This is a genomic window from Alkalibacterium thalassium, assembly GCF_900101165.1.
Lineage (GTDB): Bacteria > Bacillota > Bacilli > Lactobacillales > Carnobacteriaceae_A > Alkalibacterium > Alkalibacterium indicireducens.
This window is the reverse complement of the sequence record NZ_FNFK01000001.1, coordinates 57,672-115,342: the sequence shown is the minus strand read 5'-3', so window position 1 is coordinate 115,342 and position 57,671 is coordinate 57,672. Positions and strand designations below refer to the sequence as shown.

The window sequence follows — 57,671 nt, the reverse complement described above, 5'->3', positions numbered from 1 at the left end:
AAAAAGACTTATCTACCAACCCACCGGAAGCATTTATCAAGTGCTTTCAGCGGATGTAGGAAACAAGCACGGCTTCAACACCCATGGCGTTGTCTTCGATGAGCTCCACACTCAACCAAACCGAAAGCTCTATGATGTTATGACCAAAGGTAGTGGTGATGCCAGGATGCAGCCCTTGTACTTTTTAATCACCACTGCTGGAGATAATCAAAACAGTATCTGCTGGGAGGTTCATCAAAAAGCACTGGATATCATGGCAGGAAGAAAGAACGATCCTACCTTCTACCCCGTCATTTATGGCGCAGATCTTGAAGATGACTGGTCTGATCCAAAGGTCTGGAAGAAAGCAAATCCATCCCTCGGCATCACTGTCAGCATGGATAAAGTAAAAATGGCTTATGAGTCAGCAAGACAAAACCCTGCTGAAGAAAACAGCTTCAGGCAACTACGACTCAATCAATGGGTTAAGCAGGCTATTCGCTGGATGCCCATGGACAAATGGGATGCCTGTGCTTTCCCCGTTAATCCAGAAAGCCTCAAAGGTCGCGTCTGCTATGGTGGTTTGGATCTTTCTTCTTCCACTGACATAACAGCCTTCGTACTTGTCTTCCCACCACAGGATGAAGACGACAAATATGTGATACTCCCTTACTTCTGGATACCGGAAGACAGCATAGACCTTAGGGTTAGACGGGATCATGTGAATTATGATGTTTGGGAAAAACAAGGCTTCCTTCTAACTACCGAAGGCAATGTTGTTCACTATGGATTCATTGAGACATTCATTGAGGAGCTTGGGATGAAATATAACATCCGTGAGATTGCCTTTGACCGCTGGGGAGCAGTTCAGATGACACAGAACCTAGAAAATTTAGGGTTCACCGTTGTCCCTTTTGGTCAGGGATTTAAAGACATGTCTCCGCCTACAAAAGAATTAATGAAGCTGACTTTGGAAGAAAAAATCGCTCACGGTGGTCATCCTGTTCTCCGCTGGATGATGGATAACATTTTTATTAGAACTGATCCTGCTGGGAATATCAAAGCAGACAAAGAGAAATCCACAGAAAAGATTGACGGTGCTGTTGCCACGATCATGGCTCTTGACCGAGCGATTCGCTGTGGCGGAGAAACTGGTAATTCTGTTTATGATGACAGAGGACTATTCGTATTTTAGGAAAGGAGGTTGATGTCCATGGGAATACTGCAAGGAATATTCAAGGCACGTGATAAGCCTAAAGATGCTCTTGGTGGCAGCCGATACAGCTTCTTTTTTGGAAGTACTAGTGCTGGAAAACCGGTCAATGAGCAAACCGCCATGCAGATGACCGCAGTGTACAGCTGCGTGAGAATCTTATCTGAGACGCTGGCGGGTATACCACTTCATGTCTACAAATACAACGATTCAGGTGGCAAGGAGAAAAACTTAAAACACCCGCTATATAAACTGCTTCATGATGAACCAAACCCTGAGATGACTTCTTTTGCGTTTAGAGAGACGCTAATGAGTCATCTTTTATTATGGGGAAATGCCTATGCTCAGATAATTAGAAATGCACGTGGTGAAGTGATTTCTCTCTACCCACTCATGCCAAACAAAATGACGGTCGATCGCGATTCAAGTGGTCGGCTTTTCTATTTGTACCAGCGTGGCAATGAGGATGTCCCTACTCTTGGCAAAGAGCATCAAGTGTATCTTTCACCATCAGACGTCCTTCATATCCCAGGACTTGGCTTTGACGGACTGGTAGGTTATTCACCCATTGCCATGGCAAAAAATGCTGTGGGCCTAGCCATAGCTACTGAAGAATATGGAGCTAAGTTTTTTGCTAATGGTGCTTCACCGGGTGGTGTCCTGGAACATCCTGGTACTATCAAGGACCCTGCAAGGATAAAAGAATCCTGGAATGCAGCTTATCAAGGAAGTGGTAATGCCCACCGGGTAGCTGTCCTTGAGGAAGGTATGAAGTATCAGCCTATAGGTATATCTCCTGAGCAGGCACAGTTCCTTGAAACCAGAAAGTTTCAGATCAATGAGATCGCTCGTATCTTTAGAGTGCCCCCTCATATGCTTGCTGATTTAGAGAAGTCATCCTTTAGTAACATCGAACAGCAATCACTTGAGTTCGTAAAATACACTCTCGACCCTTGGGTGGTCCGCTGGGAACAGTCCATGTGTAGGGCACTGCTTATGGAAAGCGAGAAACCTAATGTGTTTATCAAGTTTAATGTGGATGGCCTTCTGCGTGGTGACTATGTAAGTCGTATGAGTGGCTATGCTACTGCCCGGCAGAATGGCTGGATGAGCGCCAATGATATCAGAGAGCTAGAAAATCTGGATAGAATTCCAGAATCCTTTGGTGGCGACCTCTACCTCATCAACGGCGCAATGACAAAATTACAGGACGCAGGCGCGTTCGCAAATATCAAAGAAACGGAGGAACCGAAATGAAGAAGTTTTGGAACTGGGCGCGTGATGAAAACACTGGCGTCCGAACACTATATCTAGACGGCGTTATTGCCGAAGACTCATGGTTTGACGATGATGTCACCCCTAAGGCATTTAAAGCAGAGCTTACTGCCGGTGAGGGTGACATAGTTATTTGGCTCAATTCTCCAGGAGGTGATTGCATTGCTGCTAGTCAGATTTACGCCATGCTGATGGATTACAAGGGTACTGTTACCGTAAAGATTGACGGTATTGCAGCCTCAGCCGCCTCAGTCATCGCCATGGCGGGGACAACGGTGCTTATGGCACCAACTGCCCTCATGATGGTCCATAACCCCCTTACGGTGGCCATTGGAGACAGCGAGGAAATGAAAAAAGCCATCGCCATGCTTTCTGAAGTTAAAGAGAGCATCATCAATGCCTACGAAATCAAGACAGGTCGATCAAGGACAAAGCTCTCCCATCTTATGGATGCAGAAACCTGGCTCAATGCAAAGAAGGCCATCGAGCTTGGCTTTGCTGATGGCATCTTGGAGGATGAAAAGAAACGAAATCAGACTGAGGACTTTACCTATGCCTTCAGCCGCAGAGCTGTAACCAACTCTCTGCTGGATAAGGTAAAACCCAAACTAGCAAAAGAGAATACTGGCACCCCTATTGAGTCGCTAGAAAAGCGGCTTTCTTTGATTCAACACTAAATTTTAGGAGGAAAACACTATGAATAAAATTCTTGAACTGCGTGAAAAAAGAGCAAAGTCCTGGGAAGCTGCTAAAGCCTTCCTGGATACCAAAAGAGGTACAGATGGAATTGTATCTGCTGAAGACACTGCAACCTATGAAAAGATGGAAGCGGATGTGGTTGCCCTTGGTAAGGAAATCGACCGCCTTGAAAAGCAAGAAGCGCTAGACCGTGAGCTTTCAAAGCCACTTAACACACCACTTACCGGAAAACCTATCTTCCAGGGTATGGAATCCAAAGGCGGAAGAGCCTCTGCAGAATACCAGAAAGCTTTCTGGAATGCCATGAGAACCCGTGCTGGTGAAGGCCTCGATCCTATGATTAAGAACGCACTGCAGATTGGTACTGACACTGAAGGAGGGTACCTTGTACCAGATGAGTTTGAGCGTACCCTCATTGAGTCCCTTAATGAAGAGAATATCTTCAGAAAGCTGGCCAATGTCATCTCCACTGCTTCTGGCGATCGTAAGATTCCAGTGGTGGCTTCCAAAGGTACCGCTTCTTGGATTGATGAGGAAGGTGCAATTCCTGAAAGCGATGATAGCTTTGGACAGGTTTCCATAGGCGCTTATAAGCTTGGTACCATGATCAAGGTATCTGAAGAGCTTCTTAATGACAGCGTCTTTAATCTTGAGAACTATATCGCCAGGGAGTTTGCAAGACGTATTGGTAACAAGGAAGAAGATGCCTTCTTTACTGGAGATGGCTCTGGTAAGCCTACGGGTATTCTTGCTGCCACTGGTGGAGCACAGATCGGTGTAACTGCTGCAAGTGCTACAGCTATTACCATTGATGAGATTTTGGACCTCTTCTACTCTCTTAAATCGCCTTACAGAAACAAATCCGTATTCGTTATGAACGATGCCACCATTAAGGCAATTAGGAAGCTGAAAGATGGTCAGGGTCAGTATATCTGGCAGCCTTCACTTCAGGCAGGAACACCAGATACCATTCTGAATAGACCTGTTTACACTTCGTCCTACGTTCCTACCATCGCTGCATCTGCAAAGTCCATCATCTTCGGTGACTTTGGCTACTACTGGGTTGCGGATCGTCAAGGCAGAGTATTCAAGAGACTTAATGAGCTCTATGCAGCCACTGGCCAGGTAGGTTTTGTTGCCACTCAGCGTGTGGATGGAAAACTGATTCTGCCTGAAGCCATTAAAGTGCTTCAGCAGAAAGCGTAATGGAGGTGCACTATGAGCTATAACACAAAGAACTATACCGAACAGGGCGGTGAAAAAACCGTTATTGGTGGAACGCTTGAAATCAAGGATGGGGCGGTCGTTACTGGCCTCCCTGTTCTTGACAATCAAGCCGCAAGTACTGCTGCCACGGTTGAAGATTTGGTAACGGATTTTAATACCCTTCTCACCAAACTTAAGGCTGCAGGGCTTATGATTTCAGACTAATGAAAGGATGGTGGCGGTATGACACTGCTGGAAAAAGTAAAAGCAAATCTTATTCTTGATCACTCGGCTGATGATGAACTACTTGAAATGTACATCACCGCCGCCACGAGGTATGCAGAAAGTTATCAGCATCTTCCAGAGAACCACTACGTGGAAGCAGTTATGCCAGCCACCACACAGCAAGCCATCATCATGCTGTCGTCCCACTTTTATGAATCCAGGGACGGCAGCACCGGTGGTTTTTTCTCAGATAATGTTCAGGCTGGACAGCAGGTATGGAATACAGTCAATCTCCTGCTGCGACTTGATCGGGATTGGAAGGTGTAGTCATGAGCTTTGGGAAAATGAATACCTTTATTGACATCATTGAGAGCGTCACCATAAAAGATCCCGAAGGCTTTAAAACTGAAGTTGATAACATTGTAGCTTCTGTCAGAGCCTACCGTGAAGGTCGCCATGGCAATGAAAAATGGGCAAACAGAGCATCCTTTTCAGAAGCCACAGACCTTTTTCGCTTTCGCTGCATCCCTGGTACAACCATAACAACGTCTATGGTGATCATCCATAGTGATAAGAGATTTGAAATAACATCTGTTGAGGATGTGAAAGGCCGCGGGATGTACATTGAAGTGCTGGCCAAGGAGGTGGTTCCAAGTGGCTAAAGCAACCATGAAAATGCCCGATGACTTTCTGATGAAGCTCTCAAAACTTGGTGATAAGACCGATGAAATCATCTCTAATGTTTTAGAAGCTGGTGGTGAGGTTGTTCTGGATAAAGTGAAAACCAACCTTAAAGGCGTTATTGGGAACGAAACCAAAGAAAAAAGCCGTTCAACTGGCGAGCTGGTATCTTCCCTAGGCCTCTCTCCCACTAAGCTAGATCGAAATGGAAACTTCAATGTCAAGGTTGGCTTTAATGAACCTCGTGGTGATGGAGATGCCAATGCTAAGATTGCAAATATCCTTGAGTACGGTAAATCAGGTCAGCCGCCTAAACCCTTCTTGAAGCCCGCAAAGTCAGCATCGCGGAAGGCCTGCATTGAAACTATGAAATCAGAACTGGATAAGGAGATTGAAAAGCTATGAGCTTACTTGCGGATTTAAACCACATACTCGGACCCCTGAACATTCCTGTGGAAACCGGAGTGTTTTCTGATACGCCGCCTGATGAATATCTGGTTATCACTCCCATGTCTGATAGGCTTGATCTCTTTGCAGACAATGAGGCCTATATGATTCTTTCAGAAGCTCGGCTTTCTCTTTTCACGAAGAAGAACTATATGAAGCGCAAAAAGGAACTGACAAAAGCCCTGCAATCTGGCGGGATAACCATAACGGATAGACAGTATGTTGGCTACGAGAATAATACTAAATTTCATCATTACGCCATTGACGTAATGAAAGAATATGAAACGGAGGAAGAATAAATGGCAACGATAGGATTGGACTCTCTATTTTATGCAAAAATCACGGAGGATCAAAATGGCATCGAAACCTATGGCACCCCTAAAGTGCTGGCTAAAGCCATGACTGCAGAACTGAGCATCGAGCTCATTGAAGCCATTCTCTATGCAGATGATGGAGCCAGCGAGGTGGTTAAAGAATTTAAGAGTGGTGCCCTGACACTCGGCATTGATGATATCGGATCATTGGTAGCACAGGATTTGACAGGATGTAAAATCGACAGCAACAATGTGGTGGTTTCAAGAAGTGAAGATGGTGGTAGCCCTGTGGCAGTTGGGTTTCGTGCCAAGAAGGCCAATGGAAAATATCGCTACTTTTGGCTCTACAGGGTTATCTTCTCTGTTCCCGCCACAAGCCTTGCCACCAAAGGCGACTCCATTACTTTTAGCAGTCCCACCATAGAAGGAACCGTCTTTAGAAGAAACAAACTAGACGGAGAAAGCAAACATCCTTGGAAAGCGGAAGTTACTGAAGGAGATAATGGTGTAGCGGCATCAACAATTACAAGCTGGTTCACATCCGTATATGAACCAGACTTTACAGCCGTAACCCCAACCATAACCATCACAACCCAGCCGGCAAGCTTAACTGAAGTAACCGCAGGCAGTATTTCTGGAAGCCTTTCTGTTGTGGCAAATTCCAACACTTCAAATCCAGTGACCTATCAGTGGTATGAAAACACCATTGATAGCACCACTGGCGGTACTGCCATTAATGGGGAGACATCGGCCAGCTTTGATATTCCAACAGATCTCTTGGCCGATACCTATTACTACTACTGTGTCTTAAGCTCTAGTGGTGCACAAAACGTGACGACTACAGTGGCTACTGTTGTTGTTTCTTAATGGGAGGGTTGATCATGGCAGATGAAAAATTAAAAGTTGATGAGGCAGCAGAAGAAAGAAGCACTACCATTGATATTGGCGGTACAGAGTTTAAGATGATTCTCACCACCAAAGCGACAAAGGAAATTGCCAAGCGCTATGGTGCTCTTGAGAATTTAGGCGATAAGCTCATGAAAACCGAGAACTTTGAAATGGCGCTCGAGGAGGTGGTTTGGCTCATCACCCTTCTGGCAAACCAATCCATCCTGATCCACAATATTAGGAACAAGGATGATAGAAAAGAACTTCTCACAGAAGATGAAGTGGAGCTTCTTACCACTCCCTTTGACCTGGCTAATTACAAGAATGCCATTATGGCCAGTATGATGAAAGGCACGAAAAGAAATGTGGAGAGTGAACCATCAAAAAACGAAGTGGTCGGGTAAGTGATCAAGAGTTATTTACCCGACTCATTTATTATGGCACCGTCCACCTAAATAGAAACGAAGATGAAGTCTGGCTTTTACCAATTGGTTATCTGATGGATCTTTGGGAGTGCCACAAGCAGTTTACTGGCATATCAAAACCAAGAGTAGATTATACAATCGATGATGTTATACCAGAGTTTCTATAAAAATTCTACCCAACACTGTAAGAGGTGTTTTTTTTATGCCCTGAAGGAGGTGAAAGTATGTCAGACTTTGGACTGAAGATTGGCCTTGAAGGCGAAAAGGAATTTAAAAATGCACTTCGCGAAATTAATCAGGACTTTAAGATACTAGGTTCAGAAATGAATCTGGTTACCTCACAGTTTGATAAGCAAGACAAATCACTCCAAGCAGTAACCGCTAGAAATGAAGTCTTAAACAAAGAAATCGATGCTCAAAAGGAAAAAGTCACAACCCTTGAAGCTGCTCTGAAGAATGCCGCTGAATCCTTTGGGGAAAATGATAAGCGAACAAAAGCCTGGCAGGTTCAGCTTAATAATGCAAATGCAGATCTGAATAAAATGGAAAAGGAACTGGAGGATTCTACTGTTGATGCGAATAACCTCAGAGAACAGTTAGAAGAATCCGGTAAGTCCGCAGAAGGTGCTGGTGGGAAGTTTGAGAAGTTTGGAGGAGTTCTTAAGGGGATCGGAACTGCAATGGGTTCTGTGGCTCTTGCAGCAGGTGCTGCTACTATAAAACTTGGAACTGAGATTGTCCAGCAGTTTGGTGAGCTTGAACAGAATCTTGGTGGTTCCGAAGCTGTATTTGGAAAGTACGCTTCTTCTATTCAGAAAACTGGTGAGGAAGCCTACAAAAATCTAGGTGTGTCCCAGAGTCAATATTTGGCCACAGCCAATAAGATGGGAGCGCTTTTTCAAGGCTCTGGTGTTGAACAACAAAAGAGTTTAGAACTTACGGAGAAAGCCATGCAACGAGCTGCAGATATGGCCTCCGTTATGGGCATCGATATGCAGGTTGCCCTTGATTCTGTTGCTGGTGCTGCTAAGGGTAACTTCACCATGATGGATAACTTGGGAGTTGCCATGAATGCCACAAATATCGAAGCCTATGCTCTTGCCAAAGGATTAGATTTTACATGGGCATCGGCAACAAATGCAGAAAAAGCTGAAGTGGCCATGCAGATGTTCTTTGAAAATACGGAGCAGTATGCGGGGAACTTTGCCAGAGAATCCACCCAAACCGTCACAGGTTCCATAGGTCTTCTACAAGCTGCACTAGGTTCGTTTACTGCAGGTCTGGGAAATGCAGATGCGGATATGACCAACTTAACCCAAAATCTCGTAGATGCTTTTCAGTCAGTAGTTATTAATATTGTACCAATATTAGAAAATGTGGTTACTGCTCTACCTGCAGCAATGGATGCGATCCTTATGGCCATTGGAGACCTTCTGCCAGTTCTTCTTAGTACAGTAACGGATTTATTCAGCCAGGTTCTGGAAACCTTGCTGAGCCTACTTCCAGAACTGATTCCAGCAGCTGTAGATGCGGTCATGACAATTGTTGGAGCACTCATTGAGAATTTGCCGCTTTTAATAGATGCGGCTATACAGCTAATTACTGCTCTTGTAGAAGGGTTAGGATTGGCTCTGCCTGAACTGATTCCAGCAATGATTGAAGCAGTCATTTTGATTGCTACCACTTTAATCGATAATATGAGCTTAATTCTGGATGCTGCCTTTCAACTAATTAGTGGATTGGCTCAAGGACTTTTAAATGCACTCCCTACTCTAATTGAATCTTTGCCCCAGATCATCAACAGTATTGTTGGATTTATTACCAGCAATCTACCCAGACTCATTGAAATGGGTGTTCAGCTAACCATTCAACTGGGGATGGGCTTAATCAGAGCCATTCCCCAGGTCGTTTCTCAACTTCCTCAAATCATTACAGCCATAGTTTTAGGTCTCGGTAGAGCCCTCCCTTCTATTGTTGAAGTGGGTCGGAATATCGCAAGAGGTTTATGGGATGGTATCTCATCGATGATTGGTTGGCTTGGTGAGCGCGTAAAAAGTATGGTTAATGGCATAGTAGGCGGTGTCAAAAGGGTACTCGGTATCCGGTCGCCATCAAAAGTATTTGCCGGTATTGGCGCTAACATGAGTGAAGGTATTGGTGAAGGATTTACAGAAGCGATGAGTGGTGTAGAAGATGATATGCAAGGAGCCATACCTACTGATTTTGATCTCGATCTTAATTCTCAAGTATCAGGAAATCTTGGAGGTTCTGAAGGAGCTGTTTTTGATGTGACTATTCCTCTTACCATTGACGGTAATATTTTGACAAGAGTTATTGCACAGCTTCAGTGGAACCAAAATACTGTCACAGTTAGAAACCTTGGTGTGGCAGGGAGTTAATAGAAAGGAGGCGATCTCTTGATTGAAATTTACGCAGGAGCAACCCTGATTCAGTCCGTTAACAAAGTCATCAGCTCAAATATAAGAGAAACCTTAGAGGGTGAGTTCACCCTCTCATTTACTGTTATGGCGAAGTCTGCACTGGCTTTAAAAACAAAGCAAATTGCAAAACTAGATAATCAGTATTTTGAACTGGTCCAAATTAGTAAATCAATTCAAGGGAGCCTCCCTACCTGCTCCGTTCTCTGCGAGCATGTTTCCTACCTACTCAATCACGAGATGTACAACATTACTGAGTTTGACTTCACGGGTGATCCTTTTGGAGGATTATCCCAGCTCCTTGCAGGCACTCCCTTTTCAGCTGGGATTGTGGATTTTACAGAAAGCGTCACGATGAAAATCAACCAGAAGGTTTCCAGGCGAGCTGCTCTTATGCAGTTCATTGCTATTTTGGGTGGTGAAATCCAGTACGATGGCTATAGCATTAATATTCGTAGCCATAGAGGCTCCAATGATTATATCCCGGTGATGGGTTCAAAGAATGTTACAAACGTGGCTCTATCCCATGACTCCAGGGAGAATGCATCATCCTACGATATTTCCTTTTTCAAGCTGATGGATTTAGCTGTTGGCGATAATGTTCACATCTTCTTCAATCCATTAGGTATCAATGTAAAAACCAGGATCATCTCTCTTGAGTATAATCCATTTTACCGATTTAACATCCGTGTTGAGGTGGGAAAGTTTCGTCCTAGCGTTTCAAATACTTTCTATAAGATTGAATATAATCTATCAGATGTATCCAATCGGGTAGACTCATTAGAGCAAATTACAGCGAAATACACAGCAGAATTCGGAGACATTATCGGAAGTGGAACTTTTTACTTTAGAACAGCTTACAAAGATAAACCGACATATTTTATAAGTGCGAAAGGCGGTGAGGTACTTATGGAGTTTCTTATGCTAGAAGATAAATATGTTGGGGCCATGATTCAAGCAAGCGGTGAAGAAACATTAACTTCTCTTGTATTTTATTGTACTTTACCAGATGAAGAGTAGAGGTGATTTAAAATGCGTATTTTTCAGGGTGCAAAATATGATGAAGCCAGCCAAAAAGCTCTGGAGTTTATAAAGGCACAGATGGATGTATCTCAGTGGCTCTATACCGTTAATTTCGCTGAAGACTATGCTGATAGTTATGCAAATAATCTCATATGGGGAACAGTTCAAGGTCTTCCAAATGAAGATGAGAAGATCTTCCCAAAACATATTAATGTTGATAGCTACTACGGTCCAGATTATGAAGGCGTGGTATCAGGAATCTGGTTTGGTCTTCCAGATACTACTGGATACTCTGTTGAGGTATATGCCATTACAGATATACCGTACTTTGTATTATCATGCCCTTTAAGAGCTGATGGTACATGGCGATCGCAAAAATATGTAACGGTCACAGAAACGGACCCTGAAACTGGAGAAGAATACACCTATTCCTATTGGGAGGACATCCCTGTTGGAAAAGGCTTCAAAGAGTTCAGACTCGTAAAAGATGGCGTCATCATTGATTATCCATATTCTAGATTCGTAAACTTTAAAGTTCGTCTTTTTAGCTTTGTGGATGCAGAGTATTTATCAGATGAGATGGATGTTTGGGATATGGGTGGAGGCAGGCACGTCTTCTATACCCAAAAGGTTTTTAGTGGACTCAAAATTGCAAAGGTGATTCAGCAAGTTTGGCAATCAGGGAGTTTTAATTATATTGTTGTAGGAATATCTGGAGCAAGAAGTAATAGTTCTTATGGAAGGTTGCCAGCATCTTTTTATATTCCTCCAGATGATCCCCAATATGATAAAGAAGGAAACTCTGCCCTGGGAGCTTATGGTTATATGCTGAACTCTCGATGTTGGGCCTATGATGTTGGTCTAGCACTGCTGGTATTTACCGTAAGTGGAGATTATGAGCTTTGCAAGGAAATTTTAAACAGAATGGAACATGAACAAGGCACAGATGGTAGCTTTAATTTCAGCTACGACATCTACATCGGGCAATTATTTGAGGGGTATATTCGAACCGGTGCCATCGGTTGGACAGTTTGGGGGATGTGCTATTACACACTTATTACTGGAGATCGTTCCTTTATGGCAATGATCACTAAAGCTTCTGACTGGCTTTTATCAAGGCAAGTGACCAATCGAGATGATCTAAGGTACGGACTTTTAACCGGTGGCTATGGGTCCTATAACATGGATGATTACAGTTACGATCCTACGGAGATTAGATGGTGTTCCACGGAACATCAGTGTAGTGCGCTACAGGCTTTACACGGAGCATCACTCCTTACGGGGGAAGAAAAATATAAAGTAGCTGCGGATAAGATGAAGGAACAGTTGGTGCTCACGTTATATGACACTGATAATGAGCGCTTCTATCAAGGCTGCAGCGCTGAAGGAGTGGACGAGGCTTGGGCTCTAGATTGTACAACGTGGGCTGGAAAGAGTGCACTATCCATCTTGAGTCCTGCGATCATTCCACCAAAATGCAGAGAAACTACCTTGGATGAATACCTGGTTATAAATGAAAACATTTATCAAAGTAGTGAACCTGAGTACTATAATCAAACCTATTCTTTAGATGGGGTGACCGAGGGATTCAAGCCGTATAGCAGTCGAGGCGGCAGTTATGATGGAGCACCAGAACTTGTTTGGACAGAAGGCACATTGGGGTATGTAACCTTATGCATTTCTTTAGGAAAGATTGGAGAAGCTAAACGATTTTTAGATGCAACAATTGATCTTCAAAACTGCAACAACTCCCCCGGTGGCGTTATTTATACGACAAAAACTTATGCCAGCCTTCCGTGGGAGTTTCATGTCTGGCCCAGCGTGGTATCCAGCGCATGGTTGTATTTGTTAATAGAAAATCCCCATTGCTTGTTTCCCATCGTAACAAGACATCAAAGCTACGCCCATAAGATGCAAGCCTATAAAGAGAGTGATCGGAATAACAGGATTGTATTGTATGTCTACTCTGACGTCCCCTTCACTTATTATGTTCCTATCTCAGGAGGAGAGGTTTCTGGAAGACCCTTTGATTGGCGTGTGGACTGGGGAGATGGTACAAGTGGTATTTATGAAGGGGTTTCATCAATGGATTCTTCTGTAAATGCCCCAAACCATACCTACCCTGCAGGAGAGTATCAAATTACCATTAGACCAAATAGTGAGAGATTTTCTTGGGCATCTGCTTTTGGATATTCTGAGTTTACAGATGCCCCTCACGATAGCTTAGGCAACAAGTATTTATTGATTGGTGTTGATATGGATATATCCCCAAATATGACTCGGACTGTAGATCAGCTAGAGAATTTCCAGGCACCTGACAATGAATGGACCAAAACCTTTATCAACTGTCGCTTTTTAAGAAATATGCATGATACTTCTTTCGTTGGTTGGGAAGGAATCACAACTGTTGGCAACTTTTTTATGATGGGCATGTTCTCATCTTGTCAGCGCTTGCAAATGGGAGAGAAGTTTCAGTTGCCTCAATCTTTAATAACTGCAGGTAATTTTTTCTGTAGTTATTTGTTTACAGGTTGTCCCGAGGTAAGTATGAATGGTGTATTTCAAATGCCCCAGAGGCTTCGAACTTCTGGGCATTCATTATTTTCATTTGCATTTTTCCAGTGTACAAATCTTGTGGTAAATAGCATGTTTTTATTCCCTAGACTAGATGAGATTCCTGAGCTTGCCTTTAGTCAGTCATTTAACGGGATAGGGGCATCACAGCATAGAGAAGCAATGAGCATTATAAACGGGCTAGGGATTCCAGAGGATAATAGATACACGTTCAGTAGCACTTTTAGTGATTACAACAGCCTTCCTGAAGTTTGGAAAGGTGTATAGAAAAGATTTCTTAGGTGCCCGATGGCTCAGTTAGAAGTTTTTTAAAAGGAGGATAAAGATGAGAGAAATATGGAACTGGACGCAGCTTAGCTTAGCTGCACTAGGTGGATTTTTAGGGTGGTTTTTGGGAGGAGTTGATGGATTTCTGTATGCACTAGTTGCATTTGTTGCCATTGATTATGTTACGGGTATTATGTGTGCCATTGTGGACAGAGTACTTTCTAGCGAGATTGGATATAGAGGGATTTTTAAAAAGGTGCTGATATTTGCATTAGTAGGTGTAGCGCACATTATTGACCAAAATATTATCGGTGATGGCAGCATTATCAGAACAGCAGTGATTTTCTTCTACCTATCCAATGAAGGAATCAGCATCATTGAAAATGCCACAAGACTTGGACTGCCTATTCCAGAAAAGCTCCGCGATGTTTTGGAACAACTCAAAGGCGGTGGAGATAAAGATGGAACAAAGTAATAAATGATTTTGCCATTTGAACATTTTCTGCATATGTAAGTTATGGAGGTGTTCAAATGGTATTTATAAATTGTAGTTATTGCAAGGAGCCACTATGTGTCATCAATTACAAAATACTCAACAGTGACAAAATGGTAATCAGGATTTATCAAGAGGAATGTCCATGCTGCCACAAAACTCTAGACTTCTTTTGGCATGAAAACAGCGATCAGATTTTTAATGAAGGAAAACTGGATTAGCTGTATAAAATGTCATCCCCTTCGCATAATGCTTTTGGAGGGGATGAAAGTGACCAAAATCAAATGCCATTGTGGTGCGACGTTAATCTTAGTGAAGTATTTAATGCACTTAGAAGGAAGTTTAACATTTAGAGATTATTATGGCACATGCCCGGTTTGCGGGAAAGAAAATGAGACAAGAGATTTAAATGAAGACGACATAACTGATCAAGAATACCTATTCTAGTAGAAGCGTCATAGGCCAAGCCTGTGGTTTTTTTATTTATCTATAGATTGCAACAAATCGTAGGAGGGAAAATCTATGAACCTAAAAAAACTTATCTTTACAGAAAATGAATGCTATAAAGCAGGTAGAAAAATCAAGCCCAAGGGCATTATGGTCCACAGCACCGGAGCTAACAATCCATATCTACGTAGATACGTTGGTCCAGATGATGGCATCTTGGGAGAAAACCAGTACAACAATCATTGGAACCAGCATAGACCAAGTGGCAGACAAGTCTGTGTCCATGCCTTTATCGGAAAACTTAAAAATGGAACCGTCGCTACCTATCAGACCCTGCCATGGGATCATAGAGGGTGGCATGCAGGTGGTGACGCCAACAACAGTCACATCGGATTTGAAATCTGCGAAGACAACCTGTCCGACGCCTCTTATTTCAATACAGTTTATAAAGAAGCCACGGAGCTTTGTGCTTACCTTTGTAAACTCTATGACCTGACAGAGAAAGACATCATTGGCCACTACGAGGGCTATCAGAAGAAAATCGCCAGCAATCACGGAGATCCTCGTCACTGGTTTTCTAGGCATGGTAAGAGTATGGATACTTTCAGGGCTGATGTTAAAAAGCTGCTGACGGCTCCTACTCCTTCCACTCCCCCGCCTCAGAAGCTTTACAGGGTCCAGGTCGGGGCTTACAGCGTCAAGTCCAATGCTGATGCTATGCTGGCCAAAGTAAAAGCTGCAGGCTTTACAGATGCCTTTATCAAAACTGAATAATTAATTCTTTGCCGCTAGGTGCTTTTCTTGCACTTGGCGGCATTTTTTTATTTTTCAGTACTCAATATGCTCTCTTCTGTCCTGTGAATGGTGAGAGGGATTTCTACCCTCCGATTGGAGGATTAATAATGACTGGAGAACAAAAAAATCAAATAGCTGACCTTAGGGCTAAAGGGTTCGGGTATGCAACAATCGCTCAAGCCCTAGGTCTTTCAAAAAGTACTGTTACTTCCCACTGCCAAAGAAATAAGTTAGGAGGGATCAAGGCCAATCACTCAGCTACAGTTACTCCCGATAAGGAATACTGTAAACACTGCGGTAAAGAGCTTATACAGATCTCAGGAAAAAAGAAATTGAAATTCTGTAACCAAGATTGTCGTATTACATGGTGGAACTCGAATCAGGACAAGGTTAATAAGAAAGCCATCTACTCCTTCACCTGCGCTTATTGCGGTTGCTCCTTTACCGCTTATGGCAATTCAAAGAGAAAGTATTGTTCCCATGACTGCTATATAAACGACCGCTTCAAAGGCAGTGATGTACTATGACAGACGATCAATTCAGAGCTGAAAAGCAATACCAATCAAGTCTTTCTATTGCAAAATCCATGCTTGAAAAAAGCATAATTACCCCCGAGGAATTTGCCTTAATCGATGAGTATCTTCTTGAAAAATACAAGCCCTTACTAGGTACACTATTCTCTCACATTAACTTGACTTCATAGCCTTTTAGAGTGATGTATAGTGTTGAAAGGAGTGAGTTTATGCGGAAAATCAATAAAATCGAACCTTCCGCTCCGGTAATGCCTACAAGAAAAAAGGTTGCTGCTTATGCGAGAGTTTCCGAAGAAAAAGGCAGAACGTTACACTCTCTTTCAGCGCAAGTCAGCTTTTATAGCAAATACATCCAGACTCATCGTGAATGGGAATATGCTGGTGTTTATGCAGATGAAGGGATTTCAGGTACGACTGAAGACCGGGATGAGTTCAAGCGACTGCTGGAAGATTGTGATGCTGGCAAAATCGATATTGTACTAACCAAGTCCATATCGCGATTTGCTAGAAATACCGTAGATCTACTGCAAACAGTACGCCACCTTCGAGACATCGGAGTTGAGGTAAGGTTCGAGAAAGAGAATATCAATTCAATGAGTGGTGACGGTGAGCTGATGCTCTCCATCCTCGCTTCCTTTGCCCAGGAAGAAAGCCGCTCCACAAGTGAAAATGTAAAATGGGCTATTCGAAGGAATTTCCAAAAAGGAAAGCCTAATTCATTTTGTATTTATGGCTATCGCTGGAATGGAGAGCACTTTGTTATTGAGCCAGAGGAGGCCAAGATTGTAAAGCTGATTTATGATAATTTCCTCAAAGGAATGTCCGCCGAACAAACAGAAGTACAGCTTGAAGAAATGGGTGTCAAATCATATACCGGTGGACGTTTTTCAAACACCTCAATTCGGGCGATCCTTAAGAATGAAAAGTATACCGGTAACATGCTTTTACAAAAGGGTTTTATTGAGGACCATATCACACACAAGTTAAAGCCCAACAACGGAGAACTACCTCAGTACTGGGTAGAAGATTCTCACGAAGCAATAATTGACTTAGAAACTTATGAAAAGGTACAAGCTGAAATCGCACGACGCAGAGAATTGGGGGTATTCGCAAATCCATCTATCAACACCACCTGCTTTACAAGCAAGATAAAGTGTGGAAACTGTGGTGTCAGCTATAGACGCAGCGGCAAAAGACAAAGCAAGCATTCAAGTGATGTTTATTACATTTGGACTTGCCAGACTAAAGACCGTAAAGGCGTGTCAGAGTGCAGCGCCAAAAACATCCCAGAGAAGATACTCCAAGGTGCCTGTGCCCAGGTACTCGGCTTGGAAGAATTTGATGAAGATTTTTTCCTGGATCAAGTCGAAAAAGTTGTGGTGAATGGAAAAGATGAACTCATCTTTCATTTACATGACGGTAGCGTTATTCCTCAACATTGGAAATCCACGGCCAGGAAGGATTGGTGGACACCGGAAGCTCGCGCTGCAAAATCAGCCTACAGCAAGAAGAACCCAAGAAGCTCTGGAAACATCACTTGCTTCACCGGAAAAATAAACTGCAGTAAGTGCGAGCAAAACCTACGCAGAAACACAAGCCCCCGAGTAAGTGGTCAGAAGGCCCACCATTGGCGCTGTCCCCCTCACACAGATTGCGGCCACAGCGGATTGGAAGAGAACATGTTAAAAACTATATCTAGCGATGTCCTTTCCATTAAAGAATTTGATGAAGGTATCTTTAAAGAAAAAGTTGATAGCATCACTGTTGTTTCCAACACAGAACTTCTCTTTCAGCTGAAGGATGGCAGTAAGATCACAAAACAATGGCAGTTTAAACGCAGACAACCCGCCTGGTCAGAGGAAAGAAAAAAAAGGCAAGCTGAGAAAATGAAAGCGGCATGGAGGAAAAAACATGAGCAGAACAAAGACAACTAAAAACGTTAAAACCATACCTGCTACACTCAGGCAGTTTTCTTCCACGCCAATTAATGAGCAAAGAAAACGCCGCACAGCTGGCTACGCTCGCGTATCCACCGACAGCGAAGAACAGTTCACAAGCTATGAGGCGCAGGTCGATTATTACACTAATTTTATTAAGAGTCGAGACGACTGGGAGTTCGTGAAGGTTTATACCGATGAAGGGATATCCGGTACCAACACCAAAAAGCGTGAAGGCTTTAGGCGCATGATCCAGGACGCCTTAAGCGGAAAGATTGACCTTATCGTTACCAAGTCAGTCAGCCGATTTGCAAGAAACACAGTAGACAGCCTCACAACCGTTCGACAATTGAAAGAGAAAGGAATCGAAATCTATTTTGAGAAGGAAAATATCTGGACCTTAGATTCTAAAGGCGAACTTCTAATCACCATCATGTCATCCCTTGCCCAGGAAGAAAGCCGCAGCATTTCAGAGAACGTCACATGGGGACAGCGCAAGAGATTTGCAGACGGGAAGGTTACAGTTCCCTTCGGGCACTTCCTCGGTTACGATCGGGGTGAAGATGGCAACCTTGTCTTGAACCCTAATGAAGCAGTCATAATCCAGAGGATCTTCAGCATGTTCCTGCAAGGCATGACTCCTTACGGTATTGCCAAGCAGCTTACAGCAGAGGGGATTTTATCACCCGCCAAGAAAGATAAGTGGAACGCAGGCACCATCAAGCGCATCCTCACAAACGAAAAATATAAAGGAGATGCACTTTTGCAGAAAAGCTACACCGTAGATTTTCTTACTAAAAAGAAGAAAGCCAACGAGGGAGAAATTCCTCAATACTATGTTGAAAATAACCATGAAGCGATTATTGAGCCAGCGGTCTTCGACCTGGTCCAGAACGAGTTAGAAAAGAGAACCCCTGCAAACAATCGTCACAGCGGTGTTCATATATTCTCTGGCAAGATAAAATGTGGCTCATGTGGAAGCTGGTACGGTTCAAAGGTATGGCATTCAAACAGCAAATATCGACGCACAGTATGGCAATGTAACCACAAGTTCAAAGGACAGGAAAAATGCTCCACTCCCCACCTTGATGATGATACTCTAAAAGAGCTCTTCGTGAAGGCTGCTAATAAGCTCCTTGAAGACAAAGATGAAATCATAGCAAACTTTGAATCCATGAAGGATATTCTTTATGACACTGGTCCCTTAGAAACCAAACAGGCCGAGCTTCAGAATGAAATGGAGATTGTCACTGAGCTGATACAACAATGCATTAATGAAAACGCCAATGTTGCCTTAGATCAAGGAGAGTACCAACGAAGATACGATGGCTTGGTACAGAGGTTTGACACTACCAAAGAAGATTTAGAAAATGTATCCGGGCAGATTAAAGAAAAAGTAACCAGACGCCAAACAATGACAGCTTTTCTCGACGAACTTAAGAAGCAAGATGAACTGCTCACAGACTTTGATCCACTCCTCTGGCACAGTATGATTGAGCACGTGACAGTCAATAGCGCCGACGATATGAATTTTGTTTTCAAGAACGGGACAGAAATAAATATCTAACATTTTACAGCGAAACAGCCCGCACTATGGCGAGCTGTTTTTCTTCTATTAAGGCTCCACATTTCGTTCTAAAACAAATCGGGTCTTCTTTGTGAAAAGTAGTAAGGATGACTCTCAATAAAATCTAACGCCTTGGAATCACTTAATACTTCAGGTGTTCTATCTTCCCATCTCTCATTTTCCTTCCCGTTAAAGGATTTTCCTGTTGTAACCTTTGTGACTTCAATACTTCCGCCAGAGACACTCATTTCCAACTGATGACTGTTTTTCCCATACCCTTTATATGGCTCATATGAATGACTTATACCATCAAATTCTCCTGCTCGAAGTGCATATAAAACTTCCTTTCTTTTCATTTGACCATCCTTTCTGCCCCTTTTACGACAATTCACTGTACGCTTATCCTTAGCAATTTAAGCTGCTATTTTTGTATAAGGATTTACCCATGTTTGATGTTCGTCTAAACAATACCCTAAATTTCTTGCAACTTCTTTATTACTTGCCGAGGGGTTCCAACCTTCAGGGAGATTTCGAATATGGCCCCTGACATTGATTTCTACAATTGGAGTATTACTTGGAATGTTTGTAGGGGTTACTTCTGATATTGTTGGAGCAACATTATTTCTACCTTTTAAACTATTTGCTAGGCCACCCTTAGTGTGTGTTGATTTGATGGCTGCTTCTATGGTAGCCTTGTTTTTTACAACAAGCACAATCGTCACCACTGAAAGTATAGCCACTGCCCCAATTGCTATTTCCTTCTTATGTTCTTTAGCTTTTTCAATAAAGCTTTTCTTCTTATTCTCATTTATGTTTCCGTCAATAGTATGGTTTGCTCTTGATTGAATATCCATGTCTGCACCTCCACGATTTTCTACTGGTTTTTCTATAACTAAATATTATCATTATGGTTTATGTTGCACAAGACTTATAAATGACATAATATATATATTAAAGGAGGTGTTTTATCCCATGGACGACTTATTGAGGAAAAAAGCGAAATTCTGGAATGAAAGATTGAAAAAGTGCATGGAAGCTGGGGGGTATACTCAATCCTCTCTAGCGGAAGCATTAAATACCAAATACGGAACTAGGTATGGACAAAAGGCTGTTAGCGGATGGTTGAATATCGGAGCTGTCCATAAAAACGGAGAAGTTAGCTTTCCTAAGTTTGACACCTTAGTTCTCATTGCTGATTTCTTTAATGTAAATATTGGATATCTAATTGGTGAAACTGATGAAAACTCATTTTCGTTGGAGAAAGCATGTAATTTCACGGGCTTAAGTGGGGATGCTTTGAAAGCCATCATGGAAATTACACATCCTGAAAATGATAGCAGCTACATGTGGGAAGATAATAGAAAGTCCTTAAACAAGTTTCTTACCGCTGAGGGTTTCTCCAATTTTTTTAATAGCCTTCATGATCTTTATCTTACATCAATGATGCCGAAACGAGAGAATCGATTATTTGAAGACATGGATAGCGCAATTGATTACATGCGTGATTTGGAGTATCGAGGTAAAATTGAACGGTATGAATTGAACGAAGCTCTGGTAATGTTGATAAATGAAATCTATCCTAACCCACCACAAGCAGACCTTACGATAAAAGAATAAATGTTAGCGCTTATCTATCACTGTCTATGCTGATTATTTCTTTATTGTAATTCGCGGTTTTTTCCAAATTATAGATTTCATTAATACCATGTTTAAAAATTAACCACACATCATTAACAGAACAAGTCTAAGAGGAGACCTAGAATTTTATATCTATCTCTTGTTCCAAACTATCAATTGGTACAATTAAATATTCAGATACAAACTCATGCTGGTAAAAAATTGGTGCAGTAATCAACTCGTCCAACACAATAAATCGGTACTCTTGCTGTTTTTCAAAATCTATATCTTTACATAATAAATGACGATATCTGTTTTCATATGTTAGTGTCAACTTCTCATTAAACTTATTCTCCGTATTACCTGTGGCTAAATACATATACATTTGGAGCGAGTTACTTTCATAATCATAATAGCGTATCTGATCGTGTATTATTTGAGGACCTTTGATCGCTTGGACTCCGGCTATAAATTTATCTGGTTCAAGAATTATTAGCGCATGTGTTGCCTCACGAAAATCCTGCTTTATATAGTTCAATTTGTCCGGACAAAGAGATATTTTATAGGATCTGATATTTTTATAACTTTTGGTATCATCAACTCCATAATGAGAGATACAAAATATAGGCATATCATTCACATCCTGAATTGATATTGTAGCTACGCAATTTGGAATTTCTCCTTTCAGCTCATTAGTATCTGGATCGTACATTTTAGCGTTCTCAAGCCTTATTTTCATTTTTCCATCCAGAAGATCACCTTGACCCTTATTGTGGAGCAGCTCTTCCATTTCCACGTACGTCTGTGATGGAGAAAATCGAAGAAAACCATCAACAATTTGTTTTAGGTGCTCTTCCTTTCCATACTTAATCAAATATAATGCCCTTATAATAACCTCCGAATATTGAGTTTCCTTTTCTATGGTCGATATTATTTATACTTTATGAATTTTTCTTTGTGCTGCAAACCCTTCATAAACAGGTTCATATTTATAGTGTAATGCTGCTTCTATTAGTTCTAAAGAGAATATTCCTAAATCAGAATCTAGCAGAATATCAATCCTGCGACAATTGTTCTTTATCCACTGCCCTACATTACCTTCATTAATGCCTTTTCCCTGCATTGCCTTATCTTCTAAAATTGAAGCTGCTAATGTGCTTTTTGCTGATCTAGGATTGTAGTGTTGGCTAAAAAATCTAGCATTGCTATTAGGTCCAGCTTTCCCTATCTTTAGAAACTCTCCATCATACCAAAATGTGTAAATCCCCATCGATTGAATAGGGAGAGTCTTTGGTTGGTGCGGGATACCTCTGTCAATTATTTTATAGTTATGTTTTTCAATTGGCTTTCCTAAAACAGAAGATACTTCTATAATGATCGTATTAATCTCGTTGATTAAATTCACATTACCACCTCTTTCAAACGTAATCATAATGTAAGTCTTTTAATTCTCGATATAAAAATAACCGGCATATCCCGGCTCCATGTAATGCATACCCTTTTTGCACTTTGCATACCCCTATGCACAGTACCTTTGGGCTTTATTAAATTGTATCATTTTCTGAATGATTCTCTCATATACGGTGAACCCTTTTTTGTCTTTTTTACCATGCAGAACAATTTGAGTCATTAAGGTGGATACTGGCTGAGGTGTATAAAATTCTCCGGCTTTTTTACCAGAGTCAGATGCAAACTCGCCAATTAAATATTCATAAGCATCGCCTAAGACATCCCCCTGGTGAGCCATATCTATGGTTGCAAGCTCTTTCATCACAGCTGAAATGGTCTGATTCTGCTTCTGTACAGATGCGCCTAGCTTTTTGGAATAGAGATCTATGTCTTCAAATAAGTCTTCAAATAATTCGCTGCTTTGCTCGATATTACGAAATGCCTGAGCCAAATCTTCCAGCTGGAATTGACCTTTGTATATGGATTGCATCAAAGCAGTGAACGTTAACTCCGGTTCTATTACATATGAGAAATCGAATTTTAGTTCATCGATCAAGTCACTTTTTATTTCAGGATCATTGAAGGCTTCTGTATAAACTTCCTGAGCCTCTTTTAAATCATTGACTTGTTTTTCAAGAAGTTCAGCCACGTGATGAAGCATGTTGTCTGAAAGATACTTGTAGAAAATTAATCCTAGTGTATAGTTCTTATACTCACTTGCATCCATTTTTGAACGTAAGATATCAGCGCTGTTCCATAAAGATTGGTAAATTGTTTTAGTTTGTTCTTTAGCCATAAGTGGTCTTGCTCCTTTAAATTCAGTGATTATCTTTAACTATTAGTATATATTACTTGAAGATATAAAAAAAGAGTGGTTAAATTCTTTGACATACAACATAACCACTCTTATATATAAAGATAACATTTAAAGTTACTATCTCATTCTATAACTTCTATTTTCGCTACTGAGTATTTTATATTCATTTGACGTAAATTTTCTACAGTTCTAACTAGATTTACCATAGTGAAAAAAGGAAGCATATTGTATATATCTCTTGAGTCATCTGAGATAATTGCAAAGACAACTTTATATTCACTAAGTTGATCCCCTGGTTTTAATAGTGCGTTTTCTCCTTCCAAACCAATTTCTTTATTTATATGTTCTTGAAAATCAGATCGTACTAATTGTTGAGCACTGACTAAACCTTGAGCTAACAGGTGACTCATACTAGAAGATCCGTTAAGTATTTTAACGTGAATTAATTCTTTTTTCCTAGTTATGACATCGCAGGGCTCTATGCTACTATTACCAAATCCGGGAACCATGAAGTTTTTACTGTCTAGTAAATAATAGTCTTTATTTGAATTTGCTAAGTCTCGATTATAGTGCTTTTCGTAATATTTTTTGTCATCATTATCTGCTGCTTTTCTCTTGTCAAAAGGAATAAGCTTAACGCTTGTTTCTTTTTCAATATCGCTTACTTGGCTTTGTACTTCTTTGTAATAGTCAGGATCAACTCTTAACCACTCTCCATGAGTAAGCAAATATTTAGTATCTTTTAATAAGCACTCAAAATTAATACCTTGGTATACATTTGAAACTTTTCTAAAACCATCAATTTCTGAATCCCAGTATAGTAAATTGTCTCTTTTTAATTTTTTTATAATATCAACTGTCGAATTACATCTTAGGTTGGAGAAGTATTCATCATATTGTATATTAATGTCAAAATTTGATTTATCTAATTTCTTTCTCATACCGGACAAAAAAAATCCTTCTACGTTGTTCCAATTTAAAGTTCTATTGGCAGATATATTTATAGTTTTTTCACTCTTGATTATAGCTCTTTCTAATACTAAGTCGAGATCATCTTTTAATATACTATCTTTAACTCTAGTAACATTATCTAACCACTTAAAGTTGTTATTTTTGTAATTATCTTTATAGTATTGGTCCAAATAATACTTTAAATCTGGTAGTAGTGACATCAATTCCATCTTTTTGGTAGCTTTTAATGAATCAGTTCCCGCAATAAATTTAGGTGAAGAATCGCCTGCTCTTCTGCTGGGTGCTCCAGCAACTTCCTTTAAAATATCTCGAAAAGTATCGACTTGAAGTTGGTTTTGATTACTGTATGAAGAAGACTGTCTCTGTATATCAATAACAATATCTTCAATATTTAGTGAGCTTAAACTTTTGATTTGAGAGGAGTCTATCATGTTAGCAGCAACTTTGATTCCAAAATCTTGAATTATAGTTGAAGCGTCAAGCATATGTTTACCATATCCAAAAGTAACGCTCATAAACCTTTTATCAACTTTTAAAATCAATACACCTCTATTAGTATTTCCTTCTCCTAAAGAAATTTTCTCATCTTCTGTCAAAAAATTTTGTAAATCATTACCCCAATCAGGTACGGTGCCCGATGAATAAGATATATAAATTTTCCCTTTAGTGCCTACTTTTTTTCTGTCAATTTTAAATTCTTGAAAATGATCATTATCTTTATCAATATTTGTATCTAAACAATCTTCAAAATCTTCTACTGTAGTCTTATGTAAATAAATAGAGAGTGAATACGTCTTTTTATCGGTCAATGTTTGCATCCTCCTAATTTTTTTCACTATGATAGTTAACTAATTCGATATGTAAAATTATTATTTAGTATATATTAGTTTTGTTTAAAAATAAAGGGATGCTATGTGGTTAAAAAGCAAAAAACATCAAAATAATAAACGTTCTATACAATAGAATTTAGAGAACCGCAAGTAGCTATTATTTCTCTGATACGCATCGATTAATAACGGGCATATATACTTATAGCAAATAATCCTATAATAAAACCGCCCAACTTGTTTCATATAAGTCAAATGAAAATGAAACAAGTTGGGCGTTAAGTTTGTTTATTTATTATCAGTTCATAGAAAGAAAAATTGTATTTTTAATTAAACTGCATCGCTTCATTGGTAATCTTAACTACTGCTGATTCTTAATAATACTATTCAAATCTGCTCCTCAGCATCCACCTTAGAGTAATTCTGTGTAGATTTGCTTTGACGCTGCTGTACGAATGACTCCAGCCCTTCATCTTTCAGAAACTGACTGAATGGAACGAGTTCTTCTGCTTCGTACCGTTCTTTAAATGCGCGAATCTCTTCTTCTGGATATAAGGCTGGATCTAATTTCAGTGCTTCAGCCGGTATCGGACGGTCGTCGTTTATTTTCACGTTGACGACTACAGTCTTTCCAGATTTTTCTAGATCGACAGCTTTCTGGAAGACGTCATGCAGGTCGCTGATTTCACTTACCGTCAGTCCGGCAGCCCCTTGAGCTTCGGCTATCTTCGCGTAGTCGACGGACTGGAAGTCGACACCATAGTAATAGTGATTGGTGTCCTCCTGCTCTGCTTTGATGAAGGCATACTCTTCATTTGAGAAAACGACATGGATGCTTGGCAAATTGTACTGAACGCACGTGACGATATCCTGCATGACCATTGAGAATGCTCCGTCTCCTGTCAGATCCCACACTTGCCTGACGGGGAAGGATTTTTTGGCGGAAATAGCACCCGGCAGCCCATTACCCATCGTCGCAAACACACCTGATGTCCGCCACATGTTCTTAGGTGACATCTTCAAGTGACGTACGGAAGTCTGGGTGGTGTTCCCCACGTCTATGGAATAGATGGCGTCGTCATCTGCTACCTGGTTTATGGCCTGGTAAGCCTGATAAATCTGCAGCTTACCTTCCTTCTTGTTTTCCAGCTTATCGATATAAGCAGCCCAGTTCTTGATGTTATTCAGGTTGGCACGGTACCAGGCGCTTTCCGGTTTTTCTGAAACCTTGTCCGTGATGGACCGAATGACTGAACCGGCATCGCCTAAGATGGCAACGTCGACTGGGTGTCTCTTCCCTAGTTTGTAAGGATCGATATCGATCTGGATGAATTTATCGACGTGGTCGAACACACCTGTCACTTCGGTGAAGGGATAATTGCTACCGGCGAACAACACAACGTCCGCTTCGTCGAACACTTCTACTGCCGGTTTTCTAGAGACCCGGTTGGCTGATCCTAAGAGTGCTTCGAAGTCATGCGGGAAGGTGTCGTAATTAATTCCAGTGACAGCCACGGGTGCCTTCAGTTTGCGGGACAGAGCCATTACGGCATCCCCATTCCCCCGAGTGCCGATTCCAGCATAAATGACCGGCCGCTTCGCATTCTCCAGTATTCTGGCCGCTTCTTCGATATCTTTCTCTTCAGGAATTGGATAAGGTGGTGTCCGGTGCGCATTTGCAGATGAATACCAGCTTTCACGGTCGATTTCCTCCCAGCCGTAACTGACGGGCACTTCGACTGCCGCGACACCTTTGCGGGTAATGGCGGTACGAATCGCTTCGTCGATGATTTTCGGCAGCTGTTCCGGATACGCCACACGTCGATTATAGATGGCCACGTCTGCGAACACTGGGTTGTGGTTCATTTCCTGAAAGGCATCCATGTTGATTTCATTCTCAGCTCGCTGTCCTATGATAGCAAGCATAGGTACGCCGTCTTCTCTCGCATCATAGAGTCCGTTCATCAGATGAGTTGCGCCAGGTCCGCCAGAACCTAATGCGACACCGATTTCTCCACTGAATTTATATTGCATCGAAGCGGCCAGTGCACCGACTTCCTCGTGACGTACCTGAACGAAGTCGATAGCCGTCTCTTCATGTTTCAGTGCGTCCATCCACGAGTTCAGCGATCCAGCGGGCAAGCCATAAACCTGCTTGACACCCCAGCTTTCCAGCACCTTCACTGCGGCAACGCCTGCTTCTATTTTATCTGTATTATTAGTCATCAGTCGATCATCCTCCTGTGATTGGTAAACATCTCTACATTCAATTATACTCCACTTGTTTGTATATCAAGACTACTATGCATAGCGAGGAGAATACGATGTAAAAATCACTAATATTGTCCACTTGAACTACCCACCACTTAAATCCTTTGGATTTTGAAGTGGGGGCTTCCTACGAACTCCATTCTTGCTTGCACAGGTTTCGTACAGACAGAGGAATCAGATGTGGGTAGGCTCAAAAGGCAGTCCCTTCCTCGTAGGTTATCTTTTACTTGGCTAACGCCAAAAGGTTCTTACTAGCATTGATGTCCCGGTCAAGGTGTTCTCCGCAGTGTGGGCACTCCCACTGGCGTATGTGGAGGGGTTTCTTGCCGTCACGGTGTCCGCAGGCAGAACACATCTGGCTAGATGGATAGAACCTGTCCGCTTTGATGATTGTACGGCCTTTTTGTTCTGCTTTGTATTCCAACTGGCGGACGAATTCATGCCATCCGGCATCGCCGATGCTTTTTGCCAGTTTACGGTTTTTCATCAGGTTCTTACTGGACAACGTTTCGATTACGATGACTTGGTTTTCGTCTGTAATTTTCTTCGTTAGTTTGTGCAAGAAGTCTTTTCGCTGGTTAGAAATTTTTTCGTGTTTCTTGGCGACTTGCAAGCGGGCTTTGTTTCGGTTCTTCCCACCTTTTTGTTTGCGGGACAACGAACGCTGGGCTTTCTTGAGTCGCTTTTCTGCTTTATACAGATGTTTGGGGTTTTCGTGTTTCTTTACCTCACCTAAATCGTTGGTGGTGATAGCGAAATCGGAAAGGCCTAAATCAATCCCGATTTTCCTTTTGGTGAATTCCATTTTTCCCTCTTCTGATTTCACCAGAATAGAAACGAAATATTTTCCCGACTTGTTCATTGAAATGGTGCACGACTTGATGACTCCTTCAAACGTTCTGTGTTGCTTCAGTTTCACGAAACCAATTTTTGGAAGTTTGATTTTCCCGTCTTCCAATCGGATATTTCCGCCTTGATTGTTGGTGGTGTAACTCGCTTTTGACTTGTGTTTGGATTTGAACTTCGGAAAACCGACCGACTTATCTCGGAAAAAGTTTTTATAGGCTCTTTCCAGGTTCTGCTGGGCATTCGCCAAGGCTAGACTGTCCACTTCTTTCAAAAACGGAAATTCTTTTTTGTACTGAGCCGGTGTATTTTGGAGCATTTGTTTCGTTTCTTTGTAGTGGTCGATTTTTTCGCTGAGCATTTGGTTGTAGATGAAGCGGGCGCATCCGAAACAATTGGCGAAGTAGTCTTTTTGCTGCTCGGTTGGGTATAATCTGTACTTGTAAGCTTTCAACATATTTGTCACCTCACTTCGCCTTGGTTTTCAATGTATTTTTTGATGATTCCAATTGGAGCGCCGCCTGCTGTCAACAAGCAAAAACTCCTTGACCAAACCATTTCTTTCCATAATTTCTGTTTTACTTCTGGAAAGTTCTTTTTAAAAAGTCGAGAACTGGCACTTTTGTATGCATTGATGAATTTAGACAAATCTGTATTCGGCTGAGCTTTGAACAGGATATGAATGTGGTCTCTATCTTCATTCCATTCGATGAGAGTGATATTGTAGTTTGCACTAATTCTTAGAAACACATCTCTGGCATAATCCGAAACAGAAGGAGTGATGACTTTTCTTCGATACTTTATAACTAAGACAAGGTGGTAATACATGGAGAAGACTGAATGGTTATTGCTGTCCAATTCCACTGATATGACATCCTTTAGGTTAGTTACCACTGAATATAGTATACAATAAAAAGGACAGATTAACCATTTCAAGCAACCTCTTGACCGAAATTCATCTCCCACTTTCACTGGTGCTTCGCACCCATACGTTTAGAAGTGGGAGACTTCTTTCGGAATTACGTTAACGTATTCAAAAATAAGAAATCGATGCTTCAACTGGGATACCTAGCACAAGTCTCCCGGTAAAACAAAAGTGGACTTGACCAGGATCGCTTGCAGTCAGATATACTCTTTTTGCTTTAATTCAACCTTTTTATTGCTTATTAAAACGCATCAGCGCTTGCTTTTTTTTTCCTATATCAATAGCTTAATGCGGATTGAAATTATTGGTAGAAAATATAAGAAGTGGCTTCGGCAGTCCCATGGTTAACCTTCAGAGAAACCATCTATGAAACAGCTACAACCTTGTATGTTGATAGAAGACTGACCTTCAGCAGTCGTTTGATAAAGGCAACGATTAATGGCGATAAGTGATCGCAACGACCTTAGTGTAAGAACTTGCAGTGAACTTCTTAAAACAGCTAGTAAAAAAGAGAGGCTGGACGTAAACGTCCCAGTCTCTCTTGACTTTCATAATTATGTTTAATTAGACTTTTTAAAACTGTACCAAGTGATGCTGCTTATTCCGATGAGGGACATACCTATAATGGTCATTCCAACCGTGTGTGAGCGATTAGTGTGGATACTTTCAGTAGACAATAGGACCGGTTTTCTGTCCGTCTCTTCCTCGTCAGACGGGGTATAACTAATGTCTTCCATTTCAAGTGGATCAGCTTGAACAGTCGCTTCAAAAGGAGTTTCTTCTGACGTACTGTCCTCTTCTTCTGCTACTAAATCTACTTCTTCTTCGGTCAGGTCCAGACCAGTATCTTCTGGTTCATCTACAACTGATTTACTTTCTGTTTCCTGATTTACTTCCTCTGTTAGGATGGAAGAGTTAGGGAAATTGTTATCGTTAGGTTGTGAAGTACTTCTTGTCGATCTGCCGTTTTCTGAAGAAGATTCTTCCTGTTTCAGCGAAGAGCTATTGTTTTTTTGATTATTAGTTTCTTTAGGAGCCGTTTTCTCGGATGCCCACTGCTGCTACCTTCAGATCCACCAGACAGAGGATCTTTAGGTTTAGAGCTCGATTCTTCTTCCTTAGGAGATTTTGAGTTCTGATTTGATTCCTTTTTCGGTTCCTCTTTTTTATCCTGTTTCGGTTCCACTTCTGATTCTGGTTTAGTTTCCGGTTTAGAATCGGATCAATCACTATCATTCAAAGAGTCTTGCTCCTGTGCATCAACCGTCTGAATTACTGAAAAATCATTTGTTGCGAAAGAAAGAATGGCCGCACTCAAAAATGCAAGTACAGTGATAATCTTTATCCTGTTCACTTTATTTTTCTTCAATCCTCTTTCCGCTCCTTTCTAAAACAGTTTATTGTGTTACATTTATTAGGAAGACGTCGGTTTTATAATACTAGTAAATAGGTAATAGTCATATTTTATCATATATAAAAACATCAGCTATGTAAACATCAAATTGACCAATAAACTAAGTAAAGGAAGCTCTTTAACAATTTCTACTGAATCATTTAAAACTGAGGCACCAACCCCCTCCGACAGTTTAATTACCAAAGATATCGATGGCAGATCTAATAAGATCGTTGACAGGTGCCCAAAACATATCCTCTCTACTTGATGAAGTAACATTTTCAAGTTGATCGGTGGATAACCATCAAATAAACTTTAAGACCAGACTGCTAAAATAAATAAGCTGCCTGGTCTTTTATGTTCTTTTACTGTTTTATTCTATCTAATGGTCAGTGTCTTACTTCTTCATTCGTCTGTTCCGCATCTCTTTATCCAGTGCTTTATGCGCTTTTTTCGATCCGCGTTCCAGGTCTCTTTCCCGTTTTCTCACATGGTAGTCGGTAAACAGACTGTCCAGATCGTACCCGTCCGGATAAAGCTGACGGGCTCGAGCGTTCAGTGTCACACGTTTTCGCCTGACCTCCTGGATCTCGTCTTTCACAAACACTTGAAGCGTCTGCTCGCCTCCGTCAGAATACACGAGTCCAATGATGTCCCGGTCTGTCAGGAGCACACGGTCCCCTTTCTGAAAGCGCAGCGACGGTTCCAGTCTAGCTGAACCTGTTTGCTTCAGGCTGGCAGGTTTGAAAGACTGTTTCTCAGTAGAGTAGGTTTTGTTCTGAATATAAAGAGCCGCTTTATTAATCAGCTTGTCCGGCATGGCCATCTTTCTGGCGATCCATAAAGCCTGGCTCTCTCCCACTTCCCCTACTTTGAGGATATACTTGGGTGTCAGAGTGTCCCGGTCGAAGGCCATAGCGGCAGGAAGGATGTCTTCGTGATCGGTTGCGAACTGCTTGATTTCCCCGTAGTGGGTCGTCGTTACAACCAGTGCGCCTTGTTTGTACAAGCTTTCCATAATCGCAATAGCCAGAGAAGCTCCTTCATTCGGTTCAGTTCCACTTCCTAGTTCATCTAACAGCACCAGGGTGTGACGCCCGACTTTTGTCATAATTTCAGAAATATTTTTCATATGACCGGAAAAGGTGCTTAAGGCATTTTCTATTGCCTGCTGATCTCCGATATCTACGAAAATCTTGTTCATTACAGCGATCTCTGTTCCTTCTGCTGCAGGAATCTGCAGGCCGAACATCGTCATAAGAGTCAGAAGGCCGACTGTTTTTAATACGACCGTCTTGCCCCCGGCGTTGGCGCCAGTAATAACCAGTCCTCGGTAGTTTGTGCCCAGTTCAAAATCCAGCGGCACACTCTCTCCTTTGAGTAGAGGATGACGGCCTCTTCTGATCCTGATTCGTTCCTCTTTGTTTACACGAGGAGTCACGCCATCGATCGATCGGCTGTATTTTGCCCTGGCGAACAGGGTATCAAGAAGTGTGACCAGCTCGATTGCTTCATTGATGGCTTGTTCCGTTTCAAAGAAAGTCCCCGTCAGCTCAGCGAGAATCTGATACTCCTCCGCCTGCTCTTGTGATTTAAGCAAGGCAATCTGTTCATTCAGTTTGGTCACTGCGGAGGGCTCGATATAAACGGTCGTCCCTTTACTTGACTGGTCCACAATGTTTCCTGAAATCTTGTTCTTATAAGACGATTTAACTGGAATCGTATAGTGTCCATTTTTATTGACAATCAGACTGTCCTGGATCATCGACCGATTCGTTGAGGTGGGAGACTTCTTTCGGAATTACGTTAAAGTGAACGACTCAGTCAATGACTGGATGGTCCGGGCTTCAGTTTCCGTCAGTTGCTTGACATGGACAAAGGATTCCAGTGCTTCGTCAACTTTATCCGACAGACGGTCGATCAGATCAAGTCCTTTATCGGCAGCCTTCTTCCCTTCTCTTACACCGTTCAGTGTCTCTTCTTTCACATTTGTCATGTCATTAATGAGTAAGGAAGCCTGATCGACATTGGCTTTAGAGATATCTGCAAGCTGACGAATCTCTGTAGCGACGACAGCAAAGCCTTTTCCATGCTCTCCTGAACGTGCAGCTTCGATCGATGCATTCAGTGACAGCATTTCTGTCTGTTTAGATACAGCAATCAGCCCCTCGAATATTTCCTTTATGCTTTCGATCTTCTGATTCAAGGCGGTCATTTTTGTATCCACATCGTCAATCACTTGTTTGATGGTACCCATCTGTTCTAAAGATGACCGGACCGACTCCTGATTTTCCTGAGCAGTTTTCAACGAGCTATTAGCTTTAGAAGCAATTCTGGTACTCGCATCACTTACTTCATTTAGATTCTGGCTGTTACTTTTAACGGTGGCATACAGTTTCTGAATGCCGGCAGCCTTACTCATGACCCCTGCAGCAATCTCCTGAGTAGCAGCACTGATTGATATACTGACATCTGTGATGCTGGACATGTTATTCGTCAGTTCTGTTATTCCACTGTCGAGAACCTCTACACTTTTATTCGTAGATGACAAAATACCGTCCAGTCTAGCAACCAGCTGCTGGGCTTCTTGTTCTTTCTCCCGGGCACTCGTCACATAATCATTGCCCCATTTTACCAGAAAATAGGTCACGAAGACAGTTACATTGAAGAGAAACATGAATGAGATAAATTCACTGGTCTCTCCTGAAGGCAGAACCGCCAGCGGATCGATAGCAAACAGACTGACCATCACACTTGTCATGACGACTGTATAGGCCAGGATCAAGGTCTTGTTGAAGTTAAGGGCAACCATGGCAAGTGAAATATACAAGGTGAAGAACCAGCGGTAACTGGCCCCCAGGTTGATCATAAGGATGAGCCCTGCCAAAGCACCACCCGAACCTATTACGAATGACTGAATATACGGATTGATTTTTATGTAATACATGAAGTTACTTATAGCCAGTGCAATACCCACATATAATGCAACATCAAGTGCGTAGGACAGCCCCATATTCAGTATAGCCTGCACCACTATAGCAACAAGTATCCCCCTCTGAAGTTTGATGTTGAATCGGTTTACCTTGTCGGCTTCATATAAGGTGTCTTTTTTCCTGATTGTCTTTACCCCAGTTGACTTACGCATAATCTTCACTCCCAACTTATTTCATTAAGTATATTATTCGTTTTATACATTGACAAGAGGATTGGAGTCTCAAAGAGAAATATATTTTAAACAACAAACGAAGGACATCTGTTTCGAGATATTTTGAAATATCATAAACGACCTAATGCATTTATTGATTCATATACTCCCCATTATTGTGAATAAATTATGCACAAAAAACGATGAAGTTTATGCTCCATCGTCTGTGTAATATTTATAAATATTTTTAGTCTCTTTCAAAAGCACCTTGGTCGAAGTAAGGAGTGAATAGCTCCAAGAGGTCATCATATAAAGCCGGAAAGGCATTCGATCCGACAGATTTCACACTTTCCCTGTCATCGAAAGTCAGTTTGAGTTCCCACTGCGTTCCGTCAAGGATAGTAGGGTCATTGTATGCCTCTTGCCAGTCCATTACGAATAGATCATAAAACAGAGTCGTCTTGATAACCATCCATTCACATAGCATGATCCTGAAGCGCACGTCACCGCCTTCTGTTTCGCTGAAAGGTGAAGAAACAGTCAAGTCTGCATAACCGTCCCTCTCTTCAATTCTAAGGGACTGGTTGCCGGAGAAAAAACCACCATGTGAAAAATAGACTTCGTCACAATGTAGTTCCGGACTGTCCTTAGTTCCACCAAAAGACTGATCACACACCTGGCAGATATATTTACGGGCAGCTTGCGCTTCTCCACAATTTTCTTCCGTTTCTTCTTGTCCGCAATATGGGCAGTGTTTATCTGACATGCGTCAGCACCTTTCTTCCTGTTATCTATAAAAATCGCTTCCTGAATCTAACCACACGGGAATAATTAATCGTACAGCTCATTCAGCTCACCGCTAGTAATGTTATAACTCATGACGGTATTCTCTGAATAATCATTTACCAGTGTAAATAAGAGGTGATCCCCAATAATCGTCAAGTTATGAGTATTTCCATAGGGATGGATCCTGGTTTTAGTTTCTCCATCATGATCTGAAATAAAGAGTCCGCGGTCCACATTTGAATAGACGTGGCTGTCCTGAACATAAATAAATGCATCGTCAGTTAAGGTATATCTGTCGATAGGACGCTCAAGTACTCGGGTCCGTACACGACGAGTTGAGGAATGAACGGACTGCTTCGTCAGATAGCCTTCGGAATCGATGTAGTAGTAATGATCATTAAAACGCAGAAGATTGGAAGCATATTCTTCAATAATTGTTTCACTCTCACTGCCGTCAAGGCTGAATCGCATGACCTGGTCAAAAGTACTGACTAGAAGTTCATCTTCATAGACAGTCAGATCCATAGCTTCAATATCGGCTATGCGCTTAAGATCCTGTCCGTTCAAAGTCATACTAAACAAGTTGTGATTCCCGGAGTAATCAATAAAATACAGGCGGTCATTCATCACGTTCAAATTCATGGCATATCCGATATCATATAAGGTTTCCCGGTCCGATCCGTCCAGACGCACTCTTCTAATTTCCTGTCCAGCTGTGTAATACAACCAGTCTCCAGCAATATTCAAATCAGATAATGTAACTGACTCTTCAGAAGCTTTTAATAAACGTTCAAATTCAAGATCCTGATTAGTTCTGATCAGTGACTGATAATTATGAATATAGAAGATATCCTCTCCATGTTCCACCGCCACGCCCTGATTGTTGATGTTCTGAGGCGTACTGCCTGCCCCCTCGTGTTCCACCACTTCAGCCTCGTTATTGTCGGCTGATACGTTGTGCCGAAGCATATTGATGTTGAACATCAGCCTGGATTCGCTCAAAAAAGGAAAAGAAACGACGGTGAAGACAACAACTTTCCAAATCATTGAGGTCCATCCGTGTTTGCTTTCATCTTTAGTTCCAGTAACCGATTGTTCAATCATTTCCACATATTTCAATGGACCGGTTAATTTAATACGCATCTCATTGTACGAGATTGATACCTTGTCATTGACAATAAATCGAAAGGGTGAATCAAATCTCGGCCGTACAACTAATATATTGTCGTGTCGGTCAAACTCTTCCCATTCCCCATTTCGTATGTAATTCTCAAGCTTCTCTCTATTACTCAGTGATATATGCTGATCTATCTGTTTATAGTTATCGTGGAGTAATTTGACGCATAGTGCAAGATAACTGATTGATGTGGCTAATGTCATCGGTAAAGAGCTGTTAAAAAGACCTTGAAACGCTAGATTTATTAGAAAATACCCAGGCAGAAACAGAAACAGCCCTGCTCTTATGGCCAGGTTTAAGAAATTAATCGTTTTATCAACTTTAGACATGACCTGTATCACTCCTTCTAAAAAAAATGATATATAAATGCTTATTAATTTCATTCATTATATCAGAAGGCGATCGTATGTTAAATGGGTCGGAAGGACTAAATGAAGGTTTGGAAGAAAATCTTGTCGCTAATTGTCGTTCCTCAGACATAGTAAGTTTAGTTAAGATTTCCTCTATACTCTGAAGTGGATTCTGGTAGGTATAGACTGTAGTTCAAAACCTAAATGTCCATCTGAACTTCACTGATTCTTTGAACAATGCAATTCAGACAGACTGAATGTAATCGAAGTGCATAATAAGAGCTGCAGAATGTAGTTTAGAAACGTTTTGCTAACTGAACTTTATTACGCTCGATCCCGTTCTAAAATCTGCACTGAAACATATTAAAAACAAAAAAGCTCACCAGCAGCCTGGCAAGCCCGGTATTTCTATTCGTGATCAGTCAGTAATAAGATAACTGATAAACTCCTGGTACGATCGAGCTGATAACAGCCTTTGGATCAATGCGGAGTCATTAACGATGCGTCCCAGTATATCATACAAGTCCCGAAGGTTCTCCTGGCTGTCTTTCTTGACGTTCAAGAGGCAGACAAACTGTACTTTCCGTTCGCCCCAGTCGATCGGCCGCTTTAATGTGCAGATCGTCAGGAAGGTCTGTTTCGATTGTGGCGAAATCGGGTGCGGCACAGCGATCATATTTCCATATGCCGTTGGTGCGATTTCCTCACGATCATAAATCAGCTGCTTGTAATGATCAGGCAGACTGTCGACTTGAGAAGCATGAGATGCCAGAAAATCGATGACCTCTTTCTGAGAGTTGAGCGACTTATTTAGAAAGACATTACGCTCAGGCAGATAGTCCAGTACTTTATCTTTATTGGAAGAAACGAACTGGTCGATCCTGACCAGATCTTTGCTGCCTAGAATCGCGTTTACTTCGATGACCGGCACAGGAAGTGTCTCTTTGATTGGAACTGAACTGATAATGAAATCTGTGTCCTCAAACGTGATGTCCTTGACCTTGTAAAACTCAGTCACTCCCAGAACTTTAATCAGCGATCGGAATTCTGCTTCCACCCGGTATCGGATCAGCTGTGCACTGCCGACACCGGAAGCACAGACAATATAACAGGTTTTCGGCCGGTTCTGGACTTTCTTCCGTTCTATCGCTGCGCCTATGTGCAGGGCGATATAGGCGACTTCATTTTCATCGATCGACACTCCTAATTCTTCGTTAAGGGCTAGAGAAGCGATGATGCCCGCTTCGAATGCCAGCGGATAATTATTCTTGATGTCTTCCAGCATCGGGTTTCTAATGTTCATATTGAATTTGTAGCGGTTCATGGCGGGTTTCAGATGAAGCCCAAGTCCTAGTTTGAGTTCCTCGTCTTCACTGATTCCAAGTGCATAGCGATCTTCAACAGCATTGAGCATGTTCTCGGTCAGGCTGATGATTTTCTCGTCTATGATCTGCTGGACATCATTCGTATGAAGCTGATTTTCTGTTACCAGTTTTGTCCCCATCAAATGGATTGCAATATAAATGATTTCAACTTTAGGAAAATCCACTCCTAGAGTCTCTTCGATTTTACCGATCAGCTGCTCAGCTACAGTAAATTCCTTTTTCATTTCGATGTCCTGAATTTCCTGCTGAACGAGCGCCACGTGATGGCCTTCACTGATCCGCTTATAAGCGATACTGATATGAACGAACAGATTGTTGATGGCAATGTCAGACAACGAAATCTGATTTTCTCTCAGTTCATCCAGCAGAACAATCCATACCTCGTTCATCTTATCATTGGACAAGCCGACGATCTTTGCCAGCTGATCCATCCAAATCAGATCTGGAGAGGATGAGTTCCTGTTAAATAAATACTCGGACATTGCAAAGCGACGATTCAGCTCATATCCTGTGAGAATCATGCCGTAGTTGGGCTTACTGTCAACCTGAAGATCATGTTTCTCGAAAATGCTGCGCAGGATTTTCAAGTCGCTTTGAAGCGTTGATTTTGATACATGCATTTCTTCTGCAAGATCATCTGCTTTGATATACGATTCAGACAACAACAGGCGTTTCAACATATAGTAGATCCGGCTGTCGGGTGTCGTCGGGATCGATTCTTCTGAAGCGTATGACTGAATCAGCTCGTTTAAAAATGATCGGAACGATGCACTGTCTTCAATGATCAGATCATATCCTCTGCCGCGTTTGGCTATAATTTCTGCCCCGTGACCAGCCAGCTCATCATTCAACGCTTTAATGTCTTCTCTGACCGTTCGCGACGTCACTTCCAGCTTGCTTGCTAGATAACTGCCGGTCAGTGGGCGGTCGGATCCCATCAGTTCTTTCAGTATGCGGTCGGTGCGAGATTCCAATGGTTTCACTCCTTTCATTGGTAGTTTTAGACAATGGTCTGCATACACACAAAAGCGCAGCAATCTCCGTAGCTACGCTTGGTGTGTGAGTTAGGCGTTAAATCCGTTCTGTTTAGATACGTCTGCGAACCAGGATGCACTCTTCTTAGCTGTGCGCTCCCCTGTTTCAAGATCGACAGAGTAGAATCCATATCTGTTTTTATAAGCGTTCATCCATGACCAGTTATCCATAAAGGTCCATAAATGATAGCCTTTCACATTACAGCCTTCCTGAGCAGCTTTGTGAAGCCACTTCAGGTGACCGCTGATAAAGTCAATCCGGTAATCGTCTTCGATACGTCCGTCTTTCAGGAAACGGTCTTCATCCTGTACACCCATTCCATTTTCGGATATGAACGATTCAATATTTCCATAATTATCTCTTAGATTTATCATTATATCATAAATGCCTTTTTCGTAAATCTCCCATCCTCTATATGGGTTCATTTTACGACCGGGCATCTCATAGTTATCGAAGAACCAGTCCGGCATGAAAGGTGAGTATGGATTTGGCAGGTGATCTTTAGCTTTTACTCGACGAGGCTGATAGTAGTTCACACCCAACAAGTCGACAATATTATTTTCAAGTAAATCTTTATCATCAAGTTGAGTCTCAGGGAGATGACCGTGTTCTTCAAGTAAGCTGATCAGGTCTTCCGGGTACTCCCCTTTAACAGCCGGATCAAGGAAACTTCTATTGAAGAACAGGTCACAGATGTGAGAAGCCTTCAAGTCTGCAGGGTTCTGACTGCGTGGATAAGATGGTGTCAGATTCAAAATGATCCCAATCTTCCCGTTCTGTTCCTGATGATACAGATCGACCACTTTGGCATGAGCGATCATTGTGTTGTAGGCGACTTGAATGGCACGTCTGGCATCCACTACATTTGGATAATGGAAGTCATATAGGTAGCCTCCTTCAACAGGTACGATCGGTTCGTTGAATGTAAACCAGGTCTTGACTCGGTCTCCGAACAGGTCAAATGCGATTTTAGCATAGTCCACATAAGCAGCGATCACTTCTCTGCTTTCCCATCCGCCTCTGTTCTGCATCTCGATCGGTATATCAAAGTGGAACAGGTTAACGAAAGGTTCAATATCGTTGGCCAGCAATTCATCGATGACGTTATTGTAAAAAGTCACGGCTTCCTCATTGACTTCACCTTGCCCCCCAGGGATCAGGCGCGCCCACGACAGAGACAGACGGAACGTATTATGACCGATTTTTTTCATGTTGCTGATGTCTTCTTTATATCGATTATAGAAATCCGAGGTCTGATGCGGCCCTACCCCGTCAAAGAAACGGTTCGGTTCATTTTCAAACCATTGGTCCCAGATTGTCTCACCTGATACGCCATTTCTGCTGCCTTCCATTTGTGTCGCTGATGCGGCACTGCCCCACCAGAAGCCTTCCGGAAACTGATATTCTACTGTCATGTTAACGTCCCCCTACTTAAATTTGTATAGTTCGATGATTTCTACTGCCAGGTCTCTGACGGTCATAGCTGTCATCAGATGATCCTGTGAGTGAACCAGGATAATATTGACACCCTGTCCGTTACCCTGAGCTTCCTGGTGAAGCAGTTCTGTCTGGAATCCGTGTGCTTTTCCAAGTTCTTCACCGGCTTCTTTTAATTTTGCTTCGGCTTCATCAAAGTTGCCTTCTTTTGCTTCCTGTATAGCTTCCATTGCACTCGATTTCCCGTTTCCGGCAAAGAGTATGATCTGAAAAGCGATCTCGTTCATTTTATCATTCATAGTTGTTCCCCCTGTTTTTAAGAAAAGAAAGGCGAACTCCCGATGAAGGGAATTCGTCCTGTCTATTTTATTTAAATTAGTTAGTCGGTTACGCTGCGCTCATCTCTTCACCATAGTACTGTTTATCAAGCAGTTTGACAAACGGGAACCAGATGACGAAGACGATACCCATATTGATCAGCTGCATCACTGCACCCATCAGGTTGTTCCCGGTAGCGAGATAGCCACTCAGAAGTGCTGGTGTGGTCCATGGTACGATTACTCCAGCCGGTCTCGGTGCAAAGCCGACAGACATAGCGAAGTATGTGACAGCTGCTACGACTACAGGAGCCAGAAGCCATGGAATCATTACAAGCGGGTTCATGATGATCGGCAGTCCAAAGATAACCGGTTCGTTTACGTTGAAGATACCAGATGGTCCCCCCAGTTTAGCCAGATCTCTCATCTGACGACTTTTCGCTACAACGAAGATACAGATAATCACAGCGAGTGTCATTCCTGATCCGCCGATACCTACGATGAACGTATCAATAAACTGTTTAGTCACGATGTGCGGCAACTCTTCTCCGGCTTGGAATGCAGCCAGGTTCTCATCATTCAGTGAATACCAGATTGGGTCAAACACTGAGTTGACGATGATCTGTCCGTGCAGTCCGAAGAACCAGAAGACTTGGATCAGTAATACAGCGATCAGTGTTGCAGGCAGTCCACTACCTAAAGCAGTCAGTGGCTGCTGAACGAGTGTATAAATAAAGTTTTGTACTGTTTCAAATCCTGTAAAGCTGAACAGAATTCGAATAGCCAGGAAAATAGTTAAAGTAATCGTTACTGGAATCAGTGCACTGAATGAACGGGATACCGCACTCGGCACACCTTCAGGCATTTTGATTGTCAGGTTTTTACGTACGAATAAGTGATATAATTCTGCAGAAATAAATGCTGTAAAAATACCTAAGAACATCCCTTGAGCACCTAATGAAGCGGTAGGAATCACACCACCCACTTCTTCTACTATTTGTGGCGTCATGATTAGGAATGAAGCGATAGCGACAACACCACCATAAATGGCCTCCCCTCCACGCTGTTCAACCATCTTATATCCAATACCAATAATAACAAATAACCCCATGATACTCAGTGTTGCATCAGAAGCCGGTCCAAGCGCAGCCTGATAAGCTGAGAAGCCGTCCTCTCCTAATACACGGTCAAGAAATGGCAGGTTAGCGATTACAACGAAGATCGATCCAAAGATGATCATCGGTAAAGCTACCATGAACCCGTTTCTTAGAGCACTCAGATACCTGTTGTTATTAAGCTTTTCAGCCAGCGGCATCAGAATGTTTTCTAACATTTCCATAAATTTATCCACTATTGTTTCCTCCTAATCCCCTGTCAGGCTTAATTCTTGCCAGTAAGTTCAAGTGCTTTATCAAGAACAGCTTTTCCATCAACGCGACCGTATGCAACCGGATCGATAACATCCAGTGGAATGCCCACTTCGTCAGCAGTGACTGAGAATTTCTTTTTCATGAAACGCATCTGTGGTCCGATAAGCAGGACATCCGCTTTCTTCATGTCTTCCGGAGCTTTATCCTGAGCAACTGCCCAGATTTCAGCATCAATGCCCCTCTCTTTTGCTTCCGCTTCCATTTTTTGCACTAACAGACTTGTTGACATTCCTGATGAACAAGCTAATAAAATTTTAATCATGTTAGTTTCTTCCTTCCTTCCTATTTGTTTGATCTATAGTCATCTTAATGTAATAACGCTTCCATCACCACATGACTAATTTCCGTTAAGAAACGGAAAAGAATTAATCACTTATCTACTACTATAATGGGACAGATTAGCTGTACTTGTATTGTGATTCTCAAGATAAGGAAGGCTTTGTATTTCGCTCTGCCTCGACTCGACCAGAAAAGACCATAGATTTTACTCTATAGAATTAGTTTAAGTACTGAACTGCCTGATAAACTGTCATTATGACGGTTTATAGATACACCTTCATTTCCGCATTTTTTATAAGGTATAACTAGACGCTGTCTAGTTACATTTTAATCTTTAAGAGCTTTAAAAGATGCCGCTGGAAGGCCTATAGCTGTAGTTTATTTTTACTCCTTAAAAAGAAGTGTCGCTAAAAGCCGTCTAGTTATAGTTTATTGACTACTTATCTTCAGACATTCCATTAGAAACCATCTAATTCTAGTTCAGCCGTTATGCATCTTGATTAGCTGTCACTATAATCGTATCTAGTTACAGTTCATCGTATCTCGAATAACAGAAACGGTAGTTATGCTTGCAATCGATTTAATCTGCACGGCTGATACTACTGAAAAGTAGCGAATACTGATCAACAATCCTTCTAATCTACGACATAAGAAAAACACCCCGGTCAGCGGGGTGTTTCCAATTGATATCTGTTAAAGCACTAAATACAAGTAACCGGCAATGAACAGGAAGAAGCCTGTCATCGAGGTGATGACCGCATTGAATGTCAGCTCGACATGACTGATCCGGTCAAGTAGACCACTCTGTTTGATGATTCCGTTGTAGATACCGACTCCGGCAAGAATCATCAGAGCATACACAATCCCTTTTTCAAAATATTCTGCTGTAAATACTTCAACTTGATACCCAAACAGGATATCCATAGAGACTGGTCCGTATACACCTGTCAAAAGAATCAGTCCTCCCATAATGAATACAAGCAGTTCGGACAATAAGTCTTCTCTTGGTGGTTTAGATTCTTCAGGTCGGTTATCTTTTCCGAAGAGAATGCTACCGAATTTAACGAAGTAGGTAATCGTTCCGAGGTTTATCAGGTTAAGACCGAACTGGACGATCGGGCGATAGCTGCCGTAAGTGATCATATACTTGGAAATACTTCCGTTAAATAAAGGAGCTCCTGTGACACCAAGTATTCCGAATATGAGGGCAAAACCAGTTAAAGGCATCGCTCTTAAAACACCACGCATCATGCGTATATCCCGCGTACCGTACTGGTGATAGACCTGACCGGCCGCAAGAAATAAAGTAGATTTAAATAACGCATGACTGAATACATGGAACAGTGCGCCCCAGTAGGCGATTTCAGATCCCATATTCAGACCGATCATGATCAGTCCGATCTGGGATACTGTAGAATAAGCCAGGATCATCTTAATGTCATTTTGCCCCATGGCCATGATGAATCCGAAGATGGAAGTAATGAAACCTATGACAAAGAAAATTTCCTGTACTTGGATTACCGGTTCGAACATCGCACTGAAACGGATGAACATATAGACACCCGTTTTAATGAAGAGTCCGGATAATACTGCAGAGACAACCGGTGGTGCACTAGGTGTTCCGTGCGCTTTCGGCAGCCAGCTGAACAAAGGAACAACGGCAGTTTTCAGACTTAAAGTCGTCATCATGAAGGCAAATGGAAGAAGGACCGCTCTTGGGCTCTCTACTTCCACGATTGCTTCACTGATGGCTCTCATATCTAAAAATCCAGTCGTTCGGTAAAGCATTCCGATACCAAATAGCAGAAACGCTGTTCCGATGACATTTACGAAGAAATAGATCATTCCATCATATATCGCCTGTTTCTCTTTATTGAACATGATGAGGATCGCAACGACCACTGTCGATACCTCCAGCATGACGAACAAGTTGAACAAGTCAGTACTTAAGAATAACGAAATGATCAACCCTTGCAGAACTAGAAACAGAAATGCGAACTGCGTGTTAAAGTATTCCTTGTGATAAGCAAACAGCAGCATCATAAGGAAGATGATCGTTGTAAGCAGGACAAACACCGATGAGATGATATCAGCCATTAATGTAATGGCCAGACCATCCGGAACACCGGACATGAAGTTAAAGATGGTGTCATCCGTACGCACTTGGATAAAAATCCATAGCGCATAAGCTAACTGGGCAATCTGTACTCCGATAATGAAAGGACGGGTATCTCGTTTCTTGAACAGAATATTGACGATACCGGCCAGAATCGGCCCAATGACTAGTAGGTAAAGCAAAGTGTGCGACCTTCTTTCTAATTTCCATAATTAAGTAAGCCAGTACATGTAACCGACTATACCTATAAAAAACATGACAAGTGCAGTTATCATCGCATTGAAGGACAATTCGACATAACCGATTTTAGTAAACAAGTCCCGTTCCCTGACCCATCCTCTGTATAAGGCAAAGGCAGCGAGAACCAGTAGCAAGTAGATAATTGATTTTTCCAGATATTCACCTGGGTAGATCGTAAAGTTGTATCCGTAAAGGAACTGTAAGAAGGTATTTCCGAACAGCCCCGTCAGAAGAGTGAGTATCCCGAAGACAAAAGTCGTCCACTGAGGAATGTCGTGAGTACTGTCCTCTTCCCTGACGCTGTCAGGTTGAGTATTTTCGCCGAACAGCATAGCTGCAAATTTCATGCTGTAAAGCAGTGTACCCAGAGTGATCAGATTTAATAGCACTTGAATATATGGCGAATCACTGCCATAACTGATCATGTACTTTGAGATGGATCCATTGAACAGTGGCGCGCCTGTGATGCCAAGCAGTCCGAAGATAATTGCGAAGCCTGTAACCGGCAAGGTCCTCATTACTCCTCTTATCCTGTATACATCCCGGGTTTTGTAATGGTGCGACAGAACGCCGACAGACAGGAAAAGAACAGTCTTGAACAGTGAGTGAGCAAACATATGATACATGCTCCCCCAGTAACTGGCTTCGATGCCGAATGAGAATCCGACAGTCATCAGTCCAACCTGAGAGATTGTGGAATAAGCCAACAGAAGCCTCAAATCTTTCTGGGCAACAGCCAGAACGAATCCGACGATGCTGGTTACAAATCCAACAACGAGGAAAAAGGCATTCAGTTCAATGACTTCAGAAAACATTGCAGTGAGTCGAATAAATAAGTACAGTCCCGTAGTTTCGTATACTCCTGATAAAATAGCCGGAATGACCGGTGGCGCACTCGGTGTGCCGTAAGCTTTAGGCAGCCAGCTCGAGAGCGGGAACAAAGCAATCTTCAGACTGATCGTTGTCAGAATAAATCCAAATGGAAGAATAAGCGAACGCGGATCCTCCACTTCTGTAATGACTTCCTGTATTGCATGAAGGTCCAGGTGACCGAATGTCCGGTAGAGCATCCCGACACCAAAGAGCCAGAAACCTGAACTGATGACACTGACGAACAGGAAGATCATACCGTCATATACTGCCTGCCTGTCTTTGTTGAACATGATAAGGATCGCGACGACCACAGTCGACACTTCCAGAAGCACATAAATATTGAATAAGTCCGTGGACAGAAAGAGTGCAATGATCAGTGACTGAAGGGTTAAGTATAAGAAGCCAAACTGGGTATTAAAATAATCTCCAGTATAGGCGTAAATCAGCAGGCCTAAAAACATCAAAGTCGTCAGCCAGACTAATACGATGGATATCCGGTCTGCATAAAGTGTGATAGAAAAGGCGCGAGGATAGCCGCCCATATTGTCCATTATGGTGCCCTGAGTACGCACGAGATAAAACAGATAGGTTGCGTAAACTGTGATTCCAAGCTGTGATCCGACGATCAGTTTTCTTGAATCACTGTGAATAAACCCTACATTTATAACTGCGATAACGATCGGTACGATAATAAGCCAGTACAGCATCCTGTCACTCCGTTTCTATCAAAATTTATGAGACTGAGCCTATTTACAGAATTAAAGACAGATAGACAATTAGAACAATGAAGTAACCGACCATCGATGTAATGATCCCATTAAAAGTCAGTTCCAGATGTCCAATTCGTGTGATGAGCCCCCCGTGTTTAATGATCCCGTTGTAGAATGCAACCCCTGCAACGATCATCAGCACATAGACCATCCCTTTTTGAATGTATTCGTCAACGTTCACGTGTACTTCATAGTTGAAGAAAAACTGAGTCAGTCCTTCCCCGAATATTCCAGTTAAGAATGAAGCAATACCCATAACGACACAGGCAGTCGACGCATAGAAGTCTGACTTGGCTGTCCCCTTCTTAGGACTTTTTCCGAAGAGCATAGTCGCATATTTAACGAAGGACATTGTTGTTCCCAAGTTGATAATGTTCAAAAGCAAAGTAACGGTATAGTCATACGTTCCGTGTGCAATCATATACTTGGAAATACTTCCGTTAAAGAATGGTGCTCCAGTAATACCTAGTATTGCTAATGTCGTTGCGACCGCTACCCAGGGCATCCGTCTGAACAGCCCTCTTATCTTGTAGACATTTCGGGTGCCGTATTCTTCGTAAATCTTTCCTGCAGTCAGGAATAAGGTAGATTTGAATATAGCATGGTTGAAGATGTGGTAGACTGCACCCCAGAAAGCAATTTCTGAAGCCATATTTATCCCCATCATGATTAGACCGACCTGTGAAACGGTATGGTAAGCCAGAATCAGTTTGATGTCTTTCTGACCCAGAGCCATGATGAATCCGATCAAGGAGGTCAGGAATCCTATCCAGAAGAAAAAGACATGCATGTCGATCACTGGATTGAACATTTCGTTGAAACGGATGAACATGTATACCCCACTCTTGATGTACAGGCCACTCAAAACGGCTGATACAACAGGTGGCGCACTAGGTGTTCCATGGGCTTTCGGTAGCCAGCTGAATAATGGCGTTACTGCTGTTTTAAGTGAAACAGTCACCATCATCATCCCGTAAGGCAGAACGACTGCTCTCGGGCTTTCAAGCATGGACATGGCCTCTTTTAAGGCACGAATATCCAGAAGTCCGAATGTACGGTAAAGCATACCGATCCCGAAGAGAAGAAAAGCTGAGCCGATGACATTGACAAAGAAATAGATCATGCCATCATATATTGCCTGCTTTTCTTTATTGATCATGATCAGGATGGATACGACAACTGTAGAGACTTCAAGGAAAACAAAGATGTTGAACAAGTCACTAGATAGGAACAACCCCATCATCAGACCTTGAAGGACCATGAACAGGAAGTAGAATCTCGGTCTGAAATACTTCTCTCTCGTAACATAGACTAGAAATGCAATATAAAACACTGCCGTCATCAGGACCATAAAGATTGAGATCGAATCAGCGTACAGACTTAAAGCTAGGCCGTCAGTATAGCCGCCAACGTTCCAGACTATCGGTCCAGTCTCTTTAACAGTCATGAAGACATAGAACGCCAGACCGGCATAAATCACTTGGAAAATATATAGAAATAACTTAGCTGCCCTGTTTCTCAGCAGATAAGTAATTGCTCCAGTTAGAATTGGAGCAAGCACCAATAATCCTAACAATTAATGTTCACTTCCTGTCTGATTTCTGTTACGCGACCAGTGCGTAATGCCATGTTTTTGTTTATAGTGCATAAACATGGTCAAGCCGATCGCTGTAACACCGGTACCGATAACGATGGCTGTGATCATCAAAGCAGAGGGAACGGGATCGACAAATGCAGCTTCCTGTGCCTGTCCGATTGGGGGCACACTGCCATCTGTGTAGTTGATCGTAATGTAAAATAAAAATATACCTGATTCCATGATCGACATGGACATAATGGTTTTAACAATCGTTTTTTTCGTCATTAGACCATACAGTCCGATGAAGAACAAAAGAATGCCGACAATTTCGCCAGTGATAAAATCCAATGGTTTCATCTTCTTTCTTTTAATAGTTGAGGAACGTGCAGTAAATTTCACTTAGATCGACGGATTTATCTTCCTTCGTAGAATACGAATCGGTAAAAGATGATACTCAGTCCGGAGAATACTTTCAGTCCGATAAGTGAGTTCATGGTTACCATGTAAATCTGATGAGATAATGTCGTGTCTGCAGGCTGCAGCTGCATAAACACATACAGGACAGGCGTCATGACGATGGACAGGAACAGGAATTTTTCCAGTTTCTCGAGCGTATGCAAGTCCAGATCAAAGTTTGGATAAACAAGATAACGTGTGATCAGAGCCGTTGCCAGAACAGCTCCACCCTGGAATCCTCCGCCCGGCGATACATGTCCATTGATGATGATATAAAGTCCGATCAGCAGAACGAATGGATAAATGATTCCGACCATTCGGATGACAATTTCTGAGTTGTTCTTTCTATTGAAATCATCTTTTTCAAATTTATACTGTTCAGCATGTTTGTTAGCCCATGAGACGTTGATAACCTCCATAACGGAAACCATCAGCATAAGTGCTTCAAACAAGGTATCGAATACACGGTAGTTCAAGTATATGGCAGCTACAGAGTTCTGAGCTCCAGTCTGTGCAAAGAAGTCAGCAGTAAAGTAATCCATCAGAGGTGTATCCAGTTGTTCCGAATGATTCAGGAACAGAAAGAGCACCACGCCAGCTCCAATAACCGCAAATGCGATACGTACAATATGAAACAGTCTACTCGTCTCGGGCATCTAAGCTCACCTCATCTCTGAATACAACACGGATATCTTCAATATCTTTAATGACGTCATTCAAGTTAGCTACGATATCCTGGAAAACTTGGTCAGTTGTATCACCATAAATATAGGTCAGATCACCTTTACGGTGGATCAGACAGTCATGTTCGTCCTCGCGCATGACTGTTTCCAGTGTACGGTTTGTATAAGCCAGTTGAGGCTCGATCTCTTCTGTACGCTCCACAAAAAGCTCAAGCGGACGGACGATTGAGTCTCTGATCTCATTGATCTGATCATCATTGAATGTTTCCACATCTTCATTTACATAACAAATGTCGTATACTGATACTTTTTTCAAAGCGACTAAATACATGATGGTTGACAGTCCGACCCCTATAGCCGCTTCAGCAAGCGCCACATCGGGTGCATTATAGTGCAGGTAGGCCAGTGCAATCGTCAGTGAAAAGGCACCAAGAAAAATGATCGACCGACGCAAGTTATCAGATAAGACAGAGAAACAGGCTAATACTAGTAATGTCAATAATATAAATGTCTGAAACATTGTCTCCTATCTCTCCTTCTTGATTCTGTATCCACTCAAATGGGCTGAGCGGGTAATAGCATGAGTAGCAATTGGGTTAGTGATTAGATATAAAGCCAATACAAGAATAATCTTGCCGCTGAAGAAATCAAAGCCATGCTTGATCATCAGACCGAACATGATCGTGATGAAGCCAACTGTATCAACTTTAGCTGCAACTAGAATACGTGAAAAGTAATCCTTGAAACGGAAAATCCCAAATACGCCCAGTGCCATAAAAATAAGGCCGATAATAATGACGAGGTTTGCGATCCATTCTACTACTTGCGTCATTATACATCACCCTTTCTTTCGACAAAGCGTGCAATCATTATCGTTCCAATAAATCCGAGCACACCATAAATGATAGCCACATCGATCATATAGGTCCGGTTGATGATAATCCCAATCAGGACAGCTGCAACAATGACCTTGGATGAAAATAGTGCGAATCCAAGCATGCGGTCCCATATAGTCGGTCCATCCAGAACACGGACAAGTCCGAAAACAGACAGGCCGGCGATAATGGCTAAAACAATTGAATCAAAATCCATTTGTTTTTAAACTTCCTCTCTCTTCCTAATTTCTTTTACGCTTTTCCATCGAGTGTTTCTTCGTAGCGTAACAGGATATCTTCCAGTTTAAGTGGAATGACTACTCTAGGGTCATCACCCACTCCAGGTGCATTGAGCGCCAGAACCTGCAGTGTACTGCCTTTCTTCTCGACAGTAACTGTCCCAGGGGTCAGTGTGATGGAATTGGCTAGTATATCGATCAGCAGTTCATCTGTAAGTTTAGTCTGACAAGTAATGATCTGAACGTCTGCTTTACCGGAAATGATATTAGGAATAACATCGATTCCAGCTAGATAAATTTCAATAATCAGTCGGAATACATATTTAGCCAGCGTACCCAGTCCGATCATGTAAGAGTGCTCATAGTTACCTTTTAACAGGAAACGGTCGGTGAATATTACCACTAAAATCGACATCAATACACCTGAAAGTGCAACTCCAATCGTGAACTGTTCAAACAAAATAAGCCATACTAACGATAATAGAATAATCACTTCCTTGTTATCGACGATGTCTTCCCACAATTCATTCATATGTGTTTTCAAAAAAAAACCTCCCTTCCGACGTGAGTAGATGACAGTCTATCTCTAAGTAAGTCGATGGGCGGGTAAAATCCCGTCTTTTCGGCTGTACTTCGATTGTAGCATGTTTCAAATCATATGCAATGGATTTTTTATAAAACACCGCTACCTGTCTGAATGAAAACGATTTTATTCCCCCTCTACTTCGTTCATTATTCATATTTTCTACTTATTTAATAGTTTAACAAATTGATCGTTCACTTTACATTGATATCTGAGCATTTTTGCCTGACGTTTAAATCTGGCAGCTGCACGGCTCGGTAATGAATAAACCATCCAAATAGGCGCTCACCTTATCCGGATGGTTTAATTTTTCAGATTTTTATAGACAAACCTCTTTACTTCACTCGTTTAAGGAAACTATTTGGTACTTCTGATGTATAGCGCACCAGCTTGTTTGTTCCTGGATGAACGAGAACAAGGGTCGTTGCGTGCAGGCCAAGGCGCTTAAGGGGATTAGTTTCTGCCCCATACATCTTGTCTCCGGCAATCGGGTGGCCCATCTCTTTCAGGTGCACACGAATCTGATGTTTACGACCTGTCTCCAGTTCAACTTCAAGCAAAGAGTAGTTCTCGTTACCCAGAACTTTCCGGAAGTGGGTAACCGCCCGTTTTCCTCCATTGTCTTCCAAGTTGGAGTACATCTTGATCCCTTTACTTTCAGACAGCCATGATGCATACTCCCCCTGCTCTTCTTTAACGTCTCCTTCGACCAGTGCAGTATAGATACGTTCCTTGACTGTATTCTTCCAGTCTTTCTGAAGCGCCTCTTTTATTTTTTCCGATTTTGCATAAAGCATGACGCCTGATGTATCTCGGTCCAGACGGTGCACGACAAAAATCTTGTTGTCCGGGTGTTCCTTCTTTACATAGTCACTCAACTGGTGATAGGCAGTCGGTTCTGTCGGATCGTCTGAAGAAATCGACAGCATGCCCGCTTCCTTATTAATGACGATAAGATCCTGATCTTCATGCAGAATGGATACACCCATTAATTCAGAACGTTTTTTGGATTCCTGATTGCTCATGATATTGACTGTGTCGCCTGGTTTAAGCGGGTAATTATGCTTAGTGGTCTCTTCTCCGTTCACCGACACCTGACCTCTAGTCAGTATAGATTTAACCGCATTTCGGCTTTTGTTTGTGATGACGGTCAACAAATACGGCAGCAGGGTCGTCTCCTCTTCCACTGTATAATTCGTTGTACCTTTTTTATTGACCTGTTTCGTTCCTTTACGAATCACCTCAGACTTTTTCTTGGGCTGATTATTATGCTTATTGTTTCTATTCTTACTCATATACTCACTCCTAAAGTTGTTGACTCCAATACAGTATAACAGAAAACAGAATGATTTTGATCAGTGATTCAGACCTCGATAGTCTGGACTACGTTTAGTTTCGAGGAGTGCCAATTGTATCCATTAGAAAAATGTCATTAGAATCTTCTTGATGATCTTATTTCCAACGTTCTTCCACATAACTAATCATAACAGACGTTCTATAGTTGGGCTCAACAATCTAATATCTGTCTAATATATTTAATCACAGTAACTCATTTTTGTTATACTGTTCGTATGGAATCTAATTTTGTGAAATGAGGCCGCAAACATGAACAATAATGATCGTCTATTACGATTAAGGTACGCACTGGATTTAAAAGATGAAGAAACTCAGGAAATATTCAAATTAGGCCATCAAGATTTATCCTTGGAAGAGGTTCAGCTGCTATTGAAGAAAGTCGAGTCTTCTGAAGCTACCTCCGATGAAGAAGATGACTTTACCGAGAACACCTATGCTAAAGAATGTAGCAACCAGCTATTCGAATCATTTCTAAATGGACTGATTGTGTTTAAGCGTGGACAACAAGTCACTGCTACTGGTGAGCCGGTTAAACAGACCAGACTTATCAAGCACGATAAAGATGTAAATAACGTCCTGATAAAGAAAGTCAAAATAGCTCTTACACTCACCAGTGATGATATACTGGACATCTTAGACGACACTGGTGTCCACATCTCAAATAGTGAATTAAGTGCTGTTTTAAGGAAAGAAGGTCACCGGAACTACAAAGAGTGCGGCGACCGGTATGCACGTAATTTCCTGAAAGGACTCGCCCATCACTTGCGTGGAGACGAATCTTCCAATTGATTATAATAGCCTTACGTATCGTCCAGCTTAGATCATTCTAATATGATCTAAGCTCATTTTTTCTATTAATTTATCTGAAGATCTGTCATTAAGCTGTTTCTAGTTTGACTTTACATACTTTCTTTTTGATAAGGTATAACTAGACGCTGTCTAGTTACATTTTATTCTTTAAAAACTTAAGGAGATGTCACTAACAGCCTTATAGCTGTAGTTTATTTCGTAGACAACAAGAAAACTGTCACTAAAGGCTTTCTAGCTGCAGCTTATATTTTTCTCACCAGATAACTTGACGTTAGATTCTTTCTAGTTATAGATCCATCATGTCGTAACTTTATAAAGTGTCACTATTATTGTCTCTAAGCGCAGTTTAATTAGACGTAAATGGCAGAAACTGTCGCTACACAACTTTAGATGCCACTTTTATCGTATTCTTAAGATGAAATCTACCGAGTATCTGAATTCACGTGATTAAGCTGGATCTCCTGCAGCAAGAAATCTATGCTCTTGCATACTAAAAATACCCTATCCCCTTCAAGTCAGCGTGTTGAAGAGGATAGGGTATTCATAATGGAAAGAAAGTGATTGATGAGCTAAAATTTTCAGCTTACATTTTCACTCCACCACCAGTCACGACGACGATGATGTGCATAGATAAGAACAGGTAAATCAGGATCAGTGGAATGATCGACATTGAAATAACGCTTATATTGAATTATTGATCTTGCCTGTTTTCGTTTCTTACCAGATTGTTCATATGTTACTTGCTTGGTATAGTCCTCTCTAAAAAAATATTATTCCAGAGCTATTCCAATTTTAAAACCGGTTGTTAATCTTTATATTCTTATTCCAATTTTCCTAACAAGCATAGTTGCACCTATGAAATTGTCTATAGCAACTAATTTAATTATTCTACAAAATAGGCTTGATTGCAGAACGCAAGATTGTTTAAAAGTAAATTATTATAAAGTCGATTTTTCACAAAAAAGCCTGATAGGGGAAACTAAGCCTATCAGGACAACGTATTAACCTATTTATTTTTGTTAAAAGGATTGTGCCGGCTGATAAATTTTGAAAGGGCACGGCTTGTTTTCTGAGCTTTGCTTGGACGTCTAGTGTCTTCTTCCATCTCTTGGTAGGTCTTGTGGGCATCATTCAACGCATCATCCCCTTCAAACTCGAGATCTTTCGTCTTTAGTTCCTTACGATTCAACTTTATGTTTTTCTTAAACTGAGTGCGCATAAGCCGTTCGATCAATCCTAAGTCAATGCTTTCGCCTTCCCGCTCTTTCGTAGCAATAATACTCAATACTTCGATGTAGCTAAGTCCGAGAGCACTTGTCACGATCGAAGCGGTCGTCCCGCTGATCAGTCCACCTATAAGGGTACCCGCTCCTGGAATGAACTTAAATGCATTCGCGACAATGGTTTTCCCGATCATAGTAGCTGAACCGGTGCCTCCTACAGCAGCAATCAGACTAACTATGGTCGACTTATCCATTGAAATCCCGAATATAGCTGTAATGTGAGCGAGTAAAGTGACTTGCATGGGAATCAGTACAGAGGCATCTGAAAACGGGATCGGTGCGAAACCGACTCCAAATGTAGTCGCCACATAACGGGAAGCCCAACGTCTGGCCGCTTTAGCTTTGCGCTCGATATCAGCGTGCTGGGCGTTCATAAAAGCATCATGTACCTCTTTCGGTATCAGTTGAAGAGTCTTGTCGATCAGTTCTTTTAGACCAAATGCAGGAATAACATAATCTTCTGTAATTTCATAAGGTTCAGCCATAATGTTCTGAACAGCGGCTACTGGAAGATTGAGATTCTCCAGGTACGCGTTGAACTCTTCAGCAGGCTTACCGATCGATTGGGTCAGAACCAGTATGACTGGAAGAACAGAGGAAATTTCTTTGATCAAGTCGATTTCCGTCTCCTCTATTCGTGATGAATTAGCCTGAATGCAGTAGTAGACGACATGAACAGCATCTCTGGTCTGCTTATTCTGTTCAACTAGATCGAAAATTTCGTTCTTTATATCTTTTTGAACTTTCGGGTTCAATTCGAGCCCTCTGGTGTCATACAGAGCAATTGGGATGCCTTCTTTAGATATACGCCTTAAATGTTTAGTAACAGGCTTCCCTATTCCGGTATCTGCAAGGTTTTCCCTGAACACACTGTTGATCAAGGTACTCTTTCCAACTCCTGTTTTTCCGGCAATCAGAATATTGACAGGGTTCATTTTTTCAATTTCAGCTTCGGTTTTCTCAAGGATGTCTTGAATCATATTGTATTTATTGTCTGAAAATTTCATAGGCGCCTCCTATTCTTTTATATCATTTTAACATGTTAGGCGGATGAAAACGAAAAAAATGCGTCTGTTCCCTTATGTTTATGAGCAAAAAAACCTGCCCGTTCATCAGGCAGGTCGTAATCGATATAATTAACAGGTAGAACTTATCTGAATTCTGCAGGGACTTCCGCAAGTTCCTCAACACTAGTTACATGCCACTGTCCGTCTCCGAACTGAAGGAGCACACGATACACATCATTGCGTCCGCTGTCGGACATGACTGCAAAGACTTGTCCAGGACCGTTGTTCCCTACACGCCAGGTGATCATATCACTCTGGTTCAGCCCAGTCACTGATGATACAGCATTGGCGATTGCTACACGGTCGCTTGACCCTTCACTGTAGTTCGTATTGTGAGTTTCATCAAGCGGTGCATTTTCAGTAACTTCATAGCTGGTTTCATCCGATGTATTCTCTTCTTCTTCCTCTGAGTCTACTTCTGTATCTTCAGCAGTCTCATCGTCAGAATCATCGACGGGTTCTTCATCAGTATCACTGGCTTCTTCTTCACCATTATTATTCTGATCTTCTTCGGCAGGTTCTTCCTCTACGTCGACTTCATCTTCGTCTTCAGTATCAGTAAGGAATTCAGAATCAGGTGTGCCGTTATCAGCATCAAAATCGACCGCAGATTCCCTGTTCATGAAAATAAATGCCATGATGCCAATCAGCACGACCAGCAATACAGCTATGATTCCGTAATAGATTTTTTCAGGTGTATTATTCTTAGGCCCTTTTGGTGTATTTGGTGTATTATTCTTTCTATTTGTCCGTGTCTGTTTCATATTTCAGTTGCCTCCATAAGAAGTAGTTGATGATATTAAGTAAATTATACCACTGTTAAAAAGTGTAGCACAACGAATAGAATCAGGACATGACAAATCAGATACAAAACCGACAAAAGGGTATCAAATGACTTAGTTTTATAAAAAATAGCGAATTATGTAATAATAAGAGGGAATAAACCTGTACACTTCAACACCTTTATCTATACTATATTTTAGTTAGTTAAGCATAACTAGTATAAAAAACCCTTTCTGAGAGGTGAGTTCCCTCGCAGAGCGGGCTGGGCCTGACCGGATTATGGTTTCAGGACAAATTTAATGTTGTTGTCTTCTTTTTTGTCGAACAGATCATAGGCAGTAGACGCTTGTTCCATTGGCATGACATGCGTGATGATGTCACTGGGATCAATGTCACCTTTCATTATCATGTCATAGAGTTTTGGCATGAAATGAGGCACGGGCGTCTGACCTGTCTTCAATGTGATGTTTCTGGCGAAGATGTTGTTGATTGGGAAGTTTGACCCTGGAGTCAAGTACACTCCAGTAAGCTGTAGGAACAATATCCGATAAGAAGAGTACTTTTTCGTCCGGCACTGACTGGTCAGGTATTTTGAAGGAATTCTGATCCGCATAAGGCACACGAAGAAACTCTGCCTGACCACCTGGGTAGTCTCCATTCAGTTTTCCAAATCCAAACAATCCACCATAATCAGTTTCCGGATTTTTATTTGAGTTGTCACATTGGCTTTCCATTACATTGAAAACAATAACACTTAGTATTTAAATAGAAAACTCTTCATCAGCCTGCTTTTCCTTAGTAGTAAAAGGAGAAGCGCCAGATGAAGAGTCATTTATCAGTAATTATTTTTTCATCGTAATCTTTCTAAGTGGAATCGTAACTAGAGGAGCAATGATAGCAGCTGCAATAGCTTCTGCTACCCCATTCGTTCCTACTATGATTGCCAAAGCTCCAGCCAGATTGCTGATGTCTACATCGATTGCCTGAGCATAAGCTTCTCCAAAAAAGAGATAGATGAAAAACAGGACAAAAATTGTATTTGTAAAAGATCCTACGACCGACGCACTGGCGAGTGCCATTTTATCTTTCTTTGGAAACAGTCTGTGTGACAGACGATAAGACAGACCAGTAAAGAGTCCAATCAGCATTCTAGGAACAAGAGCGATCATTGGATGCGTCCAAAGTAAAAGATCCAGAGGCGTTGCCGGCATAGTATAGGCACGTATCATTCGAGTGATTCCCCAAACTGCACCGATAATGATTCCGTCCGTCGTACTCATAGTCAACGTTGCAACGATGACTGTGATATGTATGATTGTCGGATTGAGTGGTGGAATTGGAATATTCCCCAGAAACGGCACAAAGTTCTGAATCAGTATGATTGCAGTAAGAATCCCCAGTAAGGCGATACGATGGGGTTTAGACATTTTCTTGTTTGTTAGCATTCGTTTTCCTCCTCTCTTACCTATTCTATTATATGCGGTTGGTCATGCTCCGGTTCAACCTCCCGATCAGAACTGTCAGCATATGGACCTCTTCTTCAGTCCAGCCGGAAAGAATGGACTCAAACTTCTCTTCAAGATGTTTATGATAATTGGAGAATACATCCAGGGCTTTATCAGTTAGTGTGAAGTAAGCATATCGTTTGTCTTCTCCAGTGGTTTTAGTCACAAATTCCTTTTTGACAAGTGCATTCATCTGTCGACTGACTGTTGATTTATCCAGCCGGCTTTTCTGAGTAATGTCTTTTAGCGTGCACTCATCGTTGCCGATCAGTTTGATCAGATTTATTGCCGAGCTTGACAGACCATGTTCATGAAGCATCAGTTCAGCTACCTGCTTGTAAAGCTGATTCATCTCTGTGACCTTTTCTAGCAGCGCATCTGTATTGCCTGGTGATTCCATTCAATTACCCCTCTCTTTATATGACAAGCTGTGAACAATTGTACACGTCAACTATACCACGCCTTATTCTATTCAGCAATCTTTTTAATAGAATTGTTGATGTATCGGAAAAAGTGCTATACTATAGAAGACTTTGTACGATGAAAGGAGTTTTTTTAATGTCTTTTGA

At 41.8% G+C, this 57,671-nt stretch carries 55 protein-coding genes and 3 pseudogenes (2 of these 58 cut by a window edge); 24 read left to right on the top strand and 34 right to left on the bottom strand.

The genetic code is table 11. The features are described 5' to 3' along the window. The 21 genes from BLR76_RS00535 to BLR76_RS00430 form a co-directional block, all read left to right on the top strand. On the top strand, positions 1-1,174 hold the 3' portion of the coding sequence (locus BLR76_RS00535; protein WP_425425686.1) for a terminase large subunit. Its footprint begins 392 nt before the window's first position; only the last 1,174 of its 1,566 coding nucleotides appear in the window; its start codon lies beyond the left edge, outside the window; it ends in the stop codon at positions 1,172-1,174. 18 nt (positions 1,175-1,192) lie between these two features. Further along, on the top strand, positions 1,193-2,449 hold the full coding sequence (locus tag BLR76_RS00530) for a phage portal protein (RefSeq protein WP_091264159.1): 1,257 nt from the start codon (positions 1,193-1,195) through the stop codon (positions 2,447-2,449). Beyond that, on the top strand, positions 2,446-3,144 hold the full coding sequence (locus tag BLR76_RS00525) for a head maturation protease, ClpP-related (protein WP_091264156.1): 699 nt from the start codon (positions 2,446-2,448) through the stop codon (positions 3,142-3,144). Before BLR76_RS00530 ends, BLR76_RS00525 begins: the two co-directional genes overlap by 4 nt. Positions 3,145-3,163: 19 nt before the next feature. Next, entirely contained in the window at positions 3,164-4,372 is a 1,209-nt protein-coding gene (locus tag BLR76_RS00520) for a phage major capsid protein (RefSeq protein ID WP_091264154.1), read from the top strand. Positions 4,373-4,384: 12 nt separating this feature from the next. Further along, positions 4,385-4,597: a Head fiber protein gene (locus BLR76_RS00515; RefSeq protein WP_091264152.1), complete on the top strand. Its 213-nt coding sequence runs from the start codon at positions 4,385-4,387 to the stop codon at positions 4,595-4,597. Positions 4,598-4,615: 18 nt separating this feature from the next. After that, on the top strand, positions 4,616-4,924 hold the full coding sequence (locus BLR76_RS00510; protein ID WP_012065059.1) for a head-tail connector protein: 309 nt from the start codon (positions 4,616-4,618) through the stop codon (positions 4,922-4,924). 2 nt (positions 4,925-4,926) lie between these two features. Next, a complete protein-coding gene (locus BLR76_RS00505) occupies positions 4,927-5,259 on the top strand; it encodes a phage head closure protein (protein WP_091264150.1) in 333 nt (110 codons plus the stop codon). After that, the gene (locus tag BLR76_RS00500; protein ID WP_091264147.1) at positions 5,252-5,683 is read left to right on the top strand and encodes an HK97-gp10 family putative phage morphogenesis protein; all 432 of its coding nucleotides are present in this window, start codon (positions 5,252-5,254) and stop codon (positions 5,681-5,683) included. The genes BLR76_RS00505 and BLR76_RS00500 overlap by 8 nt, the downstream gene beginning before the upstream one ends. Then, positions 5,680-6,024: a hypothetical protein gene (locus BLR76_RS00495; RefSeq protein WP_091264146.1), complete on the top strand. Its 345-nt coding sequence runs from the start codon at positions 5,680-5,682 to the stop codon at positions 6,022-6,024. The genes BLR76_RS00500 and BLR76_RS00495 overlap by 4 nt, the downstream gene beginning before the upstream one ends. Beyond that, positions 6,025-6,906, top strand: coding sequence for a major tail protein (locus BLR76_RS00490; protein WP_091264144.1), 882 nt, complete (start codon positions 6,025-6,027; stop codon positions 6,904-6,906). 14 nt (positions 6,907-6,920) lie between these two features. Beyond that, positions 6,921-7,331, top strand: coding sequence for a hypothetical protein (locus tag BLR76_RS00485; protein ID WP_091264142.1), 411 nt, complete (start codon positions 6,921-6,923; stop codon positions 7,329-7,331). Positions 7,332-7,576: 245 nt separating this feature from the next. Next, positions 7,577-9,751 carry a phage tail protein gene (locus BLR76_RS00475; protein WP_091264138.1) on the top strand — a complete coding sequence of 725 codons (2,175 nt, stop codon included), beginning with the start codon at positions 7,577-7,579 and terminating at the stop codon, positions 9,749-9,751. Positions 9,752-9,769: 18 nt separating this feature from the next. Next, entirely contained in the window at positions 9,770-10,810 is a 1,041-nt protein-coding gene (locus tag BLR76_RS00470; RefSeq protein WP_091264134.1) for a phage tail family protein, read from the top strand. 12 nt (positions 10,811-10,822) lie between these two features. Further along, positions 10,823-13,654, top strand: a complete 2,832-nt coding sequence (locus BLR76_RS00465) for a leucine-rich repeat domain-containing protein (RefSeq protein WP_091264130.1) — start codon at positions 10,823-10,825, stop codon at positions 13,652-13,654. Positions 13,655-13,712: 58 nt separating this feature from the next. After that, complete coding sequence (locus BLR76_RS00460; RefSeq protein WP_091264127.1) at positions 13,713-14,129, top strand: phage holin family protein; 417 nt, start codon at positions 13,713-13,715, stop codon at positions 14,127-14,129. Between the two features lie 288 nt (positions 14,130-14,417). After that, on the top strand, positions 14,418-14,594 hold the full coding sequence (locus BLR76_RS11720) for a hypothetical protein (protein WP_176759561.1): 177 nt from the start codon (positions 14,418-14,420) through the stop codon (positions 14,592-14,594). Between the two features lie 75 nt (positions 14,595-14,669). Then, positions 14,670-15,368, top strand: a complete 699-nt coding sequence (locus BLR76_RS00450; protein WP_091264121.1) for an N-acetylmuramoyl-L-alanine amidase — start codon at positions 14,670-14,672, stop codon at positions 15,366-15,368. Positions 15,369-15,496: 128 nt separating this feature from the next. Continuing rightward, complete coding sequence (locus BLR76_RS00445) at positions 15,497-15,916, top strand: helix-turn-helix domain-containing protein (protein WP_091264117.1); 420 nt, start codon at positions 15,497-15,499, stop codon at positions 15,914-15,916. Then, positions 15,913-16,092, top strand: a complete 180-nt coding sequence (locus tag BLR76_RS11960) for an SHOCT domain-containing protein (protein WP_091264114.1) — start codon at positions 15,913-15,915, stop codon at positions 16,090-16,092. Before BLR76_RS00445 ends, BLR76_RS11960 begins: the two co-directional genes overlap by 4 nt. Before the next feature lie 39 nt (positions 16,093-16,131). Further along, entirely contained in the window at positions 16,132-17,856 is a 1,725-nt protein-coding gene (locus BLR76_RS00435; protein WP_091264112.1) for a recombinase family protein, read from the top strand. Beyond that, positions 17,834-19,426 (top strand): recombinase family protein, encoded by a 1,593-nt coding sequence (locus BLR76_RS00430; RefSeq protein ID WP_091264110.1) that lies wholly within the window; start codon positions 17,834-17,836, stop codon positions 19,424-19,426. The genes BLR76_RS00435 and BLR76_RS00430 overlap by 23 nt, the downstream gene beginning before the upstream one ends. 68 nt (positions 19,427-19,494) lie before the next feature. Here the strand turns inward: BLR76_RS00430 and BLR76_RS00425 are convergent, their stop codons facing one another. Both BLR76_RS00425 and BLR76_RS00420 read right to left on the bottom strand, forming a co-directional pair. Continuing rightward, positions 19,495-19,782: a hypothetical protein gene (locus tag BLR76_RS00425; protein WP_091264108.1), complete on the bottom strand. Its 288-nt coding sequence runs from the start codon at positions 19,780-19,782 to the stop codon at positions 19,495-19,497. A gap of 57 nt (positions 19,783-19,839) precedes the next feature. Next, a complete protein-coding gene (locus tag BLR76_RS00420; RefSeq protein ID WP_091264105.1) occupies positions 19,840-20,280 on the bottom strand; it encodes a hypothetical protein in 441 nt (146 codons plus the stop codon). 118 nt (positions 20,281-20,398) lie between these two features. Here BLR76_RS00420 and BLR76_RS00415 point away from each other — a divergent pair, with 118 nt between their 5' ends. After that, positions 20,399-21,043, top strand: coding sequence for a helix-turn-helix domain-containing protein (locus BLR76_RS00415; protein ID WP_091264102.1), 645 nt, complete (start codon positions 20,399-20,401; stop codon positions 21,041-21,043). 139 nt (positions 21,044-21,182) lie between these two features. Here the strand turns inward: BLR76_RS00415 and BLR76_RS00410 are convergent, their stop codons facing one another. From BLR76_RS00410 to BLR76_RS00280, 27 genes and pseudogenes are all read right to left on the bottom strand, one after another. Further along, positions 21,183-21,917, bottom strand: coding sequence for a hypothetical protein (locus tag BLR76_RS00410; RefSeq protein WP_091264099.1), 735 nt, complete (start codon positions 21,915-21,917; stop codon positions 21,183-21,185). A 60-nt stretch (positions 21,918-21,977) separates the two neighbouring features. Then, complete coding sequence (locus tag BLR76_RS00405) at positions 21,978-22,448, bottom strand: hypothetical protein (RefSeq protein WP_218121370.1); 471 nt, start codon at positions 22,446-22,448, stop codon at positions 21,978-21,980. Positions 22,449-22,616: 168 nt separating this feature from the next. Further along, positions 22,617-23,288, bottom strand: a pseudogene (locus BLR76_RS00400) (type I restriction-modification system subunit M N-terminal domain-containing protein); the annotation flags it as partial. 143 nt (positions 23,289-23,431) lie between these two features. Further along, complete coding sequence (locus tag BLR76_RS00395) at positions 23,432-25,090, bottom strand: TIGR04141 family sporadically distributed protein (protein ID WP_176759560.1); 1,659 nt, start codon at positions 25,088-25,090, stop codon at positions 23,432-23,434. Positions 25,091-25,495: 405 nt separating this feature from the next. Next, positions 25,496-27,334: a pyruvate oxidase gene (spxB, locus tag BLR76_RS00390; RefSeq protein WP_091264094.1), complete on the bottom strand. Its 1,839-nt coding sequence runs from the start codon at positions 27,332-27,334 to the stop codon at positions 25,496-25,498. 268 nt (positions 27,335-27,602) lie between these two features. Then, entirely contained in the window at positions 27,603-28,682 is a 1,080-nt protein-coding gene (gene tnpB / locus BLR76_RS00385) for an IS200/IS605 family element RNA-guided endonuclease TnpB (protein WP_091264092.1), read from the bottom strand. Positions 28,683-28,687: 5 nt separating this feature from the next. Further along, positions 28,688-29,089, bottom strand: coding sequence for an IS200/IS605 family transposase (tnpA, locus tag BLR76_RS00380; RefSeq protein WP_091264090.1), 402 nt, complete (start codon positions 29,087-29,089; stop codon positions 28,688-28,690). A gap of 1,283 nt (positions 29,090-30,372) precedes the next feature. Further along, a complete protein-coding gene (locus tag BLR76_RS11715; RefSeq protein WP_176759559.1) occupies positions 30,373-30,519 on the bottom strand; it encodes a hypothetical protein in 147 nt (48 codons plus the stop codon). Positions 30,520-30,940: 421 nt separating this feature from the next. After that, a pseudogene (locus BLR76_RS00370) lies at positions 30,941-32,317 on the bottom strand (endonuclease MutS2); the annotation flags it as partial. Between the two features lie 27 nt (positions 32,318-32,344). Continuing rightward, positions 32,345-33,688 (bottom strand): methyl-accepting chemotaxis protein, encoded by a 1,344-nt coding sequence (locus tag BLR76_RS00365; RefSeq protein ID WP_091264083.1) that lies wholly within the window; start codon positions 33,686-33,688, stop codon positions 32,345-32,347. Positions 33,689-33,935: 247 nt separating this feature from the next. Then, positions 33,936-34,454: a hypothetical protein gene (locus tag BLR76_RS00360; protein WP_091264080.1), complete on the bottom strand. Its 519-nt coding sequence runs from the start codon at positions 34,452-34,454 to the stop codon at positions 33,936-33,938. A 65-nt stretch (positions 34,455-34,519) separates the two neighbouring features. Beyond that, on the bottom strand, positions 34,520-35,980 hold the full coding sequence (locus BLR76_RS00355; RefSeq protein ID WP_176759558.1) for a DUF5050 domain-containing protein: 1,461 nt from the start codon (positions 35,978-35,980) through the stop codon (positions 34,520-34,522). A 439-nt stretch (positions 35,981-36,419) separates the two neighbouring features. Then, positions 36,420-38,360, bottom strand: a complete 1,941-nt coding sequence (locus BLR76_RS00350; protein WP_091264076.1) for a BglG family transcription antiterminator — start codon at positions 38,358-38,360, stop codon at positions 36,420-36,422. Between the two features lie 90 nt (positions 38,361-38,450). Continuing rightward, on the bottom strand, positions 38,451-39,836 hold the full coding sequence (locus BLR76_RS00345; RefSeq protein WP_091264073.1) for a glycoside hydrolase family 1 protein: 1,386 nt from the start codon (positions 39,834-39,836) through the stop codon (positions 38,451-38,453). A gap of 12 nt (positions 39,837-39,848) precedes the next feature. Then, a complete protein-coding gene (locus BLR76_RS00340; protein ID WP_091264070.1) occupies positions 39,849-40,157 on the bottom strand; it encodes a PTS sugar transporter subunit IIA in 309 nt (102 codons plus the stop codon). Between the two features lie 88 nt (positions 40,158-40,245). Beyond that, a complete protein-coding gene (gene celB, locus BLR76_RS00335; RefSeq protein WP_091264068.1) occupies positions 40,246-41,526 on the bottom strand; it encodes a PTS cellobiose transporter subunit IIC in 1,281 nt (426 codons plus the stop codon). 29 nt (positions 41,527-41,555) lie between these two features. Then, a complete protein-coding gene (locus tag BLR76_RS00330; protein ID WP_091264066.1) occupies positions 41,556-41,867 on the bottom strand; it encodes a PTS sugar transporter subunit IIB in 312 nt (103 codons plus the stop codon). 710 nt (positions 41,868-42,577) lie between these two features. After that, the gene (locus BLR76_RS00325) at positions 42,578-44,182 is read right to left on the bottom strand and encodes a complex I subunit 5 family protein (RefSeq protein WP_091264055.1); all 1,605 of its coding nucleotides are present in this window, start codon (positions 44,180-44,182) and stop codon (positions 42,578-42,580) included. Between the two features lie 30 nt (positions 44,183-44,212). Next, complete coding sequence (locus tag BLR76_RS00320; protein WP_091264053.1) at positions 44,213-45,820, bottom strand: complex I subunit 5 family protein; 1,608 nt, start codon at positions 45,818-45,820, stop codon at positions 44,213-44,215. Between the two features lie 43 nt (positions 45,821-45,863). Further along, on the bottom strand, positions 45,864-47,459 hold the full coding sequence (locus BLR76_RS00315; protein WP_091264051.1) for a complex I subunit 5 family protein: 1,596 nt from the start codon (positions 47,457-47,459) through the stop codon (positions 45,864-45,866). After that, complete coding sequence (locus BLR76_RS00310) at positions 47,460-47,819, bottom strand: sodium:proton antiporter (protein WP_245682984.1); 360 nt, start codon at positions 47,817-47,819, stop codon at positions 47,460-47,462. It abuts the gene before it with no gap. A gap of 56 nt (positions 47,820-47,875) precedes the next feature. Further along, a complete protein-coding gene (locus BLR76_RS00305; RefSeq protein ID WP_091264048.1) occupies positions 47,876-48,574 on the bottom strand; it encodes an MnhB domain-containing protein in 699 nt (232 codons plus the stop codon). Next, entirely contained in the window at positions 48,558-49,121 is a 564-nt protein-coding gene (locus BLR76_RS00300; RefSeq protein ID WP_091264046.1) for a Na(+)/H(+) antiporter subunit B, read from the bottom strand. Before BLR76_RS00300 ends, BLR76_RS00305 begins: the two co-directional genes overlap by 17 nt. 6 nt (positions 49,122-49,127) lie before the next feature. Beyond that, positions 49,128-49,433: a monovalent cation/H(+) antiporter subunit G gene (gene mnhG / locus BLR76_RS00295; protein ID WP_091264043.1), complete on the bottom strand. Its 306-nt coding sequence runs from the start codon at positions 49,431-49,433 to the stop codon at positions 49,128-49,130. Next, positions 49,433-49,693, bottom strand: coding sequence for an MrpF/PhaF family protein (locus BLR76_RS00290; RefSeq protein WP_091264041.1), 261 nt, complete (start codon positions 49,691-49,693; stop codon positions 49,433-49,435). The genes mnhG and BLR76_RS00290 overlap by 1 nt, the downstream gene beginning before the upstream one ends. Before the next feature lie 35 nt (positions 49,694-49,728). Further along, complete coding sequence (locus BLR76_RS00285) at positions 49,729-50,259, bottom strand: Na+/H+ antiporter subunit E (RefSeq protein ID WP_091264038.1); 531 nt, start codon at positions 50,257-50,259, stop codon at positions 49,729-49,731. 374 nt (positions 50,260-50,633) lie between these two features. Beyond that, positions 50,634-51,593 (bottom strand): RluA family pseudouridine synthase, encoded by a 960-nt coding sequence (locus tag BLR76_RS00280; protein WP_091264035.1) that lies wholly within the window; start codon positions 51,591-51,593, stop codon positions 50,634-50,636. Between the two features lie 310 nt (positions 51,594-51,903). On the opposite strand from BLR76_RS00280, the gene BLR76_RS00275 reads away from it, so the two are divergent. After that, positions 51,904-52,443, top strand: a complete 540-nt coding sequence (locus BLR76_RS00275) for a YehS family protein (protein ID WP_091264032.1) — start codon at positions 51,904-51,906, stop codon at positions 52,441-52,443. A 1,027-nt stretch (positions 52,444-53,470) separates the two neighbouring features. On the opposite strand, the gene BLR76_RS00270 is transcribed toward BLR76_RS00275, so the two are convergent. The 5 genes and pseudogenes from BLR76_RS00270 to BLR76_RS00250 form a co-directional block, all read right to left on the bottom strand. Next, positions 53,471-54,754 (bottom strand): YcjF family protein, encoded by a 1,284-nt coding sequence (locus BLR76_RS00270; RefSeq protein ID WP_091264030.1) that lies wholly within the window; start codon positions 54,752-54,754, stop codon positions 53,471-53,473. A 143-nt stretch (positions 54,755-54,897) separates the two neighbouring features. Further along, positions 54,898-55,578, bottom strand: a complete 681-nt coding sequence (locus BLR76_RS00265) for a YrrS family protein (protein ID WP_091264027.1) — start codon at positions 55,576-55,578, stop codon at positions 54,898-54,900. Positions 55,579-55,874: 296 nt separating this feature from the next. After that, a pseudogene (locus BLR76_RS00260) lies at positions 55,875-56,337 on the bottom strand (MDR/zinc-dependent alcohol dehydrogenase-like family protein); the annotation flags it as partial. A 102-nt stretch (positions 56,338-56,439) separates the two neighbouring features. Continuing rightward, the gene (locus BLR76_RS00255) at positions 56,440-57,042 is read right to left on the bottom strand and encodes an ECF transporter S component (RefSeq protein ID WP_245682983.1); all 603 of its coding nucleotides are present in this window, start codon (positions 57,040-57,042) and stop codon (positions 56,440-56,442) included. Between the two features lie 28 nt (positions 57,043-57,070). Further along, positions 57,071-57,502 carry a MarR family winged helix-turn-helix transcriptional regulator gene (locus BLR76_RS00250; protein WP_091264024.1) on the bottom strand — a complete coding sequence of 144 codons (432 nt, stop codon included), beginning with the start codon at positions 57,500-57,502 and terminating at the stop codon, positions 57,071-57,073. Positions 57,503-57,660: 158 nt separating this feature from the next. Between BLR76_RS00250 and BLR76_RS00245 the strand changes: the two genes are divergently transcribed. After that, positions 57,661-57,671: the 5' end (the start) of an NFACT RNA binding domain-containing protein gene (locus BLR76_RS00245; RefSeq protein WP_091264022.1), read on the top strand. 1,681 nt of this gene lie beyond the right edge of the window; only the first 11 of its 1,692 coding nucleotides appear in the window; its start codon is at positions 57,661-57,663; its stop codon lies off the right edge, out of view.

Coding starts and splice junctions, on each gene's coding strand:
- BLR76_RS00530 (WP_091264159.1), top strand. CDS start 1,193: ATGGGAATACTGCAAGGAATATTCAAGGCACGTGATAAGCCTAAAGAT.
- BLR76_RS00525 (WP_091264156.1), top strand. CDS start 2,446: ATGAAGAAGTTTTGGAACTGGGCGCGTGATGAAAACACTGGCGTCCGA.
- BLR76_RS00520 (WP_091264154.1), top strand. CDS start 3,164: ATGAATAAAATTCTTGAACTGCGTGAAAAAAGAGCAAAGTCCTGGGAA.
- BLR76_RS00515 (WP_091264152.1), top strand. CDS start 4,385: ATGAGCTATAACACAAAGAACTATACCGAACAGGGCGGTGAAAAAACC.
- BLR76_RS00510 (WP_012065059.1), top strand. CDS start 4,616: ATGACACTGCTGGAAAAAGTAAAAGCAAATCTTATTCTTGATCACTCG.
- BLR76_RS00505 (WP_091264150.1), top strand. CDS start 4,927: ATGAGCTTTGGGAAAATGAATACCTTTATTGACATCATTGAGAGCGTC.
- BLR76_RS00495 (WP_091264146.1), top strand. CDS start 5,680: ATGAGCTTACTTGCGGATTTAAACCACATACTCGGACCCCTGAACATT.
- BLR76_RS00490 (WP_091264144.1), top strand. CDS start 6,025: ATGGCAACGATAGGATTGGACTCTCTATTTTATGCAAAAATCACGGAG.
- BLR76_RS00485 (WP_091264142.1), top strand. CDS start 6,921: ATGGCAGATGAAAAATTAAAAGTTGATGAGGCAGCAGAAGAAAGAAGC.
- BLR76_RS00475 (WP_091264138.1), top strand. CDS start 7,577: ATGTCAGACTTTGGACTGAAGATTGGCCTTGAAGGCGAAAAGGAATTT.
- BLR76_RS00465 (WP_091264130.1), top strand. CDS start 10,823: ATGCGTATTTTTCAGGGTGCAAAATATGATGAAGCCAGCCAAAAAGCT.
- BLR76_RS00460 (WP_091264127.1), top strand. CDS start 13,713: ATGAGAGAAATATGGAACTGGACGCAGCTTAGCTTAGCTGCACTAGGT.
- BLR76_RS00450 (WP_091264121.1), top strand. CDS start 14,670: ATGAACCTAAAAAAACTTATCTTTACAGAAAATGAATGCTATAAAGCA.
- BLR76_RS00445 (WP_091264117.1), top strand. CDS start 15,497: ATGACTGGAGAACAAAAAAATCAAATAGCTGACCTTAGGGCTAAAGGG.
- BLR76_RS11960 (WP_091264114.1), top strand. CDS start 15,913: ATGACAGACGATCAATTCAGAGCTGAAAAGCAATACCAATCAAGTCTT.
- BLR76_RS00435 (WP_091264112.1), top strand. CDS start 16,132: ATGCGGAAAATCAATAAAATCGAACCTTCCGCTCCGGTAATGCCTACA.
- BLR76_RS00430 (WP_091264110.1), top strand. CDS start 17,834: ATGAGCAGAACAAAGACAACTAAAAACGTTAAAACCATACCTGCTACA.
- BLR76_RS00425 (WP_091264108.1), bottom strand. CDS start 19,782: ATGAAAAGAAAGGAAGTTTTATATGCACTTCGAGCAGGAGAATTTGAT.
- BLR76_RS00420 (WP_091264105.1), bottom strand. CDS start 20,280: ATGGATATTCAATCAAGAGCAAACCATACTATTGACGGAAACATAAAT.
- BLR76_RS00415 (WP_091264102.1), top strand. CDS start 20,399: ATGGACGACTTATTGAGGAAAAAAGCGAAATTCTGGAATGAAAGATTG.
- spxB (WP_091264094.1), bottom strand. CDS start 27,334: ATGACTAATAATACAGATAAAATAGAAGCAGGCGTTGCCGCAGTGAAG.
- tnpB (WP_091264092.1), bottom strand. CDS start 28,682: ATGTTGAAAGCTTACAAGTACAGATTATACCCAACCGAGCAGCAAAAA.
- BLR76_RS00365 (WP_091264083.1), bottom strand. CDS start 33,688: ATGCGTAAGTCAACTGGGGTAAAGACAATCAGGAAAAAAGACACCTTA.
- BLR76_RS00360 (WP_091264080.1), bottom strand. CDS start 34,454: ATGTCAGATAAACACTGCCCATATTGCGGACAAGAAGAAACGGAAGAA.
- BLR76_RS00355 (WP_176759558.1), bottom strand. CDS start 35,980: ATGTCTAAAGTTGATAAAACGATTAATTTCTTAAACCTGGCCATAAGA.
- BLR76_RS00345 (WP_091264073.1), bottom strand. CDS start 39,836: ATGACAGTAGAATATCAGTTTCCGGAAGGCTTCTGGTGGGGCAGTGCC.
- BLR76_RS00340 (WP_091264070.1), bottom strand. CDS start 40,157: ATGAATGATAAAATGAACGAGATCGCTTTTCAGATCATACTCTTTGCC.
- BLR76_RS00330 (WP_091264066.1), bottom strand. CDS start 41,867: ATGATTAAAATTTTATTAGCTTGTTCATCAGGAATGTCAACAAGTCTG.
- BLR76_RS00320 (WP_091264053.1), bottom strand. CDS start 45,820: ATGCTGTACTGGCTTATTATCGTACCGATCGTTATCGCAGTTATAAAT.
- BLR76_RS00310 (WP_245682984.1), bottom strand. CDS start 47,819: ATGAAACCATTGGATTTTATCACTGGCGAAATTGTCGGCATTCTTTTG.
- BLR76_RS00305 (WP_091264048.1), bottom strand. CDS start 48,574: ATGCCCGAGACGAGTAGACTGTTTCATATTGTACGTATCGCATTTGCG.
- BLR76_RS00300 (WP_091264046.1), bottom strand. CDS start 49,121: ATGTTTCAGACATTTATATTATTGACATTACTAGTATTAGCCTGTTTC.
- mnhG (WP_091264043.1), bottom strand. CDS start 49,433: ATGACGCAAGTAGTAGAATGGATCGCAAACCTCGTCATTATTATCGGC.
- BLR76_RS00290 (WP_091264041.1), bottom strand. CDS start 49,693: ATGGATTTTGATTCAATTGTTTTAGCCATTATCGCCGGCCTGTCTGTT.
- BLR76_RS00280 (WP_091264035.1), bottom strand. CDS start 51,593: ATGAGTAAGAATAGAAACAATAAGCATAATAATCAGCCCAAGAAAAAG.
- BLR76_RS00275 (WP_091264032.1), top strand. CDS start 51,904: ATGAACAATAATGATCGTCTATTACGATTAAGGTACGCACTGGATTTA.
- BLR76_RS00270 (WP_091264030.1), bottom strand. CDS start 54,754: ATGAAATTTTCAGACAATAAATACAATATGATTCAAGACATCCTTGAG.
- BLR76_RS00265 (WP_091264027.1), bottom strand. CDS start 55,578: ATGAAACAGACACGGACAAATAGAAAGAATAATACACCAAATACACCA.
- BLR76_RS00255 (WP_245682983.1), bottom strand. CDS start 57,042: ATGCTAACAAACAAGAAAATGTCTAAACCCCATCGTATCGCCTTACTG.
- BLR76_RS00250 (WP_091264024.1), bottom strand. CDS start 57,502: ATGGAATCACCAGGCAATACAGATGCGCTGCTAGAAAAGGTCACAGAG.